The organism is Paenibacillus etheri (assembly GCF_001012825.1).
Taxonomy (GTDB): Bacteria; Bacillota; Bacilli; order Paenibacillales; family Paenibacillaceae; genus Paenibacillus_AQ; species Paenibacillus_AQ etheri.
Genome location: NZ_LCZJ02000018.1, coordinates 1 through 57671 on the forward strand (window position 1 = coordinate 1; position 57671 = coordinate 57671).

The window sequence follows — 57671 nt, forward strand, 5'->3', positions numbered from 1 at the left end:
ACGAATGGTTTCAGGATGGATGTCATACATGCGAGCCAATACCCCCACCTTAATACCAGCCAACGCTTCTTTGACGATGTTAAGCTGCGTTTCTTTATCCAACCTTTTCCCCATACTGGATCACTCCTTTAACTTAAGTTTAGATTATTGGGTGTAAAGACTCCAGTTTAATTAGGGGGCCTAGGAGAATGTACAGTAATATCCTCACTAATGGCTCGAAAACTTCTTCTGGAGCTATAAATACTGCAGATTTGCAGGAATCCATACTTTAACCACCATCTAAACATAGAATGATGTACTTTTGCAGGATTATTCGCTGGTGCTCCGGTTTAAAGTTACTGGTTAGTCAATTGTCCAGTCATCAGCCTCTTGGAGCGACATCCTACTAGTTGCGCTTGAGGAGACAGAGTCAGATCTTGCTCAAATGCAGAATCTATAGATTCTGTGGACTATATAGACTCAATAAACTCAATAAACTCTAAAAACTATATTGATTCTATTGATTTTATAGATTCTATAAACTAACTATATAAAATCTAGAGAATCCGAGACAACTTACGATACGCCCGCGGAGAAATTCCCTCATTCGCCGTGAACACCCTACTGAAATAATGAATATCGGGATAGCCGACCTGATCGCCCACCCGTTCAATCGGCCAATCCGTTTCTCGCAGTAGCTTACGCGCTTCCCTATGCCGGATCGAACGGAGGTATTCTCCGGGGGGCATACCCGCCACCTCACGAAACAGCTTGGCAAAATGGTCCTCATGCATATTCATGGCTGCGGCCATGGATTTGTTGGTCCAGCGCTCAGCTGACCGCTCTTCTATCTCATCTATTAATGCCCTGATTCGCTCGGTATGAACAGAAGATTTAGCAGCATCTCGGGAGTTTTGTGTTCGAAGCAGCGAAGTCAGGATGCCAAGTAGCAGCCCTCGACAGACCCACTCATAGCCAGCAGGCCGCATGGTGAATTCATGAACGAGCTGTTCCATGGCATGAACACATTCAGGAGGTGGGGAGTAGACCGGTTCTTGTGACAATGGCATGAAAGGAGCGGTTACAGCTTCAAAGGCGAATTTATCGTGCATGACTTCATCCTCATTAACTACCATATCTTCCTCATGTGTAATAATGGATTCCCCAAAGAAATCAAAATGGATTCCAATAAGCTTAGTATCTGAATCTGACAGGATCGCATTCTGATGATATAGCCCAGATGAGAGAAAAATTAGCTGCCCAGCGTTCAGTATATATTCCTCCGTATCCATCTTTGTTAATAATTTGCCCTGGCGAACATATAGTAGCTCGAAGTCATATAGCCTTCTTCTTGGGAAGGTGCAAGGCGGAAGTGTCTGCAATTGTGCATAGTGAATTCCGGGTGACCAATCACGAGAGGGTACCTGCTTTCTCAGTGGATAAGAGGGATTTTTGTCAGACATGGAACTGCCTCCTGAATGTTTAATAGAATAGACCGGAATAATGCAAAAAGTCTCTTCTTCGCCTAAATAATTTGAGCTTTAAATCTATTATAATATAAATAAATAAAGGATACAAAATGCATGTGAGTCTGGAACGTCAAAAACGGAAAAGAACAAGTATGAGGAGGGTTCAAATGAAAAAGGGAATAAACATCTGGTCATTTCGGGAAGGAACAGAAATTAAAGAATGTGTACGTTTGGCTAAAGCGGCTGGATTTGAGGGGATCGAGCTTTCATTAAATGAGTCAGGTGAACTTGGTCTGCAAACCACTGAGAAAGAGGCACGTCTCCTTCGGGATTCTATTCATGAAACGGGTCTTGAGATCGCTGGTCTGGCAACAGGTCTGTATTGGTCTTATGCAATGACTAGTGAATCTGAAGCTAATCGAACTAAGGCAATCGACGTATGCAAAAAACAACTGGAGCTGGCAGCTGCGCTTGGTGTAGATTCGATTCTTGTCATTCCTGGCGCTGTTGGTGTGGATTTTATCGAGGGCTGTGAAGTTGTTGATTATGAAAAAGCATATGATAGAGCGCTGGAAGCGATTAGTCATTTAGCCAAGGATGCTGAGGAAGCGGGCGTTTCCATTGGTCTCGAGAATGTGTGGAATAAATTCTTGCTGTCACCGCTCGAATTACGTACTTTTATTGATACGGTCAGTTCCAGTTATGTTGGTTCCTATCTTGATGTTGGGAATATCGTTCATTCCGGTTATCCAGAGCAGTGGATACGGATTCTAGGCCATAGGATCAAGAAGGTGCACTTCAAGGATTACCGCCGGGCAGCTGGTGGGCTTCACGGATTTGTTGATCTGCTCGCTGGAGATGTGGATTATCCAGCAGTCATGAAAGCGCTTGAGGACATTGGCTACAACAATTATGTTACGGGTGAAATGATACCGTCATACACACATTATACGGAGCAAATTATTTTTAATACTTCTGCAGCTATGGATGCCATTCTCGGACGCACCACTTTCAAAGCTTAGAGTAGGGGGAGGCAATGCTCAGAGTCGGACTGGTAGGCTTTGGATTCATGGGCCGAATGAACTTTGATAATTATGTCCAATTAAACGAAGACGGCCTACAGAGCTGTTCAACCATCCGCTGGTCTGGAAGGTGCCTGGATAGAGCTTGATTAAGTATTATTCATTTAACGGGGAGGCTTCATTATGTTGAAAATCGGTTTGATTGGCTTTGGATTTATGGGCCGGATGCATTTTGATAATTATGTTCGCTTAACAGAAGAGGGGCATCCCATCGTCCTAAAAGCTATCTGTGATTTGCGAATTGAGGAATTAAAAGACGGTAAAGCGGACGGCAATATGAGTACCGCTCAAGAAGTGTATGATTTATCAGCTTACAATCTCTATGATGATCTGGAGAAAATGATAGCGGATGAGGAATTGGATATGATCGATATTGCAGTTCCTACTTACCTGCATGCTGAAATGGCCTGTTCGCTGCTGGAACGAGGATATCATGTCTTCTGTGAGAAGCCGATGGCTAGAACTTCTATAGAAGCGCAGAAAATGGTAGAAACCGCGGAGCGCAGAGGAAAGAAGCTGATGATCGGACAGTGCCTTCGTTTTTGGCCAGGGTATGAATATTTGAAAGAAGTTGTTGAAACTGAGCAATTTGGAAAAGTGACGGAGGGGTATTTCTACCGTGGTTCGGGAGCTCCTAAAGATTGGTTTCTGGATGAGAAGCTAAGCGGTGGCTGCATCCTGGATATGCATATTCACGATACGGATATGATTAACTATCTGTTCGGCAAACCGGACAAAGTATCGACTTTGGCACGGAACGTTCTACCAGGAAGCGGATATGATATAGCTTCTTCACACTATTTTTATAAGGATGCAAAGGTGATTAATGCTCAGGTGGACTGGACGCTGGAGGGCGACTTTGGTTTCTACATGGGGTATAGGGTTAACTTCGAGCGAGGAAATGTTGTATTTGATGGTAGTGGAGTCAAGGTGAATCCCAATGATGGAGCAGGCTTTACGGTGGAGCTTTCCCCGGATGCGGGTTACTACAGAGAGTTAGTTTATTTCCTGGATGCAATTATTCAAGATAAGCCTATTGTCATTTGTACGCCGGAGAGTGCAGCAGAATCTTTGGAAATCATAGAGGCGGAAGTACAGTCAGCGAATGCCGAAGGGGAATGGATTGTACTTAACTAGCAGAATATAGAGGTTGGATAGGCGTGACTGGAGTATAGATCATTGTAGATGATTTCTCCAGTCGCGTCTTTTTGTCGTGCAGGATATTTAACCTTTGTTCCTCTGAAACTTTGTATTGTCCCTAGCATAGTGTGATACGGAGCCGTCATATCTTCTTAGACGTACCTGTTCATCGGAGAACTGCTCAACAATTCCTGAGGCTACCTCGGAATACATTCCATCAGGGTCAAGCTGTAGGGCAGAGATATAAGTTTGGGATAAAGCGGCTATAAAAAAATCAATATTTTTATTAAGTGTATGTGGCATGGTATTCCCTCCGGTGATATCTTCAACATGTATGAATATAAATAATCCTAAGGAACTATTTTACCACGATTTGCGGATGATTTTGAGGAGGAATTACTTGATTTTGGTCAAAAATATGCGAAATTTGGTTGTAATTGTATTTATTCTTCGAAGATCATCCGAGGGCAGGTAGCGAAGTTGTTTCGCTGTCTGTCTTTTTTTACTTTCTGGTTTGAAAAGAAACCTGCGGACGGATATGATTTGTGTAGTGAAAGGATGATCGCCAAATGACAGAAGAAACACAAAGAGCCAAGGAGTTATACACACGATTTCTGGGTCATTTTTTAAATATGCATAAGGCAGGTTTGCTTAAAGAGTATAAGAGCTTTGAAATTCCTAGAGAACATGAATTAGAATGGCTCAATGAAATGGCCTTGGAGTACGCCGAACAGCTGTCGATCCGGGATTGGGAAGCGATTACTGCATTAGATGCCTTATCGAGAAACTATCAAGACAGCTGGATTGTGAAGAAGGTATCTTCTTTTGCCTCGCGGAATATGATGAGTGCGGATAGTCTGGTTAGATTGATCTACGCAGAGAAACTGGTTGATATTATTGGCTCCCATAAACAAGTGATCTCAAAAGAACTGTTATTTGAGGCCTGTAAAGTTGCTGTGCAGATCCTCGAAAATGTTATTTCACAGCCGATGGTCATAGACCCTGGACATGAGCTTAAGAAGCTTGGTCTTAAAGATAAAAGAGCATTGAACAGTCGTGCAGAGCAAAGTATGGAACAGGTGAAGGTGCTAATTAATTAATCGTTGGAGGGAAAATATGAGGTTACTCGTAGCGCAACCTAATCACGAACCCCATTTGGAGCATTTACTCAAAGAAATGAGCAGGCAGGATTCTTTTGACGCGGTGTTGTATCCAGAAGGTTATGTAGCAGATGAAGCCAGTGTAAAGACCTTATGTAAACTCGCCACAACATATAAAAAGCTGATCATTACAGGATATAGGAACAGCAACAACAAGGATAGAGCGCTAATGATTCATCCTTCGGGGGATATCATTTTGGAACGAGCTAAATCTCCTATGGATGAATTGTTGTATCGCCCTTCAGTTGCGGAAGCGGATGGCCTCAGTATTGGTTATTTGCTGTTAGAGCTGCTGCAGGGATATGTTGGTTTGGAAGGACAAGCAGAGTCGTTAGATTTCATTGCACATCCGATTGGGGTGGGCATGTTCAGCGAAGAACAGTTTGCATTATGGATCGATGAAGCCATTAGGATTGCCGTGAAATATAACACGATGATTATTGGGACAAGCCATGCTGACGGATCTTACCGAAATTGTGGAATTTCGATTCCCATCTCATATTGGATCGACTCTACCGGACAACCTATTTATATTTCGAGTAATGATACGAGAAGTCGCATTATTAATCTCGAGACTAGGCAGGTTGATGTTCTAGATTAGGGAATGGCCGAAGTTGACATACTGTTGTCAAATTGGGTGTGCTACGATTTCATAACAGATTAACTCTGATGATCTATAGAAGAAAATGAGGGATACACAATGGCTGAACCTTTAAAAGCGATGTACAATGAACAATTTCTGCATCATTTTGGCGAAAAGATTCATAGTGTACATAGTGGCTTCGACACAGATACATTTGTAATTTCAGCTATGGCGGAACCCTGGGATACGCTCGAACTGAAGGCAAGGATGCGGCGGGTTACAGAGACTCTGGGAAGTCATTTACAGCTTCCTTATGAGGAAGCGCTGGCGATTTTATTCGCTATTACTGAGGATTGTGTGGGATTTCCATACTTGATCTTTCCGGACTTTGTAGAGGTATTTGGTCAAGGTGATGAGCATTGGAAGCTGTCCATGCAGGCGCTGGAAAGGTTCACACCGAAGTCGTCAGCAGAATTTGCGGTTAGACCGTTTCTCTTGCGTGAACCGGAGCGGATGATGGAGCAAATGCTAGTATGGTCGAAGCACCCCGATGAGCATGTGCGCCGGTTAGCAAGTGAGGGTTGTCGTCCTCGTCTACCCTGGGGACAGGCTCTCCCTATGTTTAAACTAGATCCATCCCCTGTGTTACCTGTACTGGAGCAACTTAAGACGGATTCTTCCCTATATGTGCGCAAGAGCGTGGCTAACAATTTGAACGATATTGCGAAGGATCACCCGGAGGTAGTGCTTGAGACAGCTCGCCGCTGGATAGGTACAGATCCCCTCACGGACTGGATTGTGCGGCATGGATGTCGTTCTTTAATCCGTAAAGCTAATCCGGAGATTATGGCTTTATTTGGATATGCGGAGCAAACAGATGAAGCAACACCACTCATAACGAGTGCTTCTATAGCGATTGATCCTACCCTGTTGCGGATTGGAGAAAACTCTGAATTACAATACGAAATTCAAGTTTGTGAAGGAGCTCCTGCCCGTATTCGAATAGAATATGGAATCTACTTCGTGAAGGCTACAGGTCGAACCTCTCGTAAATCCTTCTTACTATCGGATAAAACAGTACCCGGGGGTACAATTCTGTCGGGCAAACGGACGCATCGCTGGGCAGATTTAACCACTCGTCGTCATTATCCCGGGGAACATCGGATTGTGCTGTTGGTTAACGGGCGGGAAGTTGCAGATACGGTGTTGAAACTTGAGGGGGGTCAGTAAATGAAAAAAGAAGTGTTGATTTTTATTTCTAATGGATATGCGGATTGGGAAGCTGGATATATAAGTGCCGAACTAAACAAGCCAGAAAGTGAATACAAAGTTAGGACAGTTTCTTTAAATAGCGATAATATAAAGTCTATGGGCGGATTTACAGTTATTCCGGACTATAATATTGACAATATCCCTTCCCAGTTTGAAATGTTAATTTTAATTGGGGGTACAACCTGGAAAGATAATTCAGCAATTATTCCAGTTGTTGAAAAATGTATACAGGATAGAACACCTATTGCCGCTATATGTGACGCAACTACTTTTTTAGCAGAACATGGCTATTTAGATAACATCCCTCACACTGGGAATTCATTGGATTACTTAAAAGAGTACGCTCCTAATTATAAAGGGCACACAAATTTTATAGAAAAACAGACCGTTTCGAGTGACGATATCATTACTGCTAATGGTACGGCTGCATTGGAATTTACAAGGGAAATCTTGAAGAAGTTAAAGGTTATGCCAGTAGAAAAAGTTGATGGATGGTATACCTTTTTCAAAAATGGATTTTATCAGGAATCATGAAGTCATGAAAAAAGGTGTTCTCAGGTCTTATGGACTTGAGAGCACCTTTTTGCTTATTTTTTCACTTCAGTGACGCCAGTTACTTTTCCTTGATCCGAGGTATCGAATGTGGATTGATACTTAGCATCTGAGAAGTAAACATTCCCTTCAACCGTTGCATTTACTAAGCTGAAGCCGTCCGCTTCTACGTATACATCACCAATAAATGTACCGCCTTGAATACGAGCGTTTTTACTCTTGATCGTAATTTTTGGTGCAGTTAGTTTATAGGAGTTGGTGATATTGTGCTCTGCATCTTGTGTATAGAGAGCAATCTTGCGGGCGGGTTCATCTTTATTCGTGAATTGTCCGTCCAGCACGAGATCCTCGGTGAAGGTCAAGTCCTTCAGCGTAGCAGCAATCCAAGTACCATCCGCACTGATAGCCTTTTTAAAGGCCTCTTCATTATCTACTACCGACGCTGAGGTTACAGCATCTGTGGTGTTATTAGTGTTACCCGCGTTATTGGTGTTACCAGGCGTAGTAGTGGCGGTGGGGGTGACGTTGGCATTGTTATTGGTTGAGTTTCCGCATCCGACCAATAGCACAATTGCAAATACTGCGGCTACGCTTGTTATCTTTCTCATCTGTATAACCTCCCTGAGTAATTGTACTGATATCCTTCGAGCTTAATATAGACTGATTAGTTAGTATTAATGTGGTGTAAGCACAAACGTTTACCGTCCTTTAGGGACGCTGAAGGCGTTTCTGCTTGTGGACACAATAATATTTACCGATCATTCTACAAATGGTAATATAGGCCTGGACATCTCTGGCGTATAGTATGACCTGGAAAATATGAATTATTCGAAGAAATTCAAGAAGAATAACATTCTTCTTTTGATGAAGAAGCAATTTAGATTACAATAAGTAAAGGTGAAAAAAAAGGAGCTGTACCAATGGCTAAACAGAAGTTTTATGTAGTATGGGAAGGCAAGCAACCGGGAGTCTATAGCACTTGGGCAGAATGCCAGGCGCAGACGGATCACTATACCGGAGCCAAATATAAATCTTATGAATCTAAAGCAGCGGCGGATGCGGCTTACACAGCAGGTTGGAAAGGAAATTGGGGAACCGGGGCATCGGCATCCGGTGCGGCTAAGTCTAAGGGGACAAGTTCTTTTAAACGAAGCGCTACAGTGGAGACCTCAGAGGAGATCGATTACAACAGCATTTCTGTGGATGTAGGTACGCGTGGCAATCCGGGTCCAGTCGAATACAAAGGCGTGGATACACAAACCGGCGATATTATTTTCTCTTGTGGGCCGATTAACAAGGGGACTAATAATCTAGGTGAATTTTTAGCGATTGTGCATGCTTTGGCGCTCTTAAAGAAAGAGGGAAGCAATAAGACGGTCTACAGTGACTCTGTGAATGCAATGAAGTGGGTAAAGCAGAAAAGGGTTGCTACAACCTTGCCGCGCGATGCTTCAACAGAGGAAATATGGGTGCTTATTGATCGGGCAGAGCGTTGGTTGCAAACCAATACATATGACAATAAGGTGCTTAAGTGGCAGACTAAAGAGTGGGGCGAAATCAAAGCAGATTATGGCCGGAAATAAGTGCTGTAAGGCTCTGGATTTTGGCTAGAGGAGGATAATTGGGGATGTTCGGCAACGATTGGGATGAGATATTACAAGATGAAATGCAAAAGCCCTATTTTCTGGAGCTAATGGCTAATCTGGAAAGTGAATATAAGGAACATACAGTCTATCCGCCAAAAGAATTACTGTTCACGGCGTTAAAGGTTACGCCTTATAGCGGGACACGAGTTGTTATTTTGGGACAGGACCCTTACCATGGAGCAGGACAAGCTCACGGTTTAAGCTTCTCAGTAAATCCGGGAGTGCGTATACCACCTTCACTGCGTAATATTTATACGGAGCTAACGGAGGATATCGGTGTACCAACCCCAAACCACGGCTACTTAATGGGATGGGCTGAACAGGGTGTGCTTATGCTCAACTCGGTATTAACAGTACGTGAGGGGGAGCCGAATTCTCATAAAGGTCTAGGCTGGGAGACATTCACAGACACCATAATGAAGAAGTTAAATGAAAGAACTACGCCGATGGTGTTTATTTTATGGGGCAGTCATTCACAAAAAAAAGGTGCCTTTATAGACCACAGTCGACATGAGGTTATTCAGTCTCCACACCCGAGCCCGCTCTCGTCATATCGTGGATTCTTTGGTAGTCGTCCTTTTTCGAAGGTCAATCAGTTTTTGGAGTCGAAGGGAATGAAAGGGATTGATTGGTTCATTTCGGACTTATAACTAATGGGATGTTGGGAAGGGGGAGGGAGCTATGAAGCATTGGGTTGGTAAACCGGTTATCATGTACTGCGGCGACGAACCTTACACGATCATGAAAGGCATTCTGCGCAAATGGGATCTTTCTGCTTCTGTAGCGGTCATCGGTCATCAGGAAATTGCTGTGCCATTTCGGGATATTGTGGTCATCAAAGCTTTAGCTCCTAGAGAAAGAGCACTGCCTCCAGTCTTGCATTCTGTGGGTTATGTGATGAGGGAACGGCAGCAATTTGATAATGCAGTATATTTTAAATCGGCGGTAAGTGTTTGGAAAGAGGATCGGCTGATTGTTCTGAATACGACCATCGTTTCGCATACCAAAGGTTCAGTTACACTTCAAGATGGACAGAACCTTATGAAAGGCAATCATATATTTGTAGTTCGTTCTTTGCGAGGTTAATTTCAGAAATCCTATAAAGAAGAACAAAAAGGTGGGTCTCCGCTCGGAGATGTGCCTTTTTGTTCTTTATGGAACTTCATTCAGTTCGTATAACGCTTAGAAAGTGCTATAGATTCTCATGCTTAAGAGGCTCAGCCTCTTCCTCTCGATCTGCAACAATAATCTCATACACACGCAGAAAAACAATTTTGGCAATCATATAGACGGGTAGCGCAATAAGCACTCCAATAATACCGTAGAAATCCCCACCTATAAGAACAAGAAGGACCGTTGTCAGTGGATGAACATCTAATGATTTGCCGTAAATGATCGGTGAGAGTACATTATCTTGAATTTGCTGTGCAATGAATATAACGACCAGAGACCAGATTGCCATCGTAGGTGACTCAATGAATCCAACAATAACTACTGGGACTCCCGCAAGGAAAGAACCCACATAAGGAATGAAATTGAGCGGTACTGAAATTACTGCGAGCAGCAGTGAATAGGGGAGACCAATGATAAGAAAGCCGATATACAACAAAATACCAAGTACAACGTTTAACACCACGCGTGTGACAATGAAACTGCTCAGTGCGCTGTCAATATCCCCGAACATCTCCTTGCCTTCCTTACGGTACTTTCTAGGGATTAAGCCCTGTAGTTTTGGTGACAGTTTATAGTCATCTTTTAGCATGTAATACAGAATGATGGGCAAGGTAGCGATTAGAATAACAATGCTGGAAACTACGCCGATCAAATTGGACATCGAATTAGTCACCCAAGTAATAGCATCGCTAAGATATTCTGATAGACGGGCAGCTATGTCGGAGTCCCCTTGGAAAAAACGTGACAGAGTAGGATTGTCCCTTAATGCATTGAACTGATCCTGTAATCCCTGAACGAGATAAGGGGTGTTATCAATAAAGTTCTGAATTTGTTCTTGCAGCGTCGGCCAGACTAGAATCCAGAAGAGAACAAACAATCCCGCAAACAGGAAATAAATGAGCAAGATGGAGAGTGTCCGGTTTAAATTTCTTTTCTCAAGAACTCTTACTAAGGGGCGTAACAGGTAGTACATGAAACCTGATAGTACCATGGGAACGAGTAATAATCTGACAATGGCAGCCAAAGGCGCGAATAGAAACATTACTTTGGAGCCTAAGTACAAAATAAGTAAAAAAGCGATAATAGCAAGACTTGTCCGAAAATACTTCTGTTGTTGCAATAGGAACATCCCCCAAGTTCAAAATAATAATCTATGTAGTTTAATAACCCTAATTCACATGTCTTGATTCAAAAGAATGGATTACTCTCCTATAGGTAGTTCTTGGCATATCCGTAGAGGATGTCCAGATGTCTAAAGTTACGCCAAATAAGTAGTTCATAAAACATAGCCATAACATCGTTTTATTAACTACTCGAGGCCTTTATGGATTATCTTGACTTCCGTCTAGAAGGTTTCTTCGTGGATAGGGTGAATATTTCTGGCACTTCAATTTCGCCTCCGCTTTCCTTCGTAACTTGTCTTGCCTTGACGAGAGATAAAAAAGCAAAAAAATCCCCTAGAGTGGCCAGTGCGGCAGCGATGATTTCATAATCTTCAGCGCTTAATTCTGCTGTTTCCTCACGGTTAGTAACGTTCCCATTGTTATTTCCATTACTATTCGTATTGCCTTTACCGCCCATTTTTTTATTGTTTCTTCCGTTGGCCATTTCTGATCACCCGCTTTTTCCTATATGTAGTATTAATATGTTTTAAACACCAGCGATGAGATAGGCGATTGGTATGTAATTTTCTAGTGGCGCTGTTTCCCCTTTAAGGAAGGCTGAGTTTATTCCAGTTATTACATCTGTCGGAGTGTCGTTTTTAATGTTAAAGCGCTTTACAGATGATGAAAACGCTGTTAAAATCATAAACGAGCAGAAATGATCAATAACAGTCAAGAATGATCAAATAATGGTCATGAAATTCCAAAAATAAACGCATTTAATAAAAGGATAGCACTGTAACTTAAAGGAGCGAATCACGATGTTGTTTGAGGAAGAGAGAAAACAAAGAATCGTGCTTTTTGTGGAAAAGAATTCAAGGGCTTCGGTACAGGAGCTAAGTCAGGAACTGGGTGTATCCGAATCTACTGTGCGCCGTGACCTGAAAGAGCTTGAAGAAGCTAAGCTGTTGAAACGAACGCATGGCGGGGCGGTATCCCTGCAGAGTGTCAACTTTGAGGCGTCCTATCCAGATAAGGAAGATCGTTTGTTGGATGAGAAGCAGAGGATTGCACGCAAGGCTGTAGAGATGATTGAGGAAGGCGATGCTATTCTGCTGGATGCTGGAACCACAACACTACAGATCGCAAGAGAGCTGAAGACTTTTTCTAATATCAAGGTGATTACGAATTCGATCATGGCGCTCAATGAGTTGAGGGATTGCCGGAATATAGAAGTTTCGATAACAGGTGGTATGCTGCGGCCCGATACACTAGCTTTTGTAGGACCGATGACAGAACGTTCTTTAGAGATGGTGCGGGTGGATAAAACCTTTCTTGCAACCAACGGGTTGGACTTACGAGATGGCATCACGACACCGAATATGCTCGAGGCTGCAACTAAGCGAAAGATGATCTCGGTAGCGAAGCAAGTGATCCTGCTGGCAGATCATAGCAAGCTGGGTCAGGTATCCTTCTGCAAGGTTGCCGATGTGACGGAAATGGATCATTGCATTATTGATTCTGGTGCGTCTGACAAATTCATTCGTGAGCTTACGCAAATGGGCGTTGACGTCTCTCTGGTATGAACTTAGGTAGATGATATGTTTTATGAATAGAAACTGAAACAGCCTTAATTAAGTGGTAAGGAATCATCGTAAGATTGTTTGGAAAAATTACATTTGCCGCATGTTTAGGCGGTAATATATGGCTTAGAAAACCAAAATAATTGAGGGATAATTATGATCTATACAGTAACGCTTAATCCTTCCATTGATTATATCGTGGAAGTTAAAGATTTGAGACTAGGTGATTTGAACCGAATGAAACGTGATTTAAAGCTTCCCGGAGGTAAAGGGATTAACGTATCACGCGTGTTAAATCAGCTTGAGGTTCAGAATAAGGCCATAGGCTTCCTGGGTGGATTCACCGGGCGATATATTGAGGAATGGTTGCGAAAAGAATCGATTTCAAGTGATTTCGTATTTGTTTCTGATGATACCCGAATTAACATCAAGCTTAAGCATGGTGAGGAGACGGAGATTAACGGTGCAGGGCCTGTCATCCGAGATACGGAGGCCGATGCGCTTTTGCAGAAGCTGACCGCTCTGAATGGGAATGATGTTGTGATCTTGTCGGGAAGTGTTCCCCCATCAGTGGGTGGAGATTTCTATGACAGATTGATATCTGTATGCAAGCAAAGAGGGGCCGAATTTGTCATTGATACAACGGGTTCAGCGCTGAAAAAGGCACTCCCTCATCAGCCGTTGCTTGTTAAGCCTAATCATCATGAGCTTGCAGAGCTATTCGGCGTTACGATACAGACTAAGGAAGAAATTATAACTTATGGACGCAAGCTGCTCGAAGCTGGCGCGAAGCATGTGTTAGTTTCAATGGCTGGTGAAGGAGCTTTGTTCATAACGGAACATGGGGTATACCACGCCAATGCTCCAAAGGGAACAGTAAAGAATTCTGTAGGCGCAGGAGATTCCATGATCGCTGGATTCGTCGGCACATTATCCTTGACTGGAGATTTGATGGAGGCATTCCGTGCAGGTGTTGCCTCGGGAAGTGCAACGGCGTTCTCTGATGACCTGGCAAATAGAGAATTTATTGAGAAACTTAGACCGCTGATCGACATCTCAGAAGTGTAAGCAAACAGCATTCAATGACTCAAGGGAGTTGGAAGACATGAAAATTACGGATTTGATGATAAAAGATACAATGATAATGGATTTAAAAGCAACCACTAAAGAAGGTGCAATGGATGAATTGATTGCAAGTCTTGCCGCTAGTGGCCGAATCAATGATCCTGTTCTATTTAAAGAGATGATTCTGAAGCGTGAAGAGCAGTCCAGTACAGGGATTGGTGGCGGTATTGCAATGCCACATGCCAAGACTAAAGCAGTGAATGAAGCGACGGTTGTATTTGCGAAGAGTGCGACGGGCGTGGAATTCGAATCGTTAGATGATGAGCCGGCTCGGATCTTCTTTATGATTGCCGCCCCTGAAGGAGCGGGCAACATGCATCTTCGTACTTTGGCCTCGCTGTCCAGACTGTTAATCGATAGCGAATTCATTGAACAGCTGATGAATACCCGAACTCCAGATGAGGTATCCGCCTTGTTCGATGCCAAACAGGCGGAAGGAGAAGCTAAGGAGAAAGAGAATGAAGCTGCTGCTGAAGCTGTCTCGAAGTCAGAACCTGAAAAGCTAATCGTCGGCAACCCGGATTCCCAAGCATTTGTCGTAGCTGTTACTGCTTGTCCTACTGGAATTGCGCATACTTTTATGGCTGAAGATGCACTCAAGAAGAAGGCTCTGGAAATGGGAGTCAATATCCGTGTAGAGACGAATGGTTCAGAGGGTGCCAAAAACGTACTTACCCCTGATGAGATCCGGCGTGCAAGTGGTGTAATTGTGGCAGCAGATAAGCAAGTGGAAATGGCTCGCTTCGATGGCAAGCCTGTGCTGCAAAGACCGGTTAGTGACGGAATTCGTAAATCGGAAGAGCTCATTCGCAAAGCGATGAACGGCGATGCACCGATCTACCATAATGAAGGTCGCAGCGGCAATGACGGTGAGCCAAAAGAGAAATCAGGCAGTATCGGCAGTAAAATATATAAAGACTTGATGAACGGTATCTCCCACATGCTGCCGTTTGTAGTCGGCGGTGGTATTCTGCTCGCGATCTCCTTCCTGATTGAACAAGTCGGTGGAGAGGATCATCCACTATTCCAGTTACTGCAGACGATTGGTGGCGGCGATGGTGCCTTCCATTTCCTAATTCCAGTCCTTGCTGGATTTATTGCGATTAGTATTGGTGATCGTCCAGCCCTGATGCCAGGTATGGTTGGCGGTTACATGGCCTTGAATTCCAATGCTGGATTCCTCGGCGGTCTGGCTGCAGGTTTCTTGGCTGGTTATGTTGTTATCGGTCTGCGCAAAGTGTTTGCAGGTCTGCCGAAAACGCTCGACGGACTAAAACCGATTCTGTTATATCCGGTATTCGGGCTTTTGATTACTGGTGGCTTAATGTACTACCTGTTCGATCCGATCTTTAGCTGGATGAACGTAGGACTAATTAATTGGCTTAACGATCTTGGAACTGTTAATGCAGTGATTCTGGGTCTCGTACTCGGTGGAATGATGGCCATTGATATGGGAGGTCCTTTCAATAAAGCGGCCTACACTTTTGCCATCGGGGTATTCACTACCAGTGGAAATACTAACGGATTCATGATGGCGGCTGTAATGGCAGGCGGTATGGTGCCTCCGCTTGCAATAGCGCTTGCTACAACCTTCTTTAAGAATAAATTTACAGAATCAGAACGCAAATCAGGGTTAACAAACTATGTACTCGGTTTGTCGTTCATTACAGAAGGAGCGATTCCATTCGCCGCTGCCGATCCACTGCGTGTTCTGACTTCTTGTATCCTAGGTTCAGCCGTAGCTGGTGGTCTCACTCAGTTTTGGAATATCAACGTTCCCGCACCGCATGGTGGGATCTTTGTAGCCGCGCTTTCGAGCCACGCGTTGCTGTTCCTGTTGGCCGTTCTGATCGGATCTGTAATTTCCGGATTAATGCTTGGATTATGGAAGAAACCTCTTGAGGCAAAGTAACTTTATAAGTAAATTGAACTGCTGGATGTCAGAATTTTTATTCTGGTGTCCAGCAGTTTTTGCATGGACGTTAATCTACCCCTTTCCGCCCATAGGTAGATTTATCTCCATAAATGAGGTTTAATTTTATATAATTGAAAATATATATAATGAGAAGGAAAAGGAGCGAGCGAGATGATATTACATAAGGGGGAAGTCTTGTTCCGCCAAGGAGACAGCTGTGATTTTTTATTTAAGGTAAAAAGCGGGCTGTTCAAGGTCACAAGACTTCATGAGAATGGGAACATGGTGTTATTCAACATCCTGTATCCCGGTGAGATGGTTCCCCATCATTCACTCATTTCGCCAAAGGAGGCGCATGGTACAGCGGTTGCGATGATGAAGAGCGAGGTGGAGGCAGTTCCATCAGCAGAATGGTATCAACAGCTGCGAGATGATCCTGGTCAAGCGATGGAAATCGCCAGACTGCTTCAGGAGAAGGTACGGTTTATGCAGACACGGCTGGATCATCTTACTGTAGGTACACCTGCAGAACGTATGGAATTGCTAACCCGCTGGTTTAATGACTACTCTCATGGTGCAGCGCTAACAGAGTTATTGACCCAGGAAGAAATAGGACAATTGATCGGTGTAAGACGTGAAACAATCAACCGTTTGCTACGGAGTACAGAGTGATTCCTGCTTTTTTCTGGCAAACTGTTTAGAGTAGGGTGGCTCCGTGGTATAATGTAAACAGAACTTATCAAATTAGAGAAAGGATCAGGATACCATGTGTCCCCGAAGGACGATTCCCCAAAGGACGATTTGGAAACGTTATGATCTGTCTTATACTTAGCTTCCCTGTAGAAGGTGCGTGAACCGTTGTTATTCGACGAACCGCCTCTGCGAGGGGAAGGAGTATATATATGCGAAGGAGCAATACCTCCGGTTTTACCCGTCGTAGAGGTTGGTGGGACGTTTAGCCGCCATATACGATAAGGGGAGACCTGTATGAGGAACCACAATTACGGAGTGAATGTACTGCTCCGGTTGACAGTCATTTTGTTTGGAACATTTTTGCTTGCATTTGCTTATTATCACATCAATTTTCAGAACCATTTGTCTGAGGGCGGATTCGTAGGATTATCGCTGCTCGGCAAATATGTATTAGGAATTTCACCTTCATTTTCAACTCTGCTTCTAGACGTTCCAGTACTCTTGATTGCATGGATGTTCAAAGGGAAAGCGTTCGTGTGCAACACCTTTGTTTCTGTAGGAGCTTTTACAATCTTTTACGGACTCATGGAACGTTATTCCGGTTTGGTCATCAACTTGCAGGGCAATTTGGCGTTAGCAGCCCTTTTGTCTGGCGTACTGACAGGTTTAGGCGCGGGAATTATTCTGCGAAGCGGCGGCGCGAGTGGTGGAGACGATATTTTGTCGCTGCTGATCAGTGAATGGAAGGGAATTAAAGTAGGTACAGTATTCATCATGTTGGACGTAATCGTTCTGGCATTATCACTCTTTTATATGCCTGTTAAAGAAACGATGTATACCGTGATGGCGGTAGTCGTAGCTGGCTATGTGATCACTTTTACAACTTCTTTAGGCAAACCAAAGTTAGTGAAGGCGCCAAAGATGCAGTCTACGCTGCGTAAACCGCATGATGGTACGGTAATGTGAATAAGGCTGTATAAACAGCTTATTTCGGGGATATACTACATTTAAGGTCAGCCAGAATTTTCTGGTTGACCTTTTTTTGTTGGATATGACGTAATTTAAAGGGTGTAGACCTTAGGGGCGTTGCTCAGACGTTTCGCTCATAACAAAAGGTGGCGTACAGTGAAAATCCTGTGAGCCACCTTTTAGTTAACTTAAGACTCTCATGTGCTCATCTTTGAATCGTGTAGAGACATTTGCGACCAGCTTGTCCTTTTATTTAGCCCACGGCATTCGTGATAGCTTCGCATTCGTCCGAGCAATGACCACTGTGCTGTGTTTCACAGTCCTCACAGCAAATATGCTGTAGATGGCAAGCATCGTTGGCACAGTTGATGAATTGGTCAGCTGGCTTACCACAGTGATGGCAACGTCCAACAACGATATCCTCGTCGGTATGATTAATCTGTACGGAGATCCGCTCATCGAAGACATAACATTTTCCATCAAACAGTTGGCCCTGTACCTCAGGGTCTTTACCATAAGTCACAATGCCGCCATCCAGCTGGTACACCTGCCCAAAGCCTTCCTTCATCATAAACCCGCTTAATTTCTCGCAGCGGATTCCGCCTGTACAGTAGGTCAGGATTGGTTTATCCTTAAGGTCGCTCATATTCTCGCGAATCCAGTCCGGGAATTCTTTGAAGCTGTCCACTTCGGGGCGGATGGAGCCGCGGAAATGACCAAGATCGTATTCGTAGCCGGTACGACCATCCAGAATCACCACATCGTCGCGCTGCATCATTTCATAGAAATCTTTAGGCGCCAGATGCTCTCCGGTAATCACGTTAGGGTCCAGTTCATCCTCGACCCGGAACGTCACGAGTTCCTTTTTATAACGAACGAAGATCTTTTTGAAAGCATGATCATCAGCCTCATCGATCTTGAAGACGATATCGCTAAACAGCGGGTTTGCGCGCAAATCCTTCATGTATTGCTCGGTTTGGGCAACCGTACCGGATAGTGTCCCGTTAATGCCTTCATCTGAGATGAGAATTCGTCCCTTTACATCCAGCTCTTTGCAGTATGCCAAATGCTCCTGGGCGAATTGTTCTGCATCCGGCACTTGTACAAATTTATAGTATAGCAGAATTGCATATTCCGATTGTGGGTTCATTCATTTCACCTTTATCATTAGAATTAGACTACTAAATAAACATTTAAGTATAAAAAGTATTGTAACATATTATCAAGTATTGACAAGAGATACTCTTGAATCAGTAACAATAAGTGTGTCATGTATAATTGACATTTCGCATAAGTGTCACATATATTGTACACGAGGGGGTCTTATATGAATAAAGTTAAAGAATATAGGCAGATCGCTGGACTGACGCAAATGGAGCTAGCAACTCGTGTTGGCATCGCCCGCCAGACTGTAAATCTTATTGAGAACGATAAATATAATCCAACGTTATTCCTATGTATTGCACTTGCTAAGATCCTACATACAGACCTGAACACATTATTCTGGGAGGAAGAGCGATGAAGAACAAAATGTTAAATCGTCTTATAGGCGTAACAAATGACCGTGATGAGTATCAGCTGCAAGAAATCTATAAAGAGCTTGCATTTTCGGGGGCATTGATGTTCTACCTCTCTATGGCTCTTATGTTCATTTGTCTTCTTGTGGATACGTTTAAGAATACACTTAGCATCGGGACAATAGGCTTGTTAATTGTGAATATGATTTACGCTAGCAAAGTGTTTTTTCGGATTCGCAAAAAAGAGCTGGATTCACTAGAATGTACCAGTGAAGAGGAGTATAGGGAGAAGATCAAGAAGCTACGTAAAGGTGGATTTCAGGCAGGTCTTTATTGGGGATCATTAATGTTTATACTAAATGCATACATACTTCCTTATCTCGCAAGTGGTCTCATTGAACTAACCTGGAGTAATTTTATCATCTGGCTATGCGGGGGGATATTCTTCGGCGTAACAATGTACTTCATAGGCAAGTCTAAAGTGAAGAAATGTTATTAGTGCCACAATATCTCTTCAATAGATAAAATTTAGGGCTGCGTCTTAATAGAATGAAACATTAGGTCGCAATACGCGTATATTTTCATTGAAAAAGTCACTGGGTGGCTTGTAATTAAAAGGAGGAACTGCGGGATGAGTGCTCACGAGATTGATTATGTTATTATGGGCGAGGAAATACAGTGTGTGGAGGTGCAGCTTGACCCCGGAGAGAGTGTAATTGCCGAAGCTGGAAGCTTCATGATGATGGATCAGGAAATAACGATGGAGACCATTTTTGGTGACGGTAGTGGGGGCACGCGTGGAGGTGGACTGATGGGTAAGCTAATGGGCGCGGGCAAGCGTCTGCTGACAGGGGAAAGCTTGTTTATGACTGTATTCACACACAGTGGTTCTTATGGACGAAAAAGTGTCACCTTTGCTGCCCCATATCCAGGAAAAATCATCCCGCTCGATCTTCAGCAATACGCTGGAAAAGTGATCTGTCAAAAAGATTCATTCCTCTGTGCGGCGAAGGGCGTCTCTATCGGTATTGAATTTCAGCGTAAGCTGGGCACAGGATTTTTTGGTGGAGAAGGTTTTATTATGCAAAAGCTGGAGGGGGACGGACTTGCATTCGTACACTCTGGCGGTTACGTTATGGAACGCACACTTCAACCGGGAGAGACGCTCAAGCTGGACACTGGCTGTCTAGTTGCTATGACATCTTCGGTGGATTATAATATTGAGTTTGTAAAAGGGGTCAAAACCGCGCTATTCGGCGGCGAGGGTCTGTTCTTCGCCACACTGCGCGGACCTGGAAAGGTGTGGGTGCAGTCGCTGCCATTTAGCCGTATGGCTGACCGTATTCTGTCCGCAGCTGGTAACAGCGGACGCAAAGAAGAAGGAAGCGTGCTTGGCGGACTCGGCAATCTGCTGGATGGCAGATAGGTTTGGGCGCGGATGATGGTCGAGGCACAGAATGAGCGGTTTTAGTGAGTTGCTTATTAGGGAGAGACAAGGGCAGAAATACCCTTATCTTGTGCGTGTTGGCCCAAATGGAGCAAAAGAACGGTAAACATGCCTAGATTTGCACGGATCGAGCGGATCCAGCCAAAAGAACGGTATAAATCCCGTAGAAATGACCGGATCCAGTTCTAATTGCTTCAGCAAGACATTGGATACTTATGTTCGATGTGATATCGCCGTTTGACGTTTTTATTATCGACTCTGTGATGTCCACCGCTATTGTATCTGCAACTAACTAAATAGTGAGACCCGTGAATGATTATGCTCATTCACGGGTCTTTTTTTAGAGGTTGGGCTTGGGATAGTTTAATTCAAAACCATTAAATATATGCCTTGCGTTAGGTATGACGATCTGCCTAGCTTTACGCATGACGATTTGCCTCACAATCCTCCTAACAATTTGACTAACCCTGTCCACCATGTATATATTATTTGGCAAAGCCCTTATAAGAGGTTGTTCAAAAAGTCCGCTTTTGATCACGAAGTTTTCCAAGAAGATTATTCGACATCGAATATTGAATTCAAGCGAAACTTCCGGTGCTCACGTAGCTTCCACTACGCTCCGCTCCTCAGTTTCTACCTTCATCCAATCTTCTCGGTGCTGAAAACCGTACTTTTTGAACACGTACTATAATGTTAAGGCTGTGACCGGAGGCATGATATGTTCAAAATATTTATTATAGAAGATGACCGTGGACTGGTGGCTCTGCTACAGGATTATTTACATAAGTTTGGATATGAAACGCAGGCTGTGAATGATTTCGAGCGGGTTCGCACTCAGTTTGAGACGTTTGCTCCGCACCTGGTTCTATTAGATGTTAATTTGCCAAAATACGATGGTTATTACTGGTGCCGCCAGATTCGTGGGATTTCCACCTGCCCTATCCTTTTTATATCTGCCCGTGACGGCAAAATGGATCAGGTAATGGCGCTGGAAAACGGAGCCGACGATTATATCACCAAGCCCTTTGATTATGAAATTGCGATGGCCAAAATTAAAAGCCAATTACGACGCGCCTACGGCACCTATGCGGGAAGCAACAATGAGCGTACCCTATCCGTTGCCGGAATGACGCTGGATGTGGAGCGACTAATCCTTACTCGAGGAGAAACTAAGGTAGACTTAAGCCACACGGAAGCCAAGATACTAGATGAACTGATGCAAAAGTCGGGTACTATCGTTACCCGCGACAGACTGCTCGAAAAAATCTGGGATGAGCAAGCCTTCGTGGATGAGAATACACTCAATGTTTATGTCACCCGTGTACGCAAAAAGCTCGCCGCTCTTGAGATTACGGACGGTCTTCAAACCGTTCGAGGTCAAGGCTACCGCTTGATTCCGAATTGGGGGGATGAGGATTGAAGCTGTTTTTGCGGGAGCAGATCCCTTTAATCATAGTCTATCTAGCACAGCTCATCTTAATTACACTAGTATATCGGCTGGATGGGGGGAGTGGTGTGAGCGTAAGTCTATACGCTGCTCTTCTCAGCACTTGTCTGCTGCTTGGCTACCTCGCTTATCGGTATATCAGCAATCGTACGTTCTATGAACGACTTGAGACTCTACCCTCCTCTCTAGATGAAGCAGGTGGTCCATCACAAGATTCTCCGCTTGCCGTGAGTCTGCGAGGACTACTAGGGTCACAATTCCGCCTATACAAAAATGATTTACACAGCTACCGCCACAAGCTGGAAGAACATATTCACTTTATTAATCAGTGGGTACATGGGATGAAGACACCATTGTCTGTCATCCATTTGATGATTCAAGATAAGGATGGCCCGCCTTTTACGGCCATAGGTGATGAACTGGATCGTCTGAAAAAAGGACTGGATACCGTACTTTATACGGCTCGGCTAGATACTTTTGAGCATGATTTTTACGTGGAACGATTGGATTTGGTAACCCTTGTACGTGGTGTGACCTCAGAGCAGAAGCGTCTGTTCATACGTAATCGTATATTTCCTACTATTAAAATAGATGAGCGAATCGCCGTAACCACAGATGAAAAATGGCTTAGTTTTGTGCTTACGCAGATCATTACGAATGCAATACGTTATACGACGGAAGTCGGCAAACATGTCTATTTTCATGGGTACATACAAGAGGAAAAGAGCGCCGTGCTGGAGATACGAGATGAAGGAGTTGGTATCCCAGCAGGTGATCTGCCGCGTGTGTTTGATCCTTATTTTACAGGTGTGAATGGACGAACCTTTCAAGAATCCACGGGGATGGGTCTATATCTTGTGAAACAGATCTGCGGAAAACTTGGTCACGAGGTGAGCATTTGCTCAGAAGAAGGTAAGGGCACGACCGTGCGAATTGTGTTTAAGGAGCATTACCTTACAAATGTGTAAGGTCATTGTAAGTTTCAGAAATAGCAGCCCTTGTATACACTTTGTATAATGAAGGCAATCCAGTCGAAAGAAGGAGAGGTAACACTTGCCCATTCTAGATGTTCATAATTTATCGAAAATATATGAGGGTAAAGTGTCCACTCAGGCATTGAATCATATCCGCTTTTCTGTTGAAAAAGGGGAGTTCGTTGGCATAATGGGACCTTCGGGAAGTGGAAAAACAACGCTGCTCAACACGATCGCGACCATCGACCAGCCGACCTCCGGTCAGATTCTGATCAACGGCCAAGATCCCAATCTGCTTAGCAGACAAGAAAAGGCACTCTTTCGCCGCCATGAGCTCGGTTTCGTTTTTCAGCATTTCAATCTTCTGGATACGCTCACTGTAGAGGAGAATATTGTTCTGCCTCTCACACTAGCTGGTGCCCGTGTACAGGAAATGGAGAGCAGATTGCAAGAAGTAGCAAGTATGCTGGATATAGAGCATTTACTGCAAAAACGGACATACGAGATTTCAGGTGGACAAATGCAGCGGACCGCCATCGCCCGGGCGATGATTCATCGTCCTTCACTGATTTTAGCAGATGAACCAACAGGAAATCTGGATTCCAAAGCTTCAGGTGAAGTCATGAATATGCTGACAGAGGTGAATAAGGAAGAGGGGGCAACTGTGCTGATGGTCACGCATGACGCAGTGGCCGCGAGCTTTTGTAACCGAGTCATCTTTATTAAAGACGGACGTTTCTATAGTGAAATGTACAGGGGGAGCAGTAGAGGCGCCTTCTTCCAAAGTATTATTGATATGCTGTCTCTGCTTGGGGGAACTAGCCATGACCTTTCGGCAATTCGCTTATAGGAATGTTACACGTAACAAGCGTAAATATGCGGCTTATTTTGTCGTCAGTGCTTTTTCAGTGATGATCTTTTTTGTGTGCGCTTTGTTTATTTACCATCCGGATATTTCTAAGAGCTTGGTTTATAGTACAGCAGCTCATACCATGATGGCGGCAGAAGCCATTATTTATGTGTTTTGCTCCTTGTTCGTTCTTGTATCGGTCGGATCGTTCCTGCAGTCACGTAAGATGGAGTTTGGGATTTTATTGATGCATGGAATGACGAAGCGACAGCTCAACACGATGGTATTTTTGGAAAATATGATGATCGGCACCTCTGCCATCCTGACAGGTACTTTACTAGGGTTAATTCTGGGCAAATTGTTTTTGATGATCGGATCTACTTTTCTAGGAATACCTCTTCTAACGTTTCATCTTCCATGGCAGGCACTTGTACTTACGATATGCAGTTTTGCTCTGTTATTTATTCTAATCTCGCTGAGCACGTTCTTCTTTATTGGGAATGAATCGCTGATGCGGTTGTTTCAGGGAGAACGAAAAGCAGAAGAGGAGCCTAAAGTTTCCTTGGTGTTATCTATACTGTCTGCTTTATTACTGCTGACGGGCTATTATATGGCAGCTACAGCACAAGCGGCTTCGGTTGAAAAGGTGATGTTCCCCGTCGTTGTGATTACGGTTGCGGGTACCTATCTCTTTTATACTCAGCTCAGTATTTACACTGTTAAACTACTTAAGACGATCCGGCGCCTGTATTGGAACCACACGAATATCATTACTTTATCGGGCTTGTCCTACCGCTGGAAAGAGAATGCCCGAATGTTCTTTATGGTGACGATTGTATCCGCAGTATCTTTTACTTCAGTGGGAGTATTCGCATCGATCCATACGCTTTCCAGAGAGTTGAAACTGGACTATCCCGCAGCAGTTGGCTATGTAGCCAAAGGCAAGCAATCGCAGGATCCTTTTGATCAGCATGTGGACGAAATTAAGGAAGAGCTTACGACACTTGGTTTACCCTATGAGACACTTAGCATTCCGATCAAATACGCGGAGGTGGAATCTCAGAGCGGGCCAGACCGTACGTTAAGGCTTCCCTTGATTGCTTACAGTGACTATAAGCTTGCTCTGCTTCGTGCAGGGTTTACGACGGATGAGCGCCCTCTTAGTGGAGATGAAGGACTGGTGATGATCGGTTCGCAACGAGACCGGAGTCTGCAAGCGGGTAGAGTAAAGCCGATATACACCTTGAAGCAAGGACTTTCCATTCAAGAAACAGGGTATACCCAGCATGTTCCGATTGCTGAATATCTATTGCCGGAGCTGGATGGAAGGGATGGGGGAGATTTCAGTGGTGTTGTGATTAGCGATGAGCTTTACAAGGCTATTGATCCCGTACAGACCGATTTGTATACAGGATTTTATATGGATGACTTCCCGCGAACGGTAGGTATAGCAGCGGATCTTGCTCATAAAGGCAAACGGTCCTATGAAAGTAATTCTCCATACGCGATTGTTGTTAGCGGCACGCTGTTTGAAATACAGAGAACATTGTACAACACGATGCTATTCGCTTCTTTACTGGTGGGTACTGTCTTTTTCATTGCAGCAGGCAGCTTCCTTTACTTCCGGCTGTATACAGATCTAGATCATGATCGTCATCAATATTCTACCTTGTCCAAAATGGGACTTACAGATCAAGAGCTAAACCGAATTGTAACGATACAATTGTCGTTGTTGTTTTTTGTTCCGGTTGGGGTGGCGATTTTGCATAGTGTATTTGCCTTTATTGCGCTTCAGCGGCTGTTTTACTTATCTATTGCTGTGGAGACCGGGGCGGTGTTATTGGGATATTTGGCTGTCCAGGGACTTTACTTCTTTTTTATTCGCAGCCGTTATTTACGCAACTTGAAGAAGAACTTGATCTGAATAATGGGGGTTACGAAATGCAAGCATGGATTACAGATTTTATGGAGCAGTTTGGTTACTTTGGTATTTTCCTGATGCTCGCTTTTGAAAATATATTTCCACCGATTCCTTCCGAAGTGATCCTTCCTTTTGGCGGATTCATGACAACCACAACGAATTTGACCATTCCTGGTGTAATCATTGCTGCTACGCTTGGCTCATTGCTGGGTGCAGTGATTCTCTATTATATCGGTCGTTTGTTGGATGTAAATCGCTTGGAAAAGATCGTTGAACGCTGGGGCGGCCTGCTCCGAATCAGCAAAAAAGACATCCATAAGGCTGACGCTTGGTTTGACAAATATGGCTATTGGACCGTATTATTTTGTCGGATGGTTCCTTTAGTGCGTAGTTTGATTTCGATCCCTGCAGGGATGTCGGGCATGAAATTTGGAGTGTTTATGATCTTCACAACGATTGGTACGCTGGGATGGAATCTACTGCTTGTGCTTATTGGTGCAGCATTGGGTGAGTCATGGGAAGACATCGCCATGTATATGGATATGTACTCCAACATAGTGTACGTACTTCTTGCAGGCGGAGTAGTGATCCTTGGGTATCTGTTCTTCCGCAAGCGCAGCCGGAAAATGACCACCGAAGGTTGAGCCGAGAAGGACTTATAGATAAAAGTTATGATTAAAAGGAGGAGAACAAATGGAGCTATTAACGATTATTAAAGCTATTATTTTGGGAATTGTTGAAGGATTGACTGAATTTGCTCCGGTATCCTCCACAGGTCATATGATTATTGTTGATGATATGTGGTTAAAATCGACAGAGTTATTTGGGCAATATACGGCCAATACGTTCAAAGTGGTTATACAGCTGGGGTCAATATTAGCAGTTGTAGTTATTTTTAGAAATAGGTTCATTGAATTGTTGGGCTTAAAGCGCTTCAGCCGCAAGCAGTCGGATCCTGTAACCGAGCAACAACCACAGCTTGAAAAAGGCGGCCACCTTAAGCTTACACAGGTGCTTGTAGGTTTAGTGCCAGCAGGTGTGCTGGGCGTTCTGTTTAATGATTATATTGACGAGCATTTATTCTCTACATCCACCGTGTTAATCGGTCTAGTAGTTGGTGCTGTATTAATGATTATTGCGGACCTATTTGGACCAAAGAAGATCCAAACGGAGAGTGTCGATCAGATTACATATAAGCAGGCGCTAGGTGTTGGTCTAGTCCAATGCTTTTCGCTGTGGCCGGGATTTTCACGTTCCGGGTCGACGATATCTGGTGGTGTCCTTCTTGGTATGAGTCATCGCGCTGCTGCTGATTTCACATTTATTATGGCTGTTCCAATCATGGCAGGGGCCAGTCTTCTCTCACTGATGAAGAACTGGCAATATTTCACCATAGATGCCCTGCCGTTCTTCATCGCAGGCTTTATCAGTGCCTTCGTGTTTGCGCTATTATCGATGCGTTTCTTCCTGAAGTTGATCAACCGGATTAAGCTTTTACCATTTGCTATATACCGGATAATACTTGCAGCTGTAGTATATTTCGTGTTTTTCTAAATCCGTTATAAGGAATCGATATAACAGAAGCCCCCGTAATCTATTGCAGATGACGGGGGCTTTCACGTATGATGACATCAGATTAAGACACTCACTTTATTAATTATAAGGATAAAGTAAAAGTTTCACTTTATCCTTATAATTCTCGCATAAACGCTTACCGTCCTTAAAAGGACGCCGAAGGCGTTTTAGCTTGTGAATGATAAGAAAGTATAAGTATCACGAAATCCTTTCTTATCATTCTCGCATAAACGCTTACCGTCTGTATAAGGACACCGAAGGCGTTTCAGCTTGACAATATCGGAGACAGGTGCTTGCCGGGAATTAGTAATTCGGTAGGCTTAATAGGGAAATTCGGTATGAAGCCGATGCGGTCCCGCCACTGTAACGGAAGAGTCCTAAGCAATATATGTCACTGGCAATTTACTACTGCTGGGAAGACTGCTAAGGATGCTGACACCGCTAGCCAGGAGACCTGCCTGTTTCAACAGCACTGCTTCACCTACGGAGGATAGGAAGGTGTTAGACGTTAACCATAGGTATATTATGGGCGTCTTTCCCTTTGACTTTTTTAGGGAAGGGCGCTCTTTTTTATAGGAATACAAGTGATATCGAGTCCAAAATAAGAAGATGGAGAAGGAGAGCTGCAAAGTGACGAACAAAGTAAAAGTAAGCAATCTTGGCTATCCAAGAATCGGAAAAAAACGCGAGTGGAAGAAAACGTTGGAAGCCTTCTGGGCGGGAAAAACAAATGAGGAAGAGTTCCGTACTGAAATGGCAGGAATTCAGCTTCAGCATTTGAAGACTCAGCAGGAGGCAGGAATTGATTTAATTCCGGTAAATGATTTTACATTCTACGATCATGTGCTAGATACGGCTGTAATGTTCGGGATCGTACCTCCACGTTATGCGTATGATGGCGGCGATATAGGGCTTGATCTTTATTTTGCGATGGCTAGAGGAAATGATGAGGCTACCGCTTGCGAGATGACTAAATGGTTCAACACGAACTATCATTACATCGTTCCAGAGATCGGTGCACAAACACCGCGTCTGACCGAGAATAAACCACTGGAGGCTTATCGTTTTGCCAAGTCCCAAGCGGGAATTGAGGGTAAACCTGTGATTTTAGGCCTTTATACCTTCCTTAAGCTGTCAAAAGGTTTTGCATCTGCGGATATTGCGAAGATTGCCGCTCGGTTTCTTCCAGTTTACGTTCAGCTGTTGCAGGAACTGAAGCAAGAAGGAGTAAGCTGGGTACAAATTGATGAACCAGCGATTGTTACAGGAATAAATGAATCAGAATTATCATTGCTTAACACGATATACACAGAAATTGCTGGATCTGTGCCTGGATTAAATATTATTCTGCAGACTTACTTTGAAGCTGCTGAACCGCTGGAGGCACTGCTCAAACTTCCGGTACAAGGTTTAGGTCTTGATTTTGTCCATGATGGCGGAACGAATCTGGCATCGATTGAACGTCTTGGCTGGCCGGAGGATAAGTGGCTGGGAGCGGGTATTATTGACGGACGCAACATCTGGCGCTCGGATCTGGATGCTAAGCTGCAGCTAATCGAGAAGCTGAGTGTACATGTACCGCTTGATCGTCTTATTCTACAGCCTTCTTGCAGTTTGCTGCATGTTCCGGTTACTGTTCAGGGTGAGGTGAAGCTGAAGGCAACCGTCAAGGCTGCTTTAGCCTTTGCAGATGAGAAGCTGAGAGAGCTTGGCCTGCTTGCTGCAGCCATAGAGGGGACAGGAGAAGCTGCTGCTGCACTGACAGCCAGTCGCGAAGCCCTTACTGCCTTCCGGGCACTTCCTGAACGCGGTCGTAAGGATGTGGCCGAGCAAGTTCTCGGACTTGCAGATTTACCAGACCAACGTAGCCTACCTTTTGCTGAGCGCCTGCAGGTGCAGCAGGAGAAATGGCAGCTGCCACTTCTGCCAACGACAACGATCGGAAGCTTTCCACAGACCGTAGAAGTGCGTCAAGCAAGGTTGAAATGGCGTAAAGGCGTATGGAATCAAGAGCGTTACGACGGGTTCGTTCGTGAGCAGATTGAAGATGCAATCACCTTCCAAGAAAAGCTGGGTCTGGATGTACTCGTGCATGGTGAGTTCGAAAGAACGGATATGGTGGAATTTTTCGGGGAGAAGCTGGATGGTTACTTATTTACAAGTAATGGCTGGGTTCAATCCTACGGATCACGCTGCGTTAAGCCACCGGTTATTTATGCAGATATAGCTTTTACCCAGCCTATGACTGTAAAAGAAAGCGTCTATGCTCAGTCGTTAACTTCCCTTCCTGTTAAAGGCATGTTGACGGGTCCTGTTACGATTCTCAATTGGTCTTTCGTACGTGATGATCTTAGCCGGGAAGCAGTAGCGAATCAAATTGCCTTAGCGCTCCGTCATGAAGTTAAAGCTTTGGAAGATGCAGGCATAGAGATGATTCAAGTAGATGAACCGGCTATCCGTGAAGGACTTCCTTTGAAGGCGGAAGATCATGAGGCATACTTGAATTGGGCGGTGAAGTCGTTCCGTATCGCGACGAATCATGTGAAGGCTACGACACAAATTCATACCCACATGTGCTATAGCGAATTTAATGACATGATAGACTCCATTTCAGCGATGGATGCGGATGTTATCTCTATAGAGACTTCACGTAGCCATGGGGAACTGATCGTTAGCTTTGAGGAGCAGGAGTATGATAAAGGAATCGGTCTTGGTGTATATGATATCCATAGTCCACGGGTTCCTGCAGTAGAAGAGATGACAGCTAATATTGAGCGTGCGCTGCGGGTGCTGGATCCAGAACAGTTCTGGATTAATCCGGATTGCGGTCTTAAGACACGTGGCTGGCAGGAGACGGAAGACGCACTTCGTAACATGGTAAAGGCTGCCGCTATTGCAAGAGAAAACGCAGGAGTTAGTGCCACCAAATAGCATAAGAGGTATACAATAAATCGAAGCCGGGGAATTTCTCCCTGGCTTTTTATTTCAGCACTTGATAATAATTCTCATTCTTGATAGAATGAGAAAAGAAAAGAAGGAACCGTGGAGGGTCCCTTTAAATCATCACCTTATTTGCTTTCGAAAGTCTTGCAGTCTGTTTCTTCTGAACGTGTAGGTTCTTGGGAGCTGTGAAAAGCTACAAAGATAGAATCAGCACTGCATTTGTTCTCTTCTGCCCAGTGGGTGCAGGAGTTAACTTCGCAAATTACGTCTTTTGCCATGAGGGTTCACCTCCCCTTTTTAGTAATAGACAGCATATTAAAAAACTTCTCTGTTCAACAAGGTGGAGCTTGTCCGAACAGAACCGTGCCGCGCCCTCTTTCATTATGAATGGAGGGCTATTAGTATTTTCTACGTGGTTAGACGTGGTAATTGTACCAAATAAAGCGCGTGTAAGCAAATGGGGTTTCCGATAAAAGAAATACGACAAAGTTATACAAATAAGTATAAAAAAACACAAAAGACATCTCTTACTTCTATAGCTAAAAATAGAAAATAATCCTAAATATCTATATTATTACAAAAAATATCTGGTAATATTTTCGATAGGATCGGCCGAGCCTAATCTGAAATATTGGAGGATGAAGATGTTGAAAAAGTGTTTACTATTCCCTTTTGCCTTAATGCTCATCTTGTGCTTACCTATTTATGCAGGTGCAGAAGGTGTACATAATGACCCAGCTCCTCAAAATAGTGAATCCGAAATCATAAAAGTCTATAAAGCCTCAGCTACAGGATTGTCAGAAATTTCAATAGAAGAGTACAATGAGATTCTTGCGCAAGGTCAAGCTTTAGAAGCTGCTAAAGAGGGACTGTTGCCAAGTGTCCCCCTGTTCACAACGGACTCTTCCTTTGAAAACGTCTCTGTTATTGCACCTAGAGATGCTTACCAGACAACGATTTACTCCTATCAACAAAATGGTTATGTCTCATATGTCACTAGAAGTGGTTTGACTAGAAAAATCTCTCAGTCTGTATATAACAGTGCTTCTGTAAATTCGTTGTTAAATATTAGCTATTCGGTATCTCAAGGCTACATTGCGAATACAAGCTTTGGTGTAACCGCAAAACAAACAGCTGTAAGTGCTGGTATTACTGGTGGCTCATCATGGTCTAATACTTATGGTGGCAGTAACACGACAACTGCATCAGTGAATCCTTACAATTATGCTTGGATGGAATACACGCCGATTATGAATAACTCATTTGGTGTGATTACGGAGAAGACCTATGCCAATGTTCAGGGTTCTTCAGTTCTTGTAGGCACTACTAGTTATGATGTTGATATTTACATGGCGAGATTATTAAGCGGTTCGTTACCAGATGGCGTTTATGTGATTAAACAAAGTGCATCTAACCCAGGTTAGTTTTGTCATAAAATATAATAGTTTAATCCAAAAGAGTCGCAGAAATGTGGCTCTTTTACTATTTAGAGAGCATAATTCAAAAGAAACTGTTCACAATTCCATTTTTCAGTGCAACCTTCCAAGTTTTGGAACGTCTTAGTAAAGAGTGACGGAAGAGATCTGCTTAGAACAAGACATTCCGTAACGATATTATGATTCGTGCAAGCGGTATCTATTACATTTTTGGAGGAATGAGAATGCGCAAATGGGGTCTGCATTACTTATGTTTATTAATTCTTGCGGTAGTCTTGGCGGGTTGTGGCTCAGAGGATAGGAATTCAGCGGCAGATAGTTCGGCAAAAGGAAATGGTAGTACGAGTAACAATGCTGCAGCAGAGGTACAATCGCAAAACTCGATAGCCTCATCTGCGGATAAGAGTACCGCGGCAGCGCCTGAGATAGAAGCGGGTGGCAACGAGAACTTGGCTGTAAAGGGCTCCACATCAGAAAATACAGGTCAAGCAAGTGCAGGATTTACTGGTAGCGATGTAGTAGCGGGCTTGAACAAGAAGCTAATCTATAAAGCGAATCTTAACATGGAAGTAGAAGACTATGGAAAAGCACAGACTGAAATACGTAATTTAGTAACCATGGCAAATGGATATATTATTGAGTTTAATGAAAATATGTCGCAGTACGAACAAGGCGGGACGTTTATCCTTAAGGTGCCTGCCTCCGGGTTCTCGCCTTTTCTGAATAATCTAGAAAAAGTAAAACACGAATCTCTACAGCGCAGCATTCAAGGACAGGATGTCTCTGAAGAGTATGTTGATCTGGAGTCGCGTCTGAAGGCAAAGCAGCTAATGGAAGCACAATATACAGAGTTTATGAAAAAAGCAACGAAATCCACTGATCTGGTCGCCTTCGCGAACGAGCTTGGTTCGATCCAGGAAACCATTGAGCAGATTAAAGGTAGAATGCGTTATATCAATCAGAATGTATCCTTCTCTACGGTAGAATTGAGAGTGTATCAGACGGATGAAAGCATTGCTGTAAAAGAGAAGAAGGAGCAAGGGCCGTTACTGGAACGTGCTTCAGATGCTCTAAAAGGAAGCTTAAATGCGTTGTCTGTTATGTTTCAATGGATTGTCGTTATTCTTGCAGGAGCGTTACCGATACTTATCGGGGCTGCCATTATTTTAGCTATTGTATTAGTTTCCCGTAAAAATATCCGCGAGCGTCGGGAGCAGCAGACCGAGAGGATTCGTCAGCGAAATAAGGAGCTGAACAGAGAACAAGTCTTCCCTGCGGCAACAGAGCCTAAGGAGGTAGCTTCAGAGGATGATCTAAAAGCAAATAAGGACTCAAAGAAAGAATAGCCCTACAAGCATAAATACCCTAACGTGAAACTTATACTTTCTTATATTTTAAAAGAAAAAACGGTTGTCATCCTAAAAGGACGACAACCGTTTCCTTATGTGCAGAAGATTGATAATTAGGCAGGCTGGAAGAGTACGCGATACTCCCCATATCCTTCCATATCCAAATCCTCTTTCGGAATAAAACGTAGCGCCGCTGAATTTATGCAATAGCGTAAGCCGTTTTCACCGGGACCATCGTCAAAGACATGGCCTAGATGGGAATCCGCTACTTTGCTGCGCACTTCTGTCCGAACCATCAAATGGCTGAGATCCGTCTTTTCCTTCACAGCGTAGTCCTGGATTGGACGAGTAAAGCTTGGCCAGCCGCAACCGGAATCGTATTTATCCTGCGAGCTGAATAACGGCTCACCAGATACAATGTCTACATAAATACCTTCTCCATGGTGATCCCAAAAATCATTCCGGAAAGGAGATTCTGTTGCACTGTTCTGAGTAACTTCATATTGAAGAGGTGTTAGACGTTCTTTCAAACTTTGTTTGTCCTCTTTATGTGTCCAGTGAGTTTCGATAAAATCCTCTCGGCCGGAACCTTTACGGTAACGTTTGTAGTGCCCTGGATTCTTACGATGGTAGCCCTGATGATATTCTTCGGCAGGATAGAAGGTAGTTGCCGGGAGAATCGGGGTTACGATCTGACTAGAGAATCGACCGCTTGCTTGCAGAGCTGCCTTGGAAGCTTCCGCTTGTTCTTTTTGTTCCTCTGAATGGGTAAAGATCGCCGTTCCATAAGAAGTCCCGCGATCATGGAATTGTCCACCTGCATCGGTAGGGTCAATTTGCTGCCAGAACAACTCAAGTAACTTGCTATAAGGGAAAATATCCGGGTTGAACGTAATTTGTACAGCTTCAACATGTCCTGTCGTTTCAGAACAAACCTCTTCATAGGTCGGGTTCATTTTATGACCGCCGGTATAGCCGGAGACAACACTAATGATACCTGGCAATTCTTCGAACGGCGAGACCATGCACCAGAAGCATCCGCCTGCAAAGGTTGCTTTTTCCGTCTTGGTATTTATATGGTTAGTCTGATGTTCACTCATTAATATCCCTCCATTCACATAATGCAATTAAATAGATCACAATTTAATTATAAAGCAAATATTAACTGCCTGCCAGTTTGTAACCGATAAGTTCTTTCGCTATCGGCTATTCTTCGCTTCTTGAGAGCGAGGACGCAAGCTTAGTCCAGCAATAATTAGAACAGCGGCATAGACAATGATGGCTGTAATTGCACTTCCGGGATTCTTTAGCAGATGATCTCCGAGAAAGGCGTATAAGGCAATCCCCGGTATTTTTCCTATGCCGGAAGCTGTAATATAACTCCAAAAAGGCAGACCCGCGGCTCCGGCGTAGATGTTGACCGCTGTTTGGGGAATGATGGGCACGAGACGTGCTAGGACAATCGAAGCGAAAGGTCGCCGTTCTATGCCTTTTGTGAACTTTTCAAGCGCGGGAATGGAGGCTAAATAAGCTCTCGCTTGGCTTTGAAATAAGTATTTCACAACACCAAAAAGGATTGCCGCAGCAAGATTTGTAGCTAGCCAGCAGATCAAAGCACCCGCTAAACTTCCGTAAGCATAACCGAAGAAGCCGATAACCGCCTTATAAGGTACAACTGGAAAGAGAGCCAGTAAAGTTGCAATACCAATGGAACTGAAAAGATTATGATCCTCTTTCATCCAGCTTAGGATGTCATACCTGTAGATAAACGCAAGGATTGTGCCCGAAACATAAAGAATAATCGAGAACCATTTCTTCATAGATAATATGCCCCTTCTTCCACTCATTCATCTCATCATACGGGATAAGGTGTAAATATTGAAGTAAAGATCAATTGTCAGAGAATGAGAAGCAGGTATAATAGCATTTGTAGAGAACAAAGAGATAAAGAACGAGCTATTGAAGTGTTGAAAGGGGGAAAGATCAGTGATTGCACCTGAACGTAAAAGAGTCGCCATAGTAGGAATCGGCAATATCGCCCGCAAAGTATATTTGCCACTGCTCTCTCAGCATAATCAAGCGGAGGTAGTTGGTGTTCTCAGTCATTCGCCAACAACGGTGGAGCAGGCCGTAGATGCCTACCGTTTTCCTAAAGGTACGACGAATTTGGATGAGCTGTTATCTTGGGATTTGGATGCAGTATTTGTACATAGCCCGACGACTACACATTATGATATAGTAACAAAATGTCTCGAACGTGGGATTTCTGTATATGTAGATAAGCCTCTTTCCTATGATCTTGAAGAGTCCAGAAGGATGGCGGAGTTAGCACAAGATAAAGGGCTTTTGCTAGGAGTGGGCTTTAATCGCCGTTTCGCCCCTATGTATGTTACTGCCAAGCAATGGCTTGAGGAAGTCGGTGGGCTTAGCCATTGTAGTGCGATCAAACATCGAACGAAGCTACAGACAGGTACCAGCCGCGAAACCGTGCATGATGATCTGATTCATATGCTTGATTTGCTGTTGTGGTTGTGCGGAGATCATTATGAACTGCTTCGTGGTCATCTTCAATCTAATGGAGCAGGTCGTCTGCTACAGGCATCTGGAATGCTCGGCTGGAAGGATGGCGCTGTAGGGATGTACAGCATGGTTCGAGAAGCTGGTGTAGATTTGGAGAAGCTTGAGCTGCATGGAAATGGCAGATCGGTGGAAGTAGTGGATCTGGACAAGGCCATTCTTTATGAAAAAGATACCTTGCCGCATATTCAAAGCTTTGGAAGCTGGGATACTGTGCTGGATAGAAGAGGTTTTAGTGGAGTGGTGAACGATTTTCTTAGCAACATAAAAACACCGGAGCAATGCAGCATAGCTGCTTCAGCGGTACTGCCTAGTCATATGCTGGCGGCACAGCTTGCTGAATGAGGTCTCCGAGAAAGGAGAAGAATAGATGGAGGATAATCGTAAATTAGTGGAGGAACAGATCATCGAAAGCTATAAGCGCGAAGAAGAGATGATGATTCTTGTTTTTGCTCAGTGGTGTGTCAATCATGGACTCGATCCACACATGCTGTATTTGCAGGCCTATCCGCAGCAAGAAGGGAATGAAGCCTTGCGTCATGCGCTTGCCCTCACGGTTTCCGCGGAGGAAGCGGGGGACATTTCTGATGATACCGTTCTGGGTGTGCTTTCGTTATTTGGAAATGACGACTTGGCACAAATCGTAACAGAAGCTATCGCCCAACGGGGATCTAAAGGACCTGTGGGGGATTGACATTGGGGATATAATAATAGAGTCAGATGAACTTTTTTTGGTAAACGATGTTCATCATGGTTAAAATGTGTTAATATTATATATACTAACTAATAGTAAGTTTCGCTAGTGAGAGGTGAGAACAATGGAAGAACATCAATTTGCGATGTGTCCCAGATTTGAAACAGCCTTCTCTTTCTTAGGCAAACGTTGGAATGGACTTATTATTCAGACATTGATGAGTGGACCGAAGCGTTTTAAAGATATCTCCGGTCTCATTCCTTCAATGAGCGATAAGATGCTGTCCGAGCGGATGAAGGATTTGGAAGGTGAGGGTATTCTGGTTAGGCATGTATACCCAGAAACACCCGTACGTATTGAGTACGAATTAACAGACAAAGGCCGTGCATTGCAGCCTGTTATGCAGCAGATTCAGTCTTGGGCTGAGAGCTGGGTAGACTAAAATTCACAGTAATGTTGTGGCCCTTTTTCCGAATTGGTGGAGAAAGGGTTTTTCAATTTCTAAATATTAGACAGTGACAGTTTTGTTCCAATCCTTTATGCTTGAAAAAAACTTGCACAGTTTAAAAATAATTGTAATATAATAGAAAAACATTGTATGGTCCTTGAATGGAAGCGCTCGCGTATTGGTTTTTGCTCAAATCTGCTCAGCTGGAGTACAGGCATAGCAAAACTATTAGGAGGCGAGGGAGATGAAGACGAAGACGACCCTGTTTTCCCGGGAAATAACGTATGGAAAAAAGGATGTTGCTGAGCTAGAGAACGCTTCTATTAAAGTTCAGCTCATCTATGACAAGACGTTGTTCATGCTGCATAGCCATCTTCCTGATTCCTTATGGGATGCGTGGATTGGCGTGCCTTACAGCATTATCTCTTCACTCTACAAAGGAAACAATGATAGCGGAACTATTTTTCAAAAATGGATTCAAAGTCCGACCGGCTGGAAATGTATTGGCTGTGAACGGCACTGTCTGGAGTCCACGGAATCTCCACAAAATGTAAATGCGGCAAATCATGGGCGACAATATAAGTTTCATAACGGCATTCGCCAGAGTATGGTGCTTCAAGCCTTAATTTGGTCCATGTACGAGAATATCGTATTATTCAAACCCTTTTTAGGCGAGGAGCCTTTTTTTGACGATGATGATTTGCATACGATATCCTCTTATTTCGTTCCAACTTATCTTAATGATTTTCATCTTATTGAGCGGTCTAAGCCATGTAAAGAATACAAAGATCAGAATATACATGTCTTTCAGGAATGGATTTCAGCACCCGATCTTGTCCTCAAATGGAATGGCGGCCTGACGGAAGGCAGATGGATGACCGGTGTTTATATGGATCACTCGCGTTTTGCCGGTTTGGGACCTTATTTGAAGGATTCGAAGGGACAGCGGACGTATATGCAGGCTTGTGTGCAATAAAGTGAGTTTAAAAAGCACCTTTGTTGGTAAAGGTGCTTTTTTACGTTTGTTTTTCACGTACATCAAGCCTCAATTTCGTTCAAAAATAAGATACATTTTCCGTGCGTACAATCACAAGTCAAAGTTCCTTTCAGGGTTAAGGTGAACAGGTGGATAAAATTTATTCAAAACCTGATCCCATAACCCAAGGAGGAGCTATAATGGAAACTAAACAACTTAATGATAGTATTTCGGATTCGAAGCAAGCACAATCGGTACAGGCTGGGTTTACCCCAGATGCACTGGTGAGGGATATTGTATTGCAGTTCCCTAAAGCGGCAGATTATTTCAAAGCAAAACGGATTGATTTCTGTTGCGGTGGAGCTAAACCTCTTGCTGAAGCAGCTGCTGAGCGTGGTCTGGATCAAGAGATAATCATCAGTGATCTTAACAAGCTGTTCGAAGAGTATCCAGTACCCGAAGAGGAGATCGCTTGGAATACCGCACCTTCAGATGAGTTAATTGACCATATCATAAACAAACATCACCGCTATCTTCGTGAAGAGCTACCCCTCATTAGCCAAAATGTAACTAAGGTGTATCGAGTGCATGGTGGGGATTCTCCCCATTTGGTGGAGTTACATTCCTTGTTCAATACACTTAAGGAAGAATTGCTTACGCATACGGCTAAAGAAGAAGAAGATGAGTTTCCTAAGCTGTTGACATATGATGCTAATCCTAGTGAAGAAGGCTTGTCATCGCTCCGCGAGTCATTATCTGAGCTGGAGAGTGAGCATGATGGTGCGGGCGACATTTTGAGAAAAATGCGTAGTATTACAGATGACTTCACTCCACCAGCGCATGCTTGCACAACCTATCGATTGACATATGCCCGGTTGGAAGAGCTGGAGAGTATGACTTTTGAACATGTACATCTGGAGAATAATATATTGTTCCCTAGGTATCAGTGAAGACGAATAGAGTTCTAAAGAGTCCCTTAGGGGGCTTTTTTTTATAGGAAATTATAGAATGTAAAGAAATGTGGATAACTCCATCGGAAAAGGTAGAAGAAATGAGCGTGAAAAACTTGGGGTAGATCGATTGATGGATGGCAGGCAGGCAGGCAGGCAGGTTGGGGGAAGGATGCTTAAACGCGGTCTACGAGATGACGCCGAATGAGCAGAAAGAGGGGGATAAAGGTCAGCTTTCAAAGTTTCTTGCCAATATTCAATATCATTGGGGAGATAATTAAAGATACTGAGAAGTAAGCTTGTTATTATTTATTTGAGAACAAGGCTTGTTTAAGTTATTCTTAAAAAAGATAGTATACATAACTTTACAAGCCTGAGATGCTATATGATCATTAGGCGGGACAAGGCGGTGCCAGGATGCCCATACGATATTTGTGGAAGTTGATGCTAGGATTAGTCGTCGTATTCATAATAGGTGGATGCTCTACTAACGCTGACGGTAATAGTAATGCTAATAATGGTGCGGCAGGATCAGAGGGACCGACGATCTCGATAAGGGTTGGTGATAATGAGCTGCTTGTCAAACCATCGGACAGGTCACTTAGTGGGAGCTATAGAAATGGAATAACGATTATGGAGCTACTGAAAGGTAGTAATATTGCCACATTTGCTGAGGATAACTCAAGCATCCTTTCGGTAAAGGATTTTTCACTAGAGTCGGGGATGATTTGGGAACTTCAGATGGACGGACTGATTATGGGAAATGCAGATTGGAATAATACTGTAGGATATGATTCACAGTTAGTTTTCACCGCGAAGCCGAAGGACCATCAAGAACCACTTCAAACTGTAATGATGACTTTGAACGGCGGAAGTGTAGAAGTGGATTTGCATCATTCATATATTATGTTATTTAAAGAGGATTTAACTGTAAGAGATTTGCTAAAGAGCTGCGGTATGGTGCAGTTGGATGATGGTAGTAGAAACGTGCTTTCAGTCAATGATTATACTCCGCTTAGTAATGAAGTATGGAAGCTGAAGGTGAACGGAAAGCAACTGCTCGATAATGGTATGGATATGAAGCTTATGCCTCATGATGTCTTAGAAATTGTATTAACTTTACGTTAACAATCCTACAATAAGCCCGATCAACGGTTGTTCAGAATCGTTGATCGGGCTTATTTTATATGCAATATATATCTAAAAATTCTCAGTGTAGTAAACTGTGAAAATATTCACAATTAATGTGACTGCAATCACAATGTCTACTTGAATTCGAACCGTATAATTTCAATATGAAGAAGAGTAATTGACGCGAAATTAATCCAGAACCCTTAAGCTTGAGGAGGCACCTAACCATGGCAGAGAAGAGAGAAAAATTAGTATTAGTCGGCAACGGTATGGCAGGCATAGGTACGATAGAGCAGATTTTGAAGCTGGGTGGAGCTTATGACATCACAGTCTTCGGAAGCGAACCTCATCCCAATTACAATCGGATCATGTTGTCCTATGTTCTTGAAGGTAGCAAGACCCTTAATGATATTATTCTAAATGACTGGAATTGGTATGAAGACAATAATATAACTTTACACACAGGAACAACCGTGACACGAATTGATGAAGGCTCGAAGCAGGTTGTTACGGATAACGGGATGATAGCGCCCTATGACAAAGTGATTATTGCGACAGGCTCGAATTCGTTCATTTTACCTGTGCCTGGCAGTGATAAAGAGGGCGTGGTTGGGTTCCGAGATATTGCAGATTGTGATGCAATGCTGGCTGCGGCTAAACAATACAACAAAGCGGCAGTAATTGGCGGGGGCTTACTTGGATTGGAAGCGGCAAAAGGTCTGGTGAACCTAGGCATGGACGTTACCGTAGTTCATTTGATGGAAGACCTGATGGAGCGTCAGCTTGATCGGAATGCCTCCTCGATGCTGCAAGCTGAGCTTGAGCGTCAAGGTGTGAAATTTGCTATGGGTAAACAAACGGTAGAATTGACCGGGGAACAGAGAGTTAGTGGATTGCGTTTTAGTGATGACAGTACGCTTGAGGCAGATTTTGTGGTAATGGCTGTTGGAATCAAACCGAACGTGACGTTGGCAAAAGAAAGCGGGATCACCGTAAATCGTGGGATCGTGGTGGATGATTATTTGCAAACCTCGATGCAGAATATATATTCCATCGGCGAATGTGCCGAGCATCGCGGTGTGTGTTACGGACTGGTGGCTCCACTATTTGAACAAGGGATGGTTCTAGCTAAACATTTATGTGGGAGTGAGACCAAGCCTTATGAAGGTTCGATTGTTTCCACGAAGCTTAAAATTTCTGGTGTGGATGTATTTTCTGCAGGTGAGTTTTTGGATTCTCCTGAACACACTGTGATCTCAAGCAAAGATGAATGGAAGAGAACTTATAAGAAAATTCTGCTCAAAAATAATGTGGTTGTCGGCGCGGTTCTGTTTGGTGATGTGACCGAATCCGCAAATCTTCAAAAGTTAGTTAAACAAGGATCGGTAATGACCGATGAGATTTATACGGAGGTTATGGGTACGGGCTGCTGCGGAAGCGGAGCTAAGAAGGGCACATCCGTAGAAGCAATGGCGGACGAAGAAATTGTCTGCGGTTGTAATGGTGTAACTAAAAAAGCGATCGTAGATGCTGTTACTGAAAATGGTTTTACTACTGTGGATGAGATCAAAGCATGCACTGGCGCTACTCGCTCTTGCGGTGGTTGTAAACCCGTAGTAGAACAAATCCTGCAATTTGTCTTAGGTGACAGTTTCCAGCAAGCTGCCAAGCAAGGTATTTGTGGCTGTACAACGCTTAGCCGTGATGAAATTGTGGCTGAAATCACAGCTAAAGGTCTTAAAACTACAAAAGAAGTTATGAATGTACTCGAATGGAAACAAGAGGAAGGCTGCTCCAAGTGTCGTCCGGCAATTAACTATTATCTAGGGATGATGAACCCTGATACCCATCAAGATGAGAAAGAATCCCGATTTGTAAATGAAAGAATGGGTGCCAATATTCAAAAAGATGGAACCTATACCGTTATTCCACGCATGTACGGCGGGGTAACAACGCCGGAGGATTTGAAGAAAATCGCTGATGTCTCCCTTAAATATGATGTAAAAGTTGTGAAGGTGACTGGTGGGCAACGCCTGGATCTGATTGGTGTGAAAAAAGAGGATCTGCCGAAAGTATGGGAAGAGCTCGATATGCCATCAGGTTATGGTTATGCCAAATCCCTGCGTACGGTTAAGACTTGTGTGGGCTCCCAATTCTGCCGTTTCGGTACACAGGATTCGCTGGGAATGGGCGCGCTCATAGAACGTAAGTATGAACGTCTTGATTTTCCTGCCAAGTTTAAAATAGCTGTCAACGGCTGCCCACGTAACTGTGCGGAGTCCTGCACGAAGGATATTGGCATCGTCGGTAATGATGGTGGTTGGGAAGTGTTTATTGGTGGTAACGGTGGTATCAAGCCACGGATCGCGGACTCTTTCTGCAAAATTAAGACCGATGAAGAGTTGATCGAAGTGTGCTCTGCTGTGATGCAATATTATCGTGAGACCGGCAATTATTTGGAGAGAACCTCCGAGTGGGTTGAACGTATGGGACTTGAGCAGATTCAAATGGTCATTTTGAATAATGAAGATAACCGCAAAGAGCTGGCAGCACGGATTGACTTTGCTCTAACTCAGGTTACGGATCCTTGGAAAAAAATGCTCAATGACAGCAGCACTCGTACTGCACTATTTGAAGAAACAAGAGTCTAGAGGATATAACGCACACAGAAGGGGAGAGACCAATGAATAAGACAACACAAACGTATGCGATAGGATCAGTACAGGATTTCCTGCTGCAGATTGGCCGTGTAGTTGTGGCTGGGAATGTGGAGCTGGCTGTATTTCGTACCTCTGACGGAGCGATCTATGCGCTGGAGAATCGGAGTCCTCATCCAAAAGGGGGTCCGCTTGCTGAAGGGATCGTTTCGGGTCACTATCTTTATGATCCACTGTATGATTGGAAAATAGATCTTCGTACGGGTGAAGTACAGGCACCGGATCAAGGTAATGTTGTGACTTATCCAGTCACTCTGGACGGAGAGAAAGTTACAGTGAGCGTGTAGACACCGAAGCTTGTAGGTATAGATTTAATAGAAAACGGTGGGGTGGAGTGTTATGTTTACTCAAAGTGTGGAGAACATTGTCGAGGCGGCAGTCAGTAAGCGCGACAAAATGAATGAAAGCTTACCAAGATATTTTCTAGCAGCCCTTTTGGCAGGGGCATATGTAGGCATTGGGATTATCCTTATCTTCTCGCTGGGAGCGCCTCTAGCGGCTGCCAAATCGCCTTTCCAACCCCTCATTATGGGTGCATCCTTCGGTATTGCCTTGACACTTGTTGTATTTGCAGGCTCAGAGCTATTTACCGGAAATAATATGTTCTTTACGGTTAGTACACTAGCTGGTAGAACAAGTATCTGGGATACTGTCAAGAACTGGGTGCTTGTGTTTGTAGGGAATGTGGTAGGGGCAGTGATTTTAGCGCTTTTGATTCGAGGAACTGGACTATTCAGTGCGGCTCCCCCAGAGCATCTGATCTTTGCGGCTGCAGCCAAGAAAATGAGCCTTCCGTTTTCAGAACTATTTTTCCGTGGGATTCTATGTAACTGGCTGGTCTGTCTAGCGCTATGGATGGCTTCACGGGCCAAAAGTGAAACTGCCAAGCTGGTTCTAATCTGGTGGTGTTTATTTGCCTTTATTGCGAGTGGATATGAGCACAGTGTGGCTAATATGACGCTGCTGAGTGTTGCTGTGTTGCTCCCGAATCACCCGGACACCGTATCAATAGCCGGATGGATGCACAATATGATACCCGTTACGTTAGGGAATATAATTGGCGGTGGCGTATTCGTTGGCATGGCCTACTGGATGATCTCTCCCGTACGTGGTAGTAAAAGCAACCGCTAGGAATTTTACATTCTAATTATTAGGGCTGACCCGATTTCGGGGTTCAGCTCTTTTTCTAAATATAAGAAAGTATAAGTTTCACGCTATAAATTATCCTCGCATAAACGCTTACCGTCCATTAGGGACGCCGAAGGCGTTTTTGCTTGTCTTGTGGGATAAAAAAAGACGCCTATGTTAGGCGCCTTAGACCACTCTATTTTATAATGTGCAGAATAATTGGGTCATGTATGATTCATTGAGGAGAATAGAGGGTATATTATAACGGAACTAAATACGGCAGATCTCGTTTGGACACATTTCACAGTGGCAAATTTCCTGCAGCATACCAAGATCCTTGATGACAATCATGCCGTTCTCGTACTCAACCGCGTCTTTTTTACGCAAGTCACTGAGCATCCGGTTTACACTCTCACGAGTGGCGCCGATCATGTTGGACAGATCTGTATGCGTAATTTTTTTGTTGATGAGGATGTTCTCACCATCGCTGCTCTTCTCACCATAAGTATTACCAAGTCGAATGAGAGTGGAGCACAATGCGCCTGGTTTGCCATACATCATCAAATCACGGAATTTCGTTTGAGTTAGACGGTGATGAATGCCCATCCATTTCATAAAGTCGATGGCAAAATCACAATGTTGGCAAATGAGAATTTCTAAATCCTTTTGCTCGATGACGCCTACTTCACTATCTTCAATCACTTCTGCAGTAAAGCTGTGCTTGGTGCTGAAGAATGGGTCCGCTTGACCTACCATATCGCCGGCTTGGTACATATAGAGAATAAGTTCTTTACCTTCATCCGTTGATTTAGTTAATTTCACACGTCCACGTTTGATATAAAACAATTTATCCGAGTAGTCGCCTTCCCAGAAAAGATGTGAACCCTCTGGAACAACGCGTTCTTTCATGGTAACAAGAAGTCTGTTGAAATTCTGTTCGGAGAAACAGTTTGTATTTCCGTGGGCTTCGATAACATTGTAATGTTCTTTTAGCATAATCGACATCCCCTTTATTCCCTCAGTTTTTCAGTAAATTTTAAATTAATTATACCTCTAAAATCTTCGATTTGGTTAAGAAAAACCATTTAAAAGTGTCGAATTTTCAACATTGTGATTATTTTCACTTCAAAAGTGCTAGATGTAATATGATTTTCAACTAAAAAGGAGTATTAAGGTTATGTTCTTTATATATCAGCAGTGGCAATCCATTATTCTCAAATAATGGGTCTGTCGCTGTTTTTTTTGGTTCTTATTAGACTCTACATATTATACTGCAATAATTCATGATTTAGAAATCCGCTCAATTTCAACTCCGTATAAATGCACACATCTTCATTAAGGTCAGACATTGGCGCAACGGGTATGGAACGATATCCTGAGAATGGAGCAAAAACCAGGAGAAGGGGAAATCATACATGGCTAAAGTGGCAGACAAATATCTTAAGGTAGATCCTTGGGCAATTATTGAAGAGGGCTTTGATCCAGAACGAAATCGGACCTCGGAATCTATTTTTTCGCTGGGAAATGAGTATATGGGTATTCGTGGGTATGCAGAGGAAGGCTACTCCGGGGATTCCCTGCAAGGTAGTTATTTCAACGGGCTAAATGAACAATTGGACATTGGTAATCATTATAAAGGAATTATTCGCTCACTGAGATATATGGTGAATGCGGTGGACTGGCTGTATACGCGGATCTCTGTGAATGGTGAACAACTTGATCTGGCAAAAAGTAAAATATCAGATTATGTGCGTAAACTGGATCTTCGCAGCGGGACCTATCGGCGGGAGCTGATCTGGCACCTAAATGATGGAAAAAGCTTAAAAGTTGTCTTTACACGCTTGGTCAGCATGACGATGTCTCATCTGGGACTACAGCGGGTGGAATTTGAGCCACTTAATTTCTCGGGTAGCGTGGACATTTGTGCTGGTCTTGATTTCAGCATTATTCATGAGGAACGCGGCGAATGTATGTGGAGTAGTCTCCGCAGTGGAGAACAAGGGGCTACCACAGCTATTATGGCGAGAACAGCGAATACAGCTAACAACCTATTCTCTAGCTTTACTTTACAATCTTCGCAGCCGCTTCAGCTTACGCGAGTTGAGCATGATAAATTTATTGGGCAAAACTTTACTATGGAGCTTGCTCAAGGAGAATCGGCCTATTTTACAAAGCTAGTTATCAACTATTCGGATAGTGAAGCTGCCCATACAGCTGAAGAGCTGTGGAGCAAAGGGCTAGCTCTTGCTGAAAGTGCAAGCCAACTGAAAGATACTCAAATATTCGCGGATCAGACGGCATATTGGAATGCTATCTGGGAGACAAGCGACATTCGGATCGAAGGCGATCCTGAGAATCAGCAGGGTATCCGTTTTTGTATTTTCCAGCTATATCAGACTTATCATGGTGATCATCCTGGGTTCAACATCGGCGCTAAAGGGTTGACGGGAGAAGTCTATCGTGGTTTGGCTTTCTGGGATACAGAGTCGTATTGCTTACCATTCTATATGTTCAATAATCCTAAGGCCGCTCGAAGCTTGCTGGACTTTAGATATAAGACATTACCTCAGGCTATGCAACGTGCTAAACATGTTGACTGCGAGGGAGCTTGTTACCCTATTGCTACTATAGACGGAACAGAAAGCTGTGATCTCTGGCAGCATTCGAATCTTCAGCTTCACGTAGGGACTGCTATATCCTATGGTATCTGGCATTATGTCAAAAATACTGGCGATAAAGAATTCCTGCACAGTAAAGGTGCTGAGATGCTGGTTCAGATTAGTAGATTCTACGCAACACGTGGTCAATGGGGACAACAGAGTGGGAAATATGGATATTTTGGCGTAATGGGTCCTGATGAGTTCCAATTGATGGTGAACAATAACTGCTATATTAATCTCATGGCCCAAAAATCATTTGAATACACCCTAGATACCTTACGGGAAATGAAAGAACAGTCACCAACGGCTTTTGCGATGGTTGCGGAAAAGACGGGACTTCTTGACGAGGAGCTTACCGATTGGGAAAATAAAGCAGACAATATGAAGATTCCGGTTGACGAAGTAACAGGAGTATTTGAGGAACATGATGGATTTTTCGATATGCCGCATATTGATATTCATTCTATCCCTGTAACAGAGTTTCCGCTTTATTCGAACTGGTCGTATGATCGTTTGTACCGTTATGACATGATTAAGCAACCGGATGTCCTTATGTTTATGTTCTTATATAACGGACAATTCTCTAATGAAGCGAAGCTGGCTAACTATGAATATTACGAGTCCAGATGTATTCATGAATCTTCACTATCACCTTCGATCCATTCCATCTTGGCAAGCGAAATCGGCAAGCCTGAAGAAGCCTATTCGTTCTTTGAATTTGCGACAAGACTGGATTTAGACAATTACAACCGTAATACACGTGAAGGACTGCATACGACTTCGATCGCAGCCGCTTGGATGAATATTGTTTATGGTTTTGGTGGCATGCGTTCGGATGGGGCTCGTTTGTCCTTCCAACCTACATTGCCTGAACGCTGGAACGAGTATAGCTTCCAAGTGATGTATGAAGGGGTATTGCTACGTATTTTGGTTAACAAGACTTCAGTAACGCTCACAGCAATTCATGGAGGTAGCACGGATATTATCGTGTACGGCCAGTCAATTACGGTGGATGCTTCCGGGACGACGCTTCCGCTAGGCGAAGGGATGTTGGCTCGATGAGCTGGGCAGTAAGGGATAGCTGTTTTGATAAGCAACTTGTGACGACGAACGGGAACAAATATATGCTAGGCAATGGCTATATGGGATATCGCGGTACACTGGAGGAATTCGGTAAAAGTGAGCTAGTTGCCGTTACCTTAGCTGGTTTATATGACAAAGCCGGAGAGAAGTGGAGAGAACCTGTAAATGCTCCGAATGGGTTATGGACCAAGATTGTCTGCAACGGTCAGCCCTTAAGTGTTCATGAGCATGAACCGAGCTCTCATGTGCAGAAGTTGAATATCCGTAGTGCCATTCATCATCGGAGTACTGAGTATGGTATGACTGATGGAGGTACGTTAACGTTCACAGCAGATCGTTTCGTAAGCCAGGATAATCTTCATCTGCTCGTTAGTAAGTGTTCAATCCGCAGTACACAGGACTGCCAAATTGTAATTGAGACGGGGATTGACGTAGATGTATGGGATATCAATGGTCCCCACCTCTACGGTCAAAAGGTACAGTTGCAGGGAGATGCACTACTCTCTTCCTCCACTAGTGGAGAATTGAATATTCCGGTAGTGGTGGCGGAGAAAGCAGTATTTAACTTCGGAGAGCAGCAGCTGGATGAAGGTACGGCTATTCGCCGGATTTCTTTTGAAGCGCGTGCGGGTGAGACCTATGAATGGTTTAAGTACGTTACGGTATATACTGGGCTTGATGTTAGCGGACCGGAGTCAGAGGCTGTAAAGTCTGTCCATGCTGCTGAAACGTTGGGCTATGACGAGTTATTAAAGGCTCATCGCCAGCTATGGGAAGAGAGATGGTCACTTAGCGATGTCATGATCGAAGGAGACGAGGATGCCCAATTTGCTCTGAGATACAGCATTTATCAGCTGCTAATTATTGCACCTACGGCTTCGGAGAAGGTTTCTATCCCGGCTCGTGGTTTATCGGGTCAGGTCTATAAAGGGGCCGTATTCTGGGATACAGAGATGTTTATGCTGCCTTTTTTCCTGCATACAGATCCAAAGGTTGCTCGCAATCTGATGATGTACCGGATTCATACCTTGGACGGAGCACGCCGTAAGGCTGCGGAATATGGTTTTTTGGGAGCATTCTATGCTTGGGAAAGTCAGGATACAGGAGACGATGCTTGTACTCTGTTTAATGTGAATGATGTATTTACTGGCCGACCAATGCGGACTTATTTCCGTGATAAGCAGGTGCATATCAGTGGGGATGTTGTACATGGGATCTGGAAATATGTTCAATTTACAGGTGACGAGAGTCTGCTGACTAGCGGAGGAGCGGAAGTGATCTGGGAATGTGCCAGGTTCTTTTACTCTTATGCTTACTATAATCCGGTAAAAGAACGCTTTGAGATTCTAGATGTTACAGGACCAGATGAATATCATGAGCGTGTGAACAATAATGCTTTTACGAATGCACTGGTTAAGGAAACACTGGAGATTGCCTTGCGCACAGCAGAACTGCTGCAAGATAAGTACCCGGAAGTGTACAGCCAGTTGTCTTCAGTGTTTAGTGAAGGTCCGTTTCTGACAGAGTTCAAAGCTATGCTGGATAGGTTTTATGTTCCGCAGCCAGACCCTGCTAGCCTTCTCATCGAACAATTCGACCGTTACTTCACTTTAGAAGATGTTGGGCTGCCAGAATTGAAATACCGTGTACTTAACAAAAATGAGTATTTGGGTGGCGGTAATGGATTAGCCACAACCACAACAATACTAAAGCAAGCAGATGTCGTGTTGATGCTGAATCTGTTCAAGCATTCCTTCACCAAGGAAGTGAAGCAAGCGAACTGGGAATTCTATGAACCGCGCACCGAGCATGGGTCAAGTCTTAGTCCTTGTATCTATGCTTTGGTAGCTGCCGATATTGGTTCGCCGGACTGGGGTTATCCATATTTTATGCGCACGGCTACAGTTGATCTCACGGGAGAATCTAAGCAGTATGTAGGGGATCTCTATATCGGTGGTACCCATCCAGCCGCGAATGGTGGTGCGTGGATGGCTGCGGTTCTTGGCTTTACAGGGTTGGATTATGATGGGGGAACTGTCCACATCAAACCTTCACTGCCTAAACATTGGCAGTCTGTTGAGCTTCCGGTTACGCTCCGAGGGGATACTTTTAAGCTGCGGATTAGCAAGGATGAAGTTACAGTTACCACAGCAGCTGACTACAGCGAATCTCTGTTGTTCTCGGTGCAAGGACGAGAAGGAAAGTCCTGTGCTGCAGGTGAGAGCTTGCGTCTAGCCTTGACCGAAACAACAGTATAGACATTCATTAATAACGGAGAGGAAGTAAACCCATGTTGCAAAATATGAAAGGTGCCATTTTCGATCTGGATGGCGTCATCGTAGATACGGCCAAATATCATTATTTGGCTTGGGCGAGTCTTGCTGATGAGCTTGGCTTTACATTTACAGAGGAGGATAACGAACGCCTTAAAGGGGTGAGCCGGATGAGATCACTCGATATTCTTCTGGAAGTCGGCGGTCTACAATTTGATGAAGCGGAGAAGCTTGCGATGGCGGAGAAGAAAAATCGCCTATACGTAGATTACATCTCTAAGCTTGAGGAGTCGGAACTGCTTCCTGGCGTCAAAGAATACTTAACTGGACTGAGATCTCGGGGGATTGGAATTGCGTTAGGTTCAGCCAGCAAGAATGCGGAATTTATTTTGAATAAGCTGAACATTACGGATCTGTTCGATGCTGTTGTTGATGGTAACAAAGTGTCTCTTGCGAAGCCGGACCCGGAGGTTTTCTTGATCGCTGGTCAGGAGCTAGGCTTACAGCCGGATGAATGTGTCGTGTTTGAGGATGCGGAGGCGGGTGTTCAAGCGGGTAAGGCTGCAGGTATGAAGGTTGTTGGTATTGGCAAGCCTGAAGTGCTGAAGGAAGCTGATCTAGTTATAAAAGGAGTTCATGAGTTGTTGATAGACTAAGCTATCCCTTCGTCTTAAGAATAAGTATTGTTGTTGGACCCACGCCCTAGTAGTGAAATTTACTGGGGATGGGTCTTTTTTACGTAAATGTAAGGGTCGATTACAGTGTAGTCTCTTGCTAAGTGAGAATATACCTTTACATTTGCAGGCTTTTTCTGATCCATCGAAAAGGCTAGATATTCCTCTTATTCAAGGCGAGTAACGTCTCTCCAGTTCGAAATTCCTCTAAAAAAGTATGGTTTGACCAAATAGCTGCATTTGAGTCCGCTGATCCCTCAGAATGACACGCGATGTTCCCCAAAGCCCCACGCAGTGACCCCTGCCCTCCTTCCTTTTTTCTGTTTTCGGTTTTATTGAGAGGGAAGAAGGTCATGGAGAGGAATTTTGGAACTGGAGGAGCGAAAGCGTCCGCCTTTGTCTCCGGATTTTATCCGCTAGGAGCGGCATAAATCAGAAAATCTGGAGACAACAGCGGCAGGAAGTCCAAAGTTTCCTCGTAATGACACCATGACTCCCTCTTTCACCAATCCGCCAAACAGATAAAACTACATACAAATGACCATAAAAAACTTTAAAATGAACATATGTAAGCGTTTGTCCCTTTGATATAGTTATTTAACCCGGAGGTGTGACTCAATGTTGTCTAGGCTGATTAGATTGATTCGTAAGCTGAACGTCAAGCAGCAGCTCATCCTGCTATTTCTAATTATGATCTCTCCCATTTTCTTTTTGAACATATTTGGGAATTTGAAGGCGGAGCAAATACTGAAGCGCCATGTTACGAATGCATATGTGGAATTGAACAAGCAGAACTTTACGATCATTAATCGGGACATCGATACAGTAAATAAAATCACTACCACCGTGATTCAGAATCCTCTGATTCAGCAGATTAATATGACTGGTTCGGATACCATTCTGGAGCGAGTCAAACGATATGAGACGATAGAGAAGCTGTTGGTGAGTTACTCTCAGGGCGCTGAACGTGGTGACGGCATCTACTACTCCCTTTATATATACGATCCGAATGATTATTACTTTTTTGCTCCCAATTTCCCGCAGGTTAAGAAGGCGGGGGTTTATTTCTTTTCCAAAGCCGAAGAGCCTTACTGGTTTGAGGAGGTTGTTCAGAAGAAAGGCCGCGGCTCGCTGAAGTTCACGGAGAGGCTAAGCGCGCAAGCGGAGAATTTAAAGACACTTACTTACATGAGAGCTGTAAACAACATTTCCAGAAAAGCGGAGACTATCGGCGTTTTGGTCATCACCAAAATGGACTCTAAAATTGGAGAATCTCTCAAATCGATATCTTTGCCTGACGGCGAAATTTACTTAACAGACCTGAACAATCGTGTTCTCGCCTCCACTACGAATAATACCGGAGAATTGATTGCGTTGCCGGAGACGGTTGTTGCTGAGGATTTGGAAGGTACAGGGGATGTCATTACCTCCGATTTTATCTATGTGGTTAACAATAACCATTCGCTTGGACAAAAACTGGTCTACAAAGTTCCGGTAAAGGCGCTGCTGCAGCAACAGAACGAAATGAAAAGTGTTATTCAATATATCACCGTGGCTTATGCAGTATTTGGACTAATTATGATTACGTACTTCTGGCGTTCATTAATGACTCCTTTGCAAAAGCTTGCTTTTTTCATGCGAAAATACGAGCCGGGTAATCGTGTTCCAGAGACACCTCGGAGGGGGAGTAACGATGAGGTAAGTGTGCTGATTGCTTCTACCTATGACATGGCCCGCAGGCTTAACGGATTAATCACATACAAATACCAAATGGAGCTCAAACAGAAGGAATCGCAGCTTCAATTGCTATATCAACAGATCAACCCTCATTTGCTTTATAACACCCTAGAGAGTATTTATTGGAAAAGCTCTTTAGAAGGAAATGTCGAATCCGCCGAGATGATCAAGGAATTGTCCAAACTAATGAAGATCAGTCTGAGCCGCGGGAGGGAGCTGATAAGCCTTGAAGAAGAGCTGGAGCACGCAACGGCTTATATCAAGCTGCAGCAGCTCCGATATGATTATGTATTTCGAGTTGTGATGGATATTCACCCTGATACGAAAAGTAACCTAATACCTAAGATCACACTGCAACCATTAATAGAAAATGCTATTATTCACGGGGTAAAAAATATGGGTGAGGATGGTGAGATCACCATCACTGCAGTTTGTGAGGACGAAACCGTTAGGATCTCTATTGAAGATAATGGCTATAAGTCTGTTGATTATGAAGCCATTGAAGCTGTATTGAATGATGACAGCCCAAATCCTACCAGCGGTTATGGTATCCGCAATATTAACCAGCGTATTCATTTACATTTTGGCTCTGATTATGGCATCTGCTACACCCCTGGTACAGAAGGCGGAACGCTAGTGACGGTTAAGCTTCCGAAATCGGAGAATCAGGACTAAGGAAGGGGAGCATACAGATATGTTCAATATATTGGTAGTGGATGACGAACCTTTGATTTGTAAAGGACTGAGCAATTTATTAGCTTCATCTGGGCTGGATATTTCTAATATTTATACCGCTAATAGTGGGTTTGAAGCGCTGGACTGTATCCGTATGGAGGAAATTGACCTGCTCGTTACGGATATACAGATGGGTGCGATGAGTGGAATTGATCTAATGCAACATGCAAAACTGGCCAAACCATGGGTACAGACCATCGTGATTTCTGCGCATGAGACGTTTCAATATGCTCAAATGGCTGTTAGGCTCGGGGCAAAGGATTATTTAATCAAGCCTTTGAATAGTGAGCAGTTTTTGGATTCGGTCCGGAATGTGCTCCTTAAGATGGGGAAGCCCTCACCAGAACTAGATGTCTTCATGTCTGGGATTAACGAAAGCTTTCGACTGGAAGAGCCGCTTCCGGAATACAGCAAGCTCTTGAACGAATTGCTCATCGACCCTGGTGTTGTAGTAGCTGAGGCAGATAACCTGCTGAAGCTGGATAACCTGAAGCTACAAGGGCCGTACTTTTGCGTCTTAAAGCTTAAAGTACCACTGTCTGGAATGAACCAGGAGAAACAGTATACTGTGCGGGACAGACGGCTTCTTTGTTATGCTGCGCTGAACATTGCCAAAGAATTAATGGATCAGGAATGGAACTCGATTGCCTTTTATGCACCGGATGGTGAGATTACGATCATTATTCAATGGGATGAAAAAAGCTATGAGGATTCTTCTGCCGGCCAAATCAATAGGCTAGATATTCTGGGTCGAAGTCTTCATTTTAATATCCATAAATATTTACATCTGAACGTGGTCATTGGGATTAGCCAGATTTTAAAGGGGCTTTCGTTTATGGCCGTTTTGAACCGTCAGGCCTCTAATGCAATTCTCTGGAACAATGAGCATAGTGACCATTATGTGTTCTATTATGGGGATTTCAACTGGAATAGTTACACGAGTGATCCTTCTGTAGAAGAACTTCATACCCATAGCAATCTGATCGTACAAAAAGCGAAAGAATATATCGACGAGAACTATGCGCAAAAAGGACTGACGATTCACGATGTGGCTAAGAAAAATCATGTTAGCCCCAATTATTTGAGTTACCTATTTAAGAAAAATACAGGTTATAACCTGTGGGAATATGTAATTAAGCTCCGGATGGAAGAAAGTCGGGAGATGATTTTGAATACCGATCTTCGCAGATATGAAATTGCGGAACGTGTGGGTTATGAATCACCCGAGCATTTTAGTAAAATTTTCAAAAAATATTATGGGATCAGCCCCAGCGAATTGAAGAAGTAAAAACACTCATTACTTCGGTAGATATAGACATGTTCAGTACAACCCTCATTTCCTACAATTTAAGGTAGGAAGCATTTTGCGAAAAATGCTGAAAGAACAATGGAATGAGGGAGCCTGATGAATCAAACCGCAGTAGTAACCGAAAACCCGGCGACGCTGAAGGGGACACCGTACAAGCAAAACCGCTGGAAGAAAAACTTTTGGGGATATATGTTCCTCGTACCTGCCGTAATTATTTTTATTATGTTCTTGTGGGTTCCAATTTTTAAGGGCTTACTGTACAGCTTCTACCATGTTGATTTTGTTAAAGGTAATAGCTTTGCAGGCTTTGAGAACTACAGTAGAGCACTTAGTGATCCAGATGTTTTGACCGCATTAAAGAACACAGGGTATTACATGTTTCTATGTCTTATTATCGGTTTTTGGGTTCCAATTGCTTTTGCCATCATGATCTCGGAGCTGAGAAAGTTTGGGGGCTTTGTACGTGTAGCGGCTTACCTGCCTTTCGTAATGCCTGGTGTGGTTCTCTATGGATTGTGGAGATGGCTTTATGATCCGGTGGGCCCGATTAATGCGTTACTAGGCACAATGGGTGTGGACCAGGTTGCCTTCTTAACAGATACAAGATGGTCGATGATTTCTCTTGTGTTTATGGAAACATGGCAGCAGTTCGGATCAGGGATGCTAATATACTTGGCTGCTGTACTCAGCATTCCAAGAGATTGGTATGAAGCCGCTGAGATTGATGGAGCAGGTATATGGGCACGTATAAAGTACATCACATTGCCTTCACTGCGTAATTTAATCTTTTTGATGCTAATCCTGCAAATTATTGGTACTTCACAAGGGTATCAGTCACAGATGGCGCTGCTTGATGGCGGGCCAAATAATACTACGCTTACGTATGCGCTGTTGATCGTAAAATATGCATTTACAAGACTCGATTATGGAACAGCTACTGCGCTTGGTATGTTAATGTTCATTGTCCTAGGTGGTTTGGGCATTTTACAGTTCAAGCTTAACAAGGAGGACTACTAAGATGAAGAGCGCAGATAGAGGAATTCTTTCAGAACACGATTTGAAAAAAACAAGTAATAAGATTGTTTATGGCTTAATGTGCGTAGTCATTTTGGTTATGGTTTTTAGCATGTTGTATCCGATTTGTATGACGTTATTCAACGGATTGAAGTCGAATCAAGAAGTGAATTCATTCCCGCCGCATTTTTTCCCTCAGGAATGGCACTTCAGCAACCTTAAAGACGCGATGAACTACATTGATTTACCTATGTTCCTTAGAAACACCATTTATATCTTTTTAGGGAATATGGTCGTGACTCTTGTGGTTTTGGGAATGTCAGCTTTTAGTATTTCTCGTATGAATGTTCCTTACAAAAGAGCTATTTACTTCTTCTTTCTGATGACATTGTTTATTCCGGCTACCAGTTACATGATCCCGAACTTTGTCAATTTGAAGGAGCTCGGATTGCTGAATCAGTATGCGGCTTTCTGGTTGCCCGCGGGTGCGAACACGTTCTACTTTCTATTGTTAAAGAACTTTTTTGACGGAATTCATCCGGAAATCTTCGAAGCAGCACGAATTGATGGGGCCTCTGAGCCGAGAAGCTTTTTCTCCATTGCCGTGCCACTATCCATTCCGATTTTTGCTACATTAGCGATCTTTATCTTTTCTACCGCATGGAATGACTGGTTCTGGCCATCTCTAGTTATGCACAGTGAAGAGAAATATACGCTTGCGACAGCCATTTATAAATACGTTATTAATGTGAAGGCACTCAATACTAATATTAAATTTGCAATCCTGTTTATAGTATCCTTGCCTCCAATCATTGTCTTCTTGATTTTCCAGAAATTCATTATGCGTGGGGTTGCTTTGTCGGCAGTGAAAGGATAAGCAATTATCGACGAATTTAACCATGGATCGTAAACATGCACATGAAAGGAATATAAATGCACCTCGTTTGTAAACAGTTTCTAATTTATGATCGATATGTAAGATAATTATGAATTGAAAAGGGGAGTTTCAATGCGTAAGTACTCTAGCGTTCTACTAAGCGTACTTGTAGCCGGATCGTTGCTATCTGCTTGCAGCGGCAACAATAACGGAAACACAGCGGGGAACAAAGGCGGGGATGCATCTGCTGCGCCAACAAATGCGGTAACGGATAATACAGCAACCGCAACGGATGCGCCAGTGGATGACATTACTCAAAGAAAAGTGACGATCAAGATTCACTATCCAACACCTGACCTGACTGAAATAAGAGCACAGGAAGATGACAAAATCAAACGTTTCCAAGAGGTATATCCGAACGTAGAAATCGTTAAAGACGACTGGCAGTACAATGTAAGTGAAATCGGAATCAAAATGGCTGCGAATGAAGCACCAACCTTCTTTAATACTTTTGCTACAGAAGCTAAATTCCTGGTTGAAAAGGGCTGGGTTGCTGACATCACAGATCTGTGGAACAAATATGAATTTAAAGATCAAATTAACACCGTGCTTCAAAATCAATTTATTATCGACGGCAAAGTTTTCGGAGTAACACAAAAAGGTTATGTAACAACCACTATGATCAACAAAAAAATGCTGGATGAAAAAGGCGTAGCCATTCCACCTATGGATTGGACTTGGGATGATATGCTGAATACTGCTAAAGGCGTAGCTGATGCCAAAAAAGGTATTTCCGGTATTGCTCCAATGGGTAAGGGGAACGAATCAGGTTGGAACTGGACCAACTTCCTGTTTGAAGCTGGCGGAGAGATCCAAAAGATTGAAGGCGGTAAGGTTATAGCTACATTTAATTCCGATGCTGGTGTTAAAGCACTGGATTTCTACAAGAAACTTAGATGGGAAGCTAACGCGATTCCTCAGGACTGGGCACTTGGCTGGGGTGATGCTGTAGGTGCGTTCCAACAAAGCCGTACAGCAATGGTAATGGCCGGATCTGATGGCGTTATCGAGCAAGCGTTGAACCAAGGCGGACTGAAGCCTGAGGATGTGCTTACGTATCCTATGCCAGCTATGGAAAAAGGCGGAAAACATACAGGGGTACTTGGTGGTGACTATCTTGTAATCAATCCAAATGCTACGCCCGATGAACAAGAAATGGCATTCCGTTATATTACATTTGATTATTTCTCTGACAAAGGTTTGGAAGCACTAGATGCAATTCTTCAACAACGTACAACCGATGGAAAATACTTTATCCCGCCGCTCTTAGACTACTACTCAGCTGATTCTGAGTTCGGTAAGAAGACCAAAGCGGTTTATGACAAGTACACAAATGTATACCAATATAGCCCTGACATTATGGGACTTTTGGATGCTAAACCTGAAGCTCAATACAATACGCAGGACTACTACGCAACCATGTCCAATGTCATTCAAGAGCTGTTCTCCAAAAAAGGAACGGATTCCAAAAGCCAGCTAGAAGCAGCAGCTAAAACAGTGCAAGAGAAATTCTTTGATACGATTAAAGCGGAATAGATAAGTGAAAATCGGCCCCTTTGGGGTCGGTTTTTTTGTTTGTGATAATTTATAAATTTATAAATCTGCAGAAAAGTGATAATCAACTGGAAATTATTTTTGGCGTAGGAAAATCGTAATTTTCTGTGATGAAGGGAATGCGTTTTGAGTACTGGATTTAGAGGTATGGGATAAAACGGGTCTAAAATT

The 57671-nt window shown here is 43.6% G+C and carries 54 protein-coding genes, 1 pseudogene and 1 riboswitch; of the genes and pseudogenes, 44 read left to right on the forward strand and 11 right to left on the reverse strand.

Annotation, left to right across the window (positions count from 1 at the left end):
* Positions 1–536 precede the first annotated feature (536 nt).
* Positions 537–1442, reverse strand: a complete 906-nt coding sequence (locus UQ64_RS05485) for a helix-turn-helix transcriptional regulator (protein ID WP_060622495.1) — start codon at positions 1440–1442, stop codon at positions 537–539.
* 173 nt (positions 1443–1615) lie between these two features.
* On the opposite strand from UQ64_RS05485, the gene UQ64_RS05490 reads away from it, so the two are divergent.
* Together UQ64_RS05490 and UQ64_RS05495 are read left to right on the forward strand one after the other, a co-directional pair.
* Entirely contained in the window at positions 1616–2470 is an 855-nt protein-coding gene (locus tag UQ64_RS05490) for a sugar phosphate isomerase/epimerase family protein (RefSeq protein WP_060622496.1), read from the forward strand.
* Between the two features lie 183 nt (positions 2471–2653).
* Positions 2654–3667 carry a Gfo/Idh/MocA family protein gene (locus tag UQ64_RS05495; RefSeq protein WP_060622497.1) on the forward strand — a complete coding sequence of 338 codons (1014 nt, stop codon included), beginning with the start codon at positions 2654–2656 and terminating at the stop codon, positions 3665–3667.
* An 87-nt stretch (positions 3668–3754) separates the two neighbouring features.
* On the opposite strand, the gene UQ64_RS05500 is transcribed toward UQ64_RS05495, so the two are convergent.
* Positions 3755–3973 carry a hypothetical protein gene (locus tag UQ64_RS05500; RefSeq protein WP_060622498.1) on the reverse strand — a complete coding sequence of 73 codons (219 nt, stop codon included), beginning with the start codon at positions 3971–3973 and terminating at the stop codon, positions 3755–3757.
* A gap of 266 nt (positions 3974–4239) precedes the next feature.
* On the opposite strand from UQ64_RS05500, the gene UQ64_RS05505 reads away from it, so the two are divergent.
* From UQ64_RS05505 to UQ64_RS05520, 4 genes are all read left to right on the forward strand, one after another.
* On the forward strand, positions 4240–4770 hold the full coding sequence (locus UQ64_RS05505; RefSeq protein ID WP_060622499.1) for a hypothetical protein: 531 nt from the start codon (positions 4240–4242) through the stop codon (positions 4768–4770).
* 16 nt (positions 4771–4786) lie between these two features.
* On the forward strand, positions 4787–5431 hold the full coding sequence (locus UQ64_RS05510; protein WP_060622500.1) for a hypothetical protein: 645 nt from the start codon (positions 4787–4789) through the stop codon (positions 5429–5431).
* A gap of 99 nt (positions 5432–5530) precedes the next feature.
* Positions 5531–6643 carry a DNA alkylation repair protein gene (locus UQ64_RS05515; protein ID WP_060622501.1) on the forward strand — a complete coding sequence of 371 codons (1113 nt, stop codon included), beginning with the start codon at positions 5531–5533 and terminating at the stop codon, positions 6641–6643.
* Positions 6644–7219, forward strand: coding sequence for a type 1 glutamine amidotransferase family protein (locus UQ64_RS05520; RefSeq protein WP_060622502.1), 576 nt, complete (start codon positions 6644–6646; stop codon positions 7217–7219).
* Positions 7220–7272: 53 nt separating this feature from the next.
* Here UQ64_RS05520 and UQ64_RS05525 read toward each other — a convergent pair whose 3' ends face one another.
* A complete protein-coding gene (locus UQ64_RS05525; protein ID WP_060622503.1) occupies positions 7273–7845 on the reverse strand; it encodes a hypothetical protein in 573 nt (190 codons plus the stop codon).
* A gap of 312 nt (positions 7846–8157) precedes the next feature.
* Here UQ64_RS05525 and rnhA point away from each other — a divergent pair, with 312 nt between their 5' ends.
* Genes rnhA through UQ64_RS05540 form a run of 3 tightly spaced genes read left to right on the forward strand, consistent with a single transcriptional unit; the run spans position 8158 to position 9969 of the window.
* Positions 8158–8820: a ribonuclease H gene (gene rnhA, locus UQ64_RS05530; protein WP_060622504.1), complete on the forward strand. Its 663-nt coding sequence runs from the start codon at positions 8158–8160 to the stop codon at positions 8818–8820.
* 44 nt (positions 8821–8864) lie between these two features.
* Positions 8865–9533, forward strand: a complete 669-nt coding sequence (ung, locus tag UQ64_RS05535; protein WP_060622505.1) for a uracil-DNA glycosylase — start codon at positions 8865–8867, stop codon at positions 9531–9533.
* 31 nt (positions 9534–9564) lie between these two features.
* The gene (locus UQ64_RS05540; RefSeq protein WP_060622506.1) at positions 9565–9969 is read left to right on the forward strand and encodes a hypothetical protein; all 405 of its coding nucleotides are present in this window, start codon (positions 9565–9567) and stop codon (positions 9967–9969) included.
* Positions 9970–10075: 106 nt separating this feature from the next.
* Here UQ64_RS05540 and UQ64_RS05545 read toward each other — a convergent pair whose 3' ends face one another.
* From UQ64_RS05545 to UQ64_RS31575, 3 genes are all read right to left on the reverse strand, one after another.
* On the reverse strand, positions 10076–11185 hold the full coding sequence (locus tag UQ64_RS05545; protein WP_060622507.1) for an AI-2E family transporter: 1110 nt from the start codon (positions 11183–11185) through the stop codon (positions 10076–10078).
* A gap of 200 nt (positions 11186–11385) precedes the next feature.
* Positions 11386–11664: a hypothetical protein gene (locus tag UQ64_RS05550; RefSeq protein WP_060622508.1), complete on the reverse strand. Its 279-nt coding sequence runs from the start codon at positions 11662–11664 to the stop codon at positions 11386–11388.
* 42 nt (positions 11665–11706) lie between these two features.
* Complete coding sequence (locus UQ64_RS31575; protein ID WP_209445721.1) at positions 11707–11895, reverse strand: hypothetical protein; 189 nt, start codon at positions 11893–11895, stop codon at positions 11707–11709.
* A gap of 76 nt (positions 11896–11971) precedes the next feature.
* On the opposite strand from UQ64_RS31575, the pseudogene UQ64_RS05555 reads away from it, so the two are divergent.
* From UQ64_RS05555 to UQ64_RS05575, 5 genes and pseudogenes are all read left to right on the forward strand, one after another.
* Positions 11972–12745: pseudogene (locus UQ64_RS05555) on the forward strand (DeoR/GlpR family DNA-binding transcription regulator); the annotation flags it as partial.
* A 153-nt stretch (positions 12746–12898) separates the two neighbouring features.
* On the forward strand, positions 12899–13810 hold the full coding sequence (gene pfkB, locus UQ64_RS05560) for a 1-phosphofructokinase (protein ID WP_060622510.1): 912 nt from the start codon (positions 12899–12901) through the stop codon (positions 13808–13810).
* Positions 13811–13847: 37 nt separating this feature from the next.
* Positions 13848–15779 (forward strand): PTS fructose transporter subunit IIABC, encoded by a 1932-nt coding sequence (locus UQ64_RS05565; protein ID WP_060622511.1) that lies wholly within the window; start codon positions 13848–13850, stop codon positions 15777–15779.
* Between the two features lie 174 nt (positions 15780–15953).
* Positions 15954–16454: a Crp/Fnr family transcriptional regulator gene (locus tag UQ64_RS05570; protein ID WP_036682996.1), complete on the forward strand. Its 501-nt coding sequence runs from the start codon at positions 15954–15956 to the stop codon at positions 16452–16454.
* A 315-nt stretch (positions 16455–16769) separates the two neighbouring features.
* Positions 16770–17441 (forward strand): YitT family protein, encoded by a 672-nt coding sequence (locus UQ64_RS05575; protein ID WP_060622512.1) that lies wholly within the window; start codon positions 16770–16772, stop codon positions 17439–17441.
* Positions 17442–17697: 256 nt separating this feature from the next.
* On the opposite strand, the gene trhO is transcribed toward UQ64_RS05575, so the two are convergent.
* Positions 17698–18594, reverse strand: coding sequence for an oxygen-dependent tRNA uridine(34) hydroxylase TrhO (trhO, locus tag UQ64_RS05580; RefSeq protein ID WP_060622513.1), 897 nt, complete (start codon positions 18592–18594; stop codon positions 17698–17700).
* A 177-nt stretch (positions 18595–18771) separates the two neighbouring features.
* Between trhO and UQ64_RS05585 the strand changes: the two genes are divergently transcribed.
* The 10 genes from UQ64_RS05585 (at position 18772) to metE (ending at position 30106) form a co-directional block, all read left to right on the forward strand.
* Positions 18772–18966, forward strand: coding sequence for a helix-turn-helix transcriptional regulator (locus UQ64_RS05585; protein WP_060622514.1), 195 nt, complete (start codon positions 18772–18774; stop codon positions 18964–18966).
* Positions 18963–19460, forward strand: a complete 498-nt coding sequence (locus tag UQ64_RS05590; protein WP_060622515.1) for a DUF3278 domain-containing protein — start codon at positions 18963–18965, stop codon at positions 19458–19460. The genes UQ64_RS05585 and UQ64_RS05590 overlap by 4 nt, the downstream gene beginning before the upstream one ends.
* Positions 19461–19592: 132 nt before the next feature.
* Complete coding sequence (locus tag UQ64_RS05595) at positions 19593–20387, forward strand: TIGR00266 family protein (RefSeq protein ID WP_060622516.1); 795 nt, start codon at positions 19593–19595, stop codon at positions 20385–20387.
* 739 nt (positions 20388–21126) lie between these two features.
* Positions 21127–21828, forward strand: a complete 702-nt coding sequence (locus UQ64_RS05600) for a response regulator transcription factor (protein WP_060622517.1) — start codon at positions 21127–21129, stop codon at positions 21826–21828.
* Positions 21825–22823, forward strand: coding sequence for a sensor histidine kinase (locus UQ64_RS05605; protein WP_060622518.1), 999 nt, complete (start codon positions 21825–21827; stop codon positions 22821–22823). Before UQ64_RS05600 ends, UQ64_RS05605 begins: the two co-directional genes overlap by 4 nt.
* Before the next feature lie 85 nt (positions 22824–22908).
* Positions 22909–23679 carry an ABC transporter ATP-binding protein gene (locus UQ64_RS05610; protein WP_060622519.1) on the forward strand — a complete coding sequence of 257 codons (771 nt, stop codon included), beginning with the start codon at positions 22909–22911 and terminating at the stop codon, positions 23677–23679.
* On the forward strand, positions 23654–25603 hold the full coding sequence (locus UQ64_RS05615) for an ABC transporter permease (protein ID WP_060622520.1): 1950 nt from the start codon (positions 23654–23656) through the stop codon (positions 25601–25603). Before UQ64_RS05610 ends, UQ64_RS05615 begins: the two co-directional genes overlap by 26 nt.
* A gap of 17 nt (positions 25604–25620) precedes the next feature.
* Positions 25621–26244 (forward strand): DedA family protein, encoded by a 624-nt coding sequence (locus UQ64_RS05620; protein WP_060622521.1) that lies wholly within the window; start codon positions 25621–25623, stop codon positions 26242–26244.
* A gap of 49 nt (positions 26245–26293) precedes the next feature.
* A complete protein-coding gene (locus UQ64_RS05625) occupies positions 26294–27154 on the forward strand; it encodes an undecaprenyl-diphosphate phosphatase (protein WP_060622522.1) in 861 nt (286 codons plus the stop codon).
* 291 nt (positions 27155–27445) lie between these two features.
* Positions 27446–27651, forward strand: a riboswitch (cobalamin riboswitch).
* Positions 27652–27784: 133 nt separating this feature from the next.
* Positions 27785–30106: a 5-methyltetrahydropteroyltriglutamate--homocysteine S-methyltransferase gene (metE, locus tag UQ64_RS05630; protein WP_060622523.1), complete on the forward strand. Its 2322-nt coding sequence runs from the start codon at positions 27785–27787 to the stop codon at positions 30104–30106.
* Positions 30107–30243: 137 nt separating this feature from the next.
* Here metE and UQ64_RS29885 read toward each other — a convergent pair whose 3' ends face one another.
* Positions 30244–30396 (reverse strand): DUF1540 domain-containing protein, encoded by a 153-nt coding sequence (locus UQ64_RS29885; protein ID WP_082650999.1) that lies wholly within the window; start codon positions 30394–30396, stop codon positions 30244–30246.
* Between the two features lie 366 nt (positions 30397–30762).
* Between UQ64_RS29885 and UQ64_RS05635 the strand changes: the two genes are divergently transcribed.
* Positions 30763–31542 carry a hypothetical protein gene (locus tag UQ64_RS05635; RefSeq protein ID WP_060622524.1) on the forward strand — a complete coding sequence of 260 codons (780 nt, stop codon included), beginning with the start codon at positions 30763–30765 and terminating at the stop codon, positions 31540–31542.
* A 236-nt stretch (positions 31543–31778) separates the two neighbouring features.
* Positions 31779–32900, forward strand: coding sequence for a DUF4349 domain-containing protein (locus tag UQ64_RS05640; protein WP_060622525.1), 1122 nt, complete (start codon positions 31779–31781; stop codon positions 32898–32900).
* A gap of 116 nt (positions 32901–33016) precedes the next feature.
* On the opposite strand, the gene msrA is transcribed toward UQ64_RS05640, so the two are convergent.
* Both msrA and UQ64_RS05650 read right to left on the reverse strand, forming a co-directional pair.
* Positions 33017–34003, reverse strand: coding sequence for a peptide-methionine (S)-S-oxide reductase MsrA (gene msrA / locus UQ64_RS05645; protein ID WP_060622526.1), 987 nt, complete (start codon positions 34001–34003; stop codon positions 33017–33019).
* 99 nt (positions 34004–34102) lie between these two features.
* Positions 34103–34723 (reverse strand): TVP38/TMEM64 family protein, encoded by a 621-nt coding sequence (locus UQ64_RS05650; protein ID WP_060622527.1) that lies wholly within the window; start codon positions 34721–34723, stop codon positions 34103–34105.
* A gap of 166 nt (positions 34724–34889) precedes the next feature.
* On the opposite strand from UQ64_RS05650, the gene UQ64_RS05655 reads away from it, so the two are divergent.
* The 10 genes from UQ64_RS05655 to UQ64_RS05695 all read left to right on the forward strand — a co-directional run bounded on the left by UQ64_RS05655 (position 34890) and on the right by UQ64_RS05695 (position 43527).
* On the forward strand, positions 34890–35825 hold the full coding sequence (locus tag UQ64_RS05655) for a Gfo/Idh/MocA family protein (protein ID WP_060622528.1): 936 nt from the start codon (positions 34890–34892) through the stop codon (positions 35823–35825).
* A gap of 25 nt (positions 35826–35850) precedes the next feature.
* Positions 35851–36174 carry a hypothetical protein gene (locus UQ64_RS05660; RefSeq protein ID WP_060622529.1) on the forward strand — a complete coding sequence of 108 codons (324 nt, stop codon included), beginning with the start codon at positions 35851–35853 and terminating at the stop codon, positions 36172–36174.
* 124 nt (positions 36175–36298) lie between these two features.
* Positions 36299–36616: a winged helix-turn-helix transcriptional regulator gene (locus tag UQ64_RS05665; protein WP_042129916.1), complete on the forward strand. Its 318-nt coding sequence runs from the start codon at positions 36299–36301 to the stop codon at positions 36614–36616.
* A 250-nt stretch (positions 36617–36866) separates the two neighbouring features.
* The gene (locus tag UQ64_RS05670) at positions 36867–37598 is read left to right on the forward strand and encodes a hypothetical protein (RefSeq protein ID WP_060622530.1); all 732 of its coding nucleotides are present in this window, start codon (positions 36867–36869) and stop codon (positions 37596–37598) included.
* A gap of 200 nt (positions 37599–37798) precedes the next feature.
* On the forward strand, positions 37799–38548 hold the full coding sequence (ric, locus tag UQ64_RS05675; RefSeq protein WP_060622531.1) for an iron-sulfur cluster repair di-iron protein: 750 nt from the start codon (positions 37799–37801) through the stop codon (positions 38546–38548).
* A gap of 70 nt (positions 38549–38618) precedes the next feature.
* Complete coding sequence (locus UQ64_RS30680; protein ID WP_156417461.1) at positions 38619–38756, forward strand: hypothetical protein; 138 nt, start codon at positions 38619–38621, stop codon at positions 38754–38756.
* A gap of 209 nt (positions 38757–38965) precedes the next feature.
* Entirely contained in the window at positions 38966–39676 is a 711-nt protein-coding gene (locus tag UQ64_RS05680; protein ID WP_060622532.1) for a hypothetical protein, read from the forward strand.
* A 230-nt stretch (positions 39677–39906) separates the two neighbouring features.
* On the forward strand, positions 39907–42330 hold the full coding sequence (gene nirB / locus UQ64_RS05685) for a nitrite reductase large subunit NirB (protein WP_060622533.1): 2424 nt from the start codon (positions 39907–39909) through the stop codon (positions 42328–42330).
* A 32-nt stretch (positions 42331–42362) separates the two neighbouring features.
* Complete coding sequence (nirD, locus tag UQ64_RS05690; protein ID WP_060622534.1) at positions 42363–42683, forward strand: nitrite reductase small subunit NirD; 321 nt, start codon at positions 42363–42365, stop codon at positions 42681–42683.
* A gap of 52 nt (positions 42684–42735) precedes the next feature.
* Entirely contained in the window at positions 42736–43527 is a 792-nt protein-coding gene (locus tag UQ64_RS05695) for a formate/nitrite transporter family protein (RefSeq protein ID WP_060622535.1), read from the forward strand.
* A gap of 267 nt (positions 43528–43794) precedes the next feature.
* Here UQ64_RS05695 and UQ64_RS05700 read toward each other — a convergent pair whose 3' ends face one another.
* Positions 43795–44520 carry a Crp/Fnr family transcriptional regulator gene (locus tag UQ64_RS05700; RefSeq protein ID WP_060622536.1) on the reverse strand — a complete coding sequence of 242 codons (726 nt, stop codon included), beginning with the start codon at positions 44518–44520 and terminating at the stop codon, positions 43795–43797.
* A 419-nt stretch (positions 44521–44939) separates the two neighbouring features.
* Between UQ64_RS05700 and UQ64_RS05705 the strand changes: the two genes are divergently transcribed.
* From UQ64_RS05705 to UQ64_RS05740, 8 genes are all read left to right on the forward strand, one after another.
* The gene (locus UQ64_RS05705) at positions 44940–47246 is read left to right on the forward strand and encodes a glycoside hydrolase family 65 protein (RefSeq protein ID WP_060622537.1); all 2307 of its coding nucleotides are present in this window, start codon (positions 44940–44942) and stop codon (positions 47244–47246) included.
* Positions 47243–49525: a glycosyl hydrolase family 65 domain-containing protein gene (locus UQ64_RS05710; protein WP_060622538.1), complete on the forward strand. Its 2283-nt coding sequence runs from the start codon at positions 47243–47245 to the stop codon at positions 49523–49525. The genes UQ64_RS05705 and UQ64_RS05710 overlap by 4 nt, the downstream gene beginning before the upstream one ends.
* A gap of 32 nt (positions 49526–49557) precedes the next feature.
* Positions 49558–50196, forward strand: a complete 639-nt coding sequence (pgmB, locus tag UQ64_RS05715) for a beta-phosphoglucomutase (RefSeq protein ID WP_060622539.1) — start codon at positions 49558–49560, stop codon at positions 50194–50196.
* 636 nt (positions 50197–50832) lie between these two features.
* Positions 50833–52626: a cache domain-containing sensor histidine kinase gene (locus UQ64_RS05720; RefSeq protein WP_060622540.1), complete on the forward strand. Its 1794-nt coding sequence runs from the start codon at positions 50833–50835 to the stop codon at positions 52624–52626.
* 19 nt (positions 52627–52645) lie between these two features.
* Positions 52646–53974 carry a response regulator gene (locus UQ64_RS05725; RefSeq protein ID WP_060622541.1) on the forward strand — a complete coding sequence of 443 codons (1329 nt, stop codon included), beginning with the start codon at positions 52646–52648 and terminating at the stop codon, positions 53972–53974.
* A 117-nt stretch (positions 53975–54091) separates the two neighbouring features.
* Complete coding sequence (locus UQ64_RS05730; protein WP_060622542.1) at positions 54092–55012, forward strand: carbohydrate ABC transporter permease; 921 nt, start codon at positions 54092–54094, stop codon at positions 55010–55012.
* Position 55013: 1 nt separating this feature from the next.
* Positions 55014–55886, forward strand: a complete 873-nt coding sequence (locus tag UQ64_RS05735) for a carbohydrate ABC transporter permease (protein ID WP_042190530.1) — start codon at positions 55014–55016, stop codon at positions 55884–55886.
* Between the two features lie 132 nt (positions 55887–56018).
* Positions 56019–57482, forward strand: coding sequence for an ABC transporter substrate-binding protein (locus UQ64_RS05740; protein WP_060622543.1), 1464 nt, complete (start codon positions 56019–56021; stop codon positions 57480–57482).
* The last annotated feature ends 189 nt before the right edge of the window (positions 57483–57671 follow it).

Bases quoted from the DNA above. Each gene is read 5' to 3' on its own strand.
- rnhA (WP_060622504.1), top strand. From the start codon at position 8,158: ATGGCTAAACAGAAGTTTTATGTAGTATGGGAAGGCAAGCAACCGGGA.
- UQ64_RS05680 (WP_060622532.1), top strand. From the start codon at position 38,966: ATGCCCATACGATATTTGTGGAAGTTGATGCTAGGATTAGTCGTCGTA.
- UQ64_RS05720 (WP_060622540.1), top strand. From the start codon at position 50,833: ATGTTGTCTAGGCTGATTAGATTGATTCGTAAGCTGAACGTCAAGCAG.
- ric (WP_060622531.1), top strand. From the start codon at position 37,799: ATGGAAACTAAACAACTTAATGATAGTATTTCGGATTCGAAGCAAGCA.
- UQ64_RS05700 (WP_060622536.1), bottom strand. From the start codon at position 44,520: ATGCTAAAAGAACATTACAATGTTATCGAAGCCCACGGAAATACAAAC.
- UQ64_RS05640 (WP_060622525.1), top strand. From the start codon at position 31,779: ATGCGCAAATGGGGTCTGCATTACTTATGTTTATTAATTCTTGCGGTA.
- UQ64_RS05510 (WP_060622500.1), top strand. From the start codon at position 4,787: ATGAGGTTACTCGTAGCGCAACCTAATCACGAACCCCATTTGGAGCAT.
- UQ64_RS05725 (WP_060622541.1), top strand. From the start codon at position 52,646: ATGTTCAATATATTGGTAGTGGATGACGAACCTTTGATTTGTAAAGGA.
- UQ64_RS05670 (WP_060622530.1), top strand. From the start codon at position 36,867: ATGAAGACGAAGACGACCCTGTTTTCCCGGGAAATAACGTATGGAAAA.
- UQ64_RS05660 (WP_060622529.1), top strand. From the start codon at position 35,851: ATGGAGGATAATCGTAAATTAGTGGAGGAACAGATCATCGAAAGCTAT.
- trhO (WP_060622513.1), bottom strand. From the start codon at position 18,594: ATGAACCCACAATCGGAATATGCAATTCTGCTATACTATAAATTTGTA.
- UQ64_RS05620 (WP_060622521.1), top strand. From the start codon at position 25,621: ATGCAAGCATGGATTACAGATTTTATGGAGCAGTTTGGTTACTTTGGT.
- metE (WP_060622523.1), top strand. From the start codon at position 27,785: ATGGAGAAGGAGAGCTGCAAAGTGACGAACAAAGTAAAAGTAAGCAAT.
- UQ64_RS05520 (WP_060622502.1), top strand. From the start codon at position 6,644: ATGAAAAAAGAAGTGTTGATTTTTATTTCTAATGGATATGCGGATTGG.
- UQ64_RS05665 (WP_042129916.1), top strand. From the start codon at position 36,299: ATGGAAGAACATCAATTTGCGATGTGTCCCAGATTTGAAACAGCCTTC.
- UQ64_RS05600 (WP_060622517.1), top strand. From the start codon at position 21,127: ATGTTCAAAATATTTATTATAGAAGATGACCGTGGACTGGTGGCTCTG.
- UQ64_RS05740 (WP_060622543.1), top strand. From the start codon at position 56,019: ATGCGTAAGTACTCTAGCGTTCTACTAAGCGTACTTGTAGCCGGATCG.
- UQ64_RS05505 (WP_060622499.1), top strand. From the start codon at position 4,240: ATGACAGAAGAAACACAAAGAGCCAAGGAGTTATACACACGATTTCTG.
- UQ64_RS05705 (WP_060622537.1), top strand. From the start codon at position 44,940: ATGGCTAAAGTGGCAGACAAATATCTTAAGGTAGATCCTTGGGCAATT.
- UQ64_RS05735 (WP_042190530.1), top strand. From the start codon at position 55,014: ATGAAGAGCGCAGATAGAGGAATTCTTTCAGAACACGATTTGAAAAAA.
- UQ64_RS05710 (WP_060622538.1), top strand. From the start codon at position 47,243: ATGAGCTGGGCAGTAAGGGATAGCTGTTTTGATAAGCAACTTGTGACG.
- nirB (WP_060622533.1), top strand. From the start codon at position 39,907: ATGGCAGAGAAGAGAGAAAAATTAGTATTAGTCGGCAACGGTATGGCA.
- UQ64_RS05570 (WP_036682996.1), top strand. From the start codon at position 15,954: ATGATATTACATAAGGGGGAAGTCTTGTTCCGCCAAGGAGACAGCTGT.
- UQ64_RS05590 (WP_060622515.1), top strand. From the start codon at position 18,963: ATGAAGAACAAAATGTTAAATCGTCTTATAGGCGTAACAAATGACCGT.
- UQ64_RS05545 (WP_060622507.1), bottom strand. From the start codon at position 11,185: ATGTTCCTATTGCAACAACAGAAGTATTTTCGGACAAGTCTTGCTATT.
- UQ64_RS05635 (WP_060622524.1), top strand. From the start codon at position 30,763: ATGTTGAAAAAGTGTTTACTATTCCCTTTTGCCTTAATGCTCATCTTG.
- pgmB (WP_060622539.1), top strand. From the start codon at position 49,558: ATGTTGCAAAATATGAAAGGTGCCATTTTCGATCTGGATGGCGTCATC.
- UQ64_RS29885 (WP_082650999.1), bottom strand. From the start codon at position 30,396: ATGGCAAAAGACGTAATTTGCGAAGTTAACTCCTGCACCCACTGGGCA.
- UQ64_RS05490 (WP_060622496.1), top strand. From the start codon at position 1,616: ATGAAAAAGGGAATAAACATCTGGTCATTTCGGGAAGGAACAGAAATT.
- UQ64_RS05650 (WP_060622527.1), bottom strand. From the start codon at position 34,723: ATGAAGAAATGGTTCTCGATTATTCTTTATGTTTCGGGCACAATCCTT.
- UQ64_RS05695 (WP_060622535.1), top strand. From the start codon at position 42,736: ATGTTTACTCAAAGTGTGGAGAACATTGTCGAGGCGGCAGTCAGTAAG.
- nirD (WP_060622534.1), top strand. From the start codon at position 42,363: ATGAATAAGACAACACAAACGTATGCGATAGGATCAGTACAGGATTTC.
- UQ64_RS05575 (WP_060622512.1), top strand. From the start codon at position 16,770: ATGAGGAACCACAATTACGGAGTGAATGTACTGCTCCGGTTGACAGTC.
- UQ64_RS05485 (WP_060622495.1), bottom strand. From the start codon at position 1,442: ATGTCTGACAAAAATCCCTCTTATCCACTGAGAAAGCAGGTACCCTCT.
- UQ64_RS05495 (WP_060622497.1), top strand. From the start codon at position 2,654: ATGTTGAAAATCGGTTTGATTGGCTTTGGATTTATGGGCCGGATGCAT.
- UQ64_RS05515 (WP_060622501.1), top strand. From the start codon at position 5,531: ATGGCTGAACCTTTAAAAGCGATGTACAATGAACAATTTCTGCATCAT.
- UQ64_RS05625 (WP_060622522.1), top strand. From the start codon at position 26,294: ATGGAGCTATTAACGATTATTAAAGCTATTATTTTGGGAATTGTTGAA.
- UQ64_RS05540 (WP_060622506.1), top strand. From the start codon at position 9,565: ATGAAGCATTGGGTTGGTAAACCGGTTATCATGTACTGCGGCGACGAA.
- UQ64_RS05595 (WP_060622516.1), top strand. From the start codon at position 19,593: ATGAGTGCTCACGAGATTGATTATGTTATTATGGGCGAGGAAATACAG.
- UQ64_RS05730 (WP_060622542.1), top strand. From the start codon at position 54,092: ATGAATCAAACCGCAGTAGTAACCGAAAACCCGGCGACGCTGAAGGGG.
- UQ64_RS05585 (WP_060622514.1), top strand. From the start codon at position 18,772: ATGAATAAAGTTAAAGAATATAGGCAGATCGCTGGACTGACGCAAATG.
- ung (WP_060622505.1), top strand. From the start codon at position 8,865: ATGTTCGGCAACGATTGGGATGAGATATTACAAGATGAAATGCAAAAG.
- UQ64_RS05565 (WP_060622511.1), top strand. From the start codon at position 13,848: ATGAAAATTACGGATTTGATGATAAAAGATACAATGATAATGGATTTA.
- UQ64_RS05615 (WP_060622520.1), top strand. From the start codon at position 23,654: ATGACCTTTCGGCAATTCGCTTATAGGAATGTTACACGTAACAAGCGT.
- UQ64_RS05500 (WP_060622498.1), bottom strand. From the start codon at position 3,973: ATGCCACATACACTTAATAAAAATATTGATTTTTTTATAGCCGCTTTA.
- pfkB (WP_060622510.1), top strand. From the start codon at position 12,899: ATGATCTATACAGTAACGCTTAATCCTTCCATTGATTATATCGTGGAA.
- UQ64_RS05525 (WP_060622503.1), bottom strand. From the start codon at position 7,845: ATGAGAAAGATAACAAGCGTAGCCGCAGTATTTGCAATTGTGCTATTG.
- UQ64_RS05550 (WP_060622508.1), bottom strand. From the start codon at position 11,664: ATGGCCAACGGAAGAAACAATAAAAAAATGGGCGGTAAAGGCAATACG.
- msrA (WP_060622526.1), bottom strand. From the start codon at position 34,003: ATGAGTGAACATCAGACTAACCATATAAATACCAAGACGGAAAAAGCA.